This is a genomic window from Allosphingosinicella sp. (genome assembly GCF_035626655.1).
Taxonomy (GTDB): domain Bacteria; phylum Pseudomonadota; class Alphaproteobacteria; order Sphingomonadales; family Sphingomonadaceae; genus Allosphingosinicella.
Map to the genome: position 1 here is coordinate 54,329 of NZ_DASPNF010000013.1, position 55,246 is coordinate 109,574.

Here is a 55,246-nt window from a genome sequence, read left to right on the forward strand (position 1 = left end):
CGCCGAGCGTGCTGGACATGAACGGGCGCTCGCTGCTGCGCTGGCTGGCGGCCGGGGGGCGGCGCGTGCTGCTGCTCGACTGGGGCTGGCCGGGCCCGGACCGGCACGCTCTGTCGGTCGCCGGCCATGTCGAGGACATCGCTTTGCCCTTGCTCGAAGGTCTCGGCGAGCCGGTCGATCTGGTCGGCTATTGCCTGGGCGGCACGATGGCCTTCGCGGCCGCGCAACTCGGCCCGGTGCGCAGCCTCGCGACCATCGCCGCGCCCTGGCATTTCAATGGCTTTCCTGCGGAATCGCGGGAGAAGCTCGGCGCGCTCTGGGCTGGCGCCGAGGGCACGGTGCAGGCGCTCGGCGTGCTGCCGATGGAGGTGCTGCAGAGTGCCTTCTGGTCGCTCGATCCGGCCCGCACGGTCGCCAAGTTCGAGGATTTCGCGACGCTGGAAGGCGAGGCGGCGCGCACCTTCGTCCGGCTCGAGGACTGGGCCAATGACGGCCCGCCGGTCGCCGGCGCCGCCGCCCGCGAGATATTCGAAAGCCTGTTCCGCGACGACCTTCCCGGCACCGGCCAATGGCGCGTGGGCGGCGAGATTATCGAACCTGCCGCCCTGGCCATTCCCTTGCTCAACATCGTCTCGACCACCGACCGCATCGTCCCCCATGCCAGCGCCGCCCGCGCCGGCGAGCAGCTCGATCTCGGCCTCGGCCATGTCGGCATGGTGGTCGGCTCGAAGGGCGTGGAGGCGCTCTGGCAGCCGCTCGCCGCCTGGCTTTCCCGCGCTGCAGCAAAATGCTAGGCGCGCGCCGATCCCACCGTTCCCGGAGACTCGCAATATGACCGACGTCGTCATCACCGCCGCCAAGCGCACCCCCGTCGGCGCCTTCCTCGGCAGCTTCGCCTCGACCCCGGCCCACGAGCTCGGCCGCGTCGCCATCGAGGCCGCGCTGGCGCAAGCCGGGGTCGCCCCGGAAGAGGTGTCTGAAGTGATCCTCGGCCAGGTGCTGACCGCCGCGCAGGGCCAGAACCCCGCCCGCCAGGCCTCGATGGCCGCCGGCATCCCGAAGGAGGTCCCGGCCTGGGGCGTCAACCAGGTCTGCGGCTCGGGCCTGCGCGCGGTCGCCCTCGCTACCCAGGCGATCCAGACCGGCGATGCGACCGTCGTCGTCGCCGGCGGCCAGGAGAGCATGAGCCTCTCCGCCCATGCCGCGAACATGCGGCCCGGCACCAAGATGGGCGACCTCGCCATGGTCGACACGATGATCAAGGATGGCCTGACCGACGTCTTCAACGGCTATCATATGGGGATCACCGCCGAGAATCTGGCGGAGCAATATCAGCTGACCCGCGGCGAGCAGGACGAGTTCGCCGTCGCCAGCCAGAACAAGGCCGAGAAGGCGCGGGCCGAGGGCCGCTTCCGGGATGAGATCGCGCCGGTCACCGTGAAAGGCCGCAAGGGCGATACCGTGGTCGAGGACGACGAATATATCCGCACCGGCGCCACTTTGGACGGCGTCTCGGGCCTGCGCCCCGCCTTCAAGAAGGACGGCACCGTCACCGCCGCCAACGCCTCGGGTATCAATGACGGCGCCGCTGCTTTGGTCCTGATGAGCCGCGAGGAGGCCGAGCGCCGCGGCGCGCCGATCCTCGCCCGCGTCGCCTCCTGGGCCTCGGCCGGCGTCGATCCGTCGATCATGGGCATCGGCCCGGTCCCGGCCTCGCAGAAGGCGCTGGAGAAGGCCGGCTGGACGATCGCCGATCTCGACCTGATCGAGGCGAACGAGGCCTTCGCCGCCCAGGCGCTGGCGGTCGGCCGCGAGCTTGGCTGGCAGGGCGACCGGGTCAACGTCAATGGCGGCGCGATCGCCATCGGCCACCCGATCGGCGCCTCGGGCGCGCGCGTCCTCACCACCCTGATCTACGAGATGCAGAAGCGCGACGCCAAGAAGGGCCTCGCCACGCTCTGCATCGGCGGCGGCATGGGCATCGCTCTCTGCGTCGAGCGGGACTGAGCCGGAACGGTCTCGCACCGGCACCGTTTTGCCGGGCGTGACTTGCGAGATCGACCAACATGCAGGCGTTTGAGGTCGTCACGCGGCTGGGCTTTGGCGCGCGGGGCCTGATGTACGGGGCGATCGGCTGGCTCGCCATCGCCAGCGGCCGGACCGAGGATGCGGGCGGCATCCTTTCCTATCTGGAAACCCGGGTCGGCGGCCTGCTCGTCGCGGTCATGGCCGCCGGCTTCTTCAGCTATGCCGCCTGGCGGTTCCTCGAAGCCTGGCTCGACCGCGAGGATCGGGGCAGCGACGCCAGGGCGCGTGGCCGTGCGGCTCGGCGGCGCGGGCTCGGGCCTGATCCACCTCGGCTTCGGCATCGGCGCCGTCCTGGCCGTGCTTCACGCCAGGGGCGGCGGCGGCGCCGACGGACCGGAGAACGGCGCGGCGATGGCGCTCAGCCTCCCGGGCGGCGACTGGCTCCTCTACCTGGGCGCAGCCGCGGCGGCCGGCGCCGGCATCCAGCAATTCCGCAAGGCCTGGACGCTGAAATTCCTGCGTCACTTCAAGCCTGAGACGAGAGACCGCCCGTGGATCGCCTGGCTCGGCCGGGTCGGCTACAGCGCCCGGGGGGCGGTGTTCCTCATCGTCGGCTGGCTGCTCGTACGGGCCGCGCAGACGCACAGCGCGGGCGTCGCCGGCGGCATAGACGACGCGCTCGGCTCGCTGCCGCGAACGGTCCAGCTGGCGGTCGCCGCCGGCGTGATGGTGTTCGGGCTGTTCAGCCTGACCGAAGCGCTCTACCGCCGGATCCCTGCCGCCCGCCGTTGAGAAAGGCGCCGTCCGCCGTGTCATTCCGAAACAGCCCGGCCGGAACCGCCCGCCCCCCTTTGTCCACGTCCCCCAAAGCCGGTAATTTGCGCGCTCTCGAGGGAGCGGCGGGCATGATCGCGTTGGTGTGGCGCTACGAGGTCAGGGAGGAGGCACGGGCCGCCTTCGAGGCGACCTATGCGCCGACCGGCGCCTGGGCGCAGCTCTTCGCCCGCGGCGAGGGCTATCGCGGCACCGAATTGTTCCGCGCCGAGGACGGCTCCTATCTCACGCTCGACATCTGGCGCTCGCGCGCCGACTTCGAAGCCTTCCTCGACGCGCACCGCGGCGATTACGAGGCGCTCGACCGCTCGACCGAAAGCTGGACCGCCGCCGAGCACCGGATCGGCGAGTTCGAGGTGATGGGTTAGCTCCAGAATCGCTTGAACCGGCTGCCCAGAGTCGTCAGCAGCTCATATTGGCTGAGCCCGGACTGCACCGCCGCCTCCGGCAAGCTGTAATCCAGCTCGACCCAGTCGCCCTCCCCGACCTCCGCCTTCGGGTCGATCCTGATCGCGGTCAGGTCCATCGAGACGCGGCCCGCGACCGGCGCCCACTGGCCCGCCACCTTCGCCCGCCCGCGGCTGGAAAAGCCGCGCAGATAGCCGTCGGCATAGCCGAGATTGAGGATCAGCAGCTCGCATTCCTCGTCGGCGGTGAAGGTGCCGCCATAGCCGACCTTCCCCCCTGCTTCGACGCGGCGCCGCTGCACCACCTGCGCCTCGACATGGGCGACCTGGCGGATATGGCCCTGCGCCTCGCGTCTCGGCACGCCGCCATACAAAGCAAGGCCGGGCCGGGTGAGGCCGAAGGCATAGTCGGCGCCCAGGCAGATGCCGGCGCTGTTGGCGAGGCTGAGGCGGCGCGCGTCGACCTTGCCGGCAATGGCGCGGAAGGCCTCGAGCTGCGCCTTGTTCACCGGGCTGTCCTCGTCGGCGCAGGCGAGATGACTCATCAAGGTTTCGATCCTGAGGCCGTCCAGCAGGCCGTCGGCCACCTCCCCCGGGCTGACGCCGAGCCGGTTGATGCCGGTGTCGATCATCACGTCGCAGGGCCTGCCGGTCCCGCGCCAGCGCGCCACCTGCTCCGCGCTGTTCAGCACCGGCCGCGCGGGCAGCCTTTTCGCCGCCGCCATGTCCTGCGGCATCGCCCCGTGCAGCACGCTGAGCTCGAGGTCGCCCGGCCAGGGCGCGAGCAATTCGGCCTCCGCCCAGGTGGCGACGAAGAAGGCGCGGCAGCCCGCGCCCTGCAGCCGCTTCACCGCCTGGCGCGCGCCGAGCCCGTAGCCGTTGGCCTTGACTGCCGCGCCGCACTCCGCGCCGCCGCTCCGGTGCGCCAGCCAGTGCCAGTTGGAGACGAGCGCGTCGCCGTCGATGCGGAGGCGCAGGGGATTGTGGACCATCGGCCCCGCCTGACGCGCCCTGCCCCTCCCTGTCAATCCAGGTTCTTGCCCGCGGTTTCCGGGAGCCAGAACAGGGTGACGATCAGGGCCATCGCGACCACACCGATCGTATACCAGAGGCCCGAAAAGGGATCCCCGGTTCGAGTCACGATATATTGGCTGATGAAGGGCAGGAAGCCGCCGAAATAGCCCGTGCCTATGTGATAGGGCACCGAGAGGGAAGTATAGCGGATCCGCGCCGGGAACATCTCGACGAGCAAGGCTGCCACGGGCCCGTAGGTCATGCCGGATAGGAAGCCGATGATCGTGATCGCCAGCACCACCTGCAGCGCCTTGCCGAAGCTCGGGACGGTCTTCTCCAGCCGGTAGCCCGCCGCTTGCAGCGCCGGCTCGAGCTCCGCCGGCCTTTCCGCGTTCACGACATTGGGCCCGACCCGGACCTGATAAGTGTCGCCGCCCCAGCCCTCCGCAGGAAGCACGTCATAGGCGATGCCGCGCCGGGTGAGCTCCCCCACGGCGCGCGCGCAGGGCGTCGCCTGCGGCCCCTGGGCGAAAGGGTTGTAGGTGCAGTTGCCGCCCTGCACGGTCACGGGATTGCGCTGCATCGCCGCGGCCAGCTCCGGGTTCGCCGCCGAAGCCATCCAGTGGAACAAAGGGAAGAGCAGGATGATCGTCAGCACATAGCCGAAGACGATCGGCGGCTTGCGGCCGATCTTGTCGGAGAGCCAGCCGAAGAAGATGAAGGAGAAGGTCGCGAAGAAGGCGGAGACGCCCACCATGACTTCCGCCGAGACGTCGTCGATGCGAAGCGAATTGCGCAGGAAGTAGAGTCCCTGGAACTGTGCGGTGTACCAGATCACGGTGAGGCCCGCCGCGATGCCGAACAGGGCGACGAAGATCATCTTCAGCTGGTGCCGGCCCTTGAAGCTTTCCCTGAACGGGTTGCGCGCCGTCTTGCCGGCCTCCTTCATCGCCTTGAAGACCGGGCTCTCTTTCAGCTTCAGCCGGACCCAGAGGGAGATGCCGAGCAGGGCGACCGACAGCAGGAACGGAATGCGCCAGCCCCAGCTGTTCCACGCCTCGTTGCCCAGGACCGAACGCGTCGAGACCACCACGATCACGCTGAGCAGAAAGCCGCCGATCACGCCCGCCTGGATGAAGCTGGTGTAGAGGCCGCGCTTGTTCCGCGGCGCATGCTCGGCGACGTAGATCGCGGCGCCGCCATATTCGCCGCCCAGCGCCAGGCCCTGCAACAGCCGGCACGTGACCAGGAGGATCGGCGCCATGATGCCGATCTGTGCATAAGTGGGGAGCAGGCCGACCGCCGCGGTGGCGAAGCCCATCAGGGTGATGGTGACGAGGAAGGTGTATTTCCGTCCGAGCTTGTCGCCGAGGATGCCGAACAGGATCGCGCCGAGCGGCCTGACGCCGAAGCCCGCGCCGAAGGTCGCAAGCACGAGCAGGAGCCCGGCCGTCGGATTGGCTGTCGGGAAGAACTGGACGCTGATCACGCTCGCCAGCGTCCCGTAGATGAAGAAATCGTACCACTCGAAGATGGTGCCGAGCGTGGAGGCGAAGATGACCAGCCGGTCACGTTTGGGATCGATCACGAGGTTGGGATCGAGAGGCGCCGCGGCCACCGTTTCGGACATGAACACCCTCCCCTTTGCCGGATGTTCTAGGCCGGGCCGTACGGAGGGGGCAAGCCGCTCAGTCGAAGGCGGCGGACGCCTGCTCCCAATTGCGCCCGTCAAAGGCCGTCACCGTCGCCCTCAGCCCCGAGACGTCGTCGAGCGCATTCCAGTTCACGCTCCACGCGTCTGGGTGGGAGCGCGGCTGGTAGAAGCTCTTAATCCCGCAGGTCGCGCAGAACAGGTGGTCGGCGGCGCCGGTGCCGAAGCGGTAGGAAGTGAGCGCCGCCGGGTCGGTCAGCAGGGTGAAATCGGTGTGCGGCACCATCAGGTGCAGGAAGCCGGTCGCGCTGCAGATCGAGCAATTGCAGTCGAGCAGCTCCACCGCTTCGGGAACCTCCGCCTCGAAGCGCACCTTTCGACAATGGCAGCCGCCCGCTATCTTCATCGCACCCCTATGCATCACTGCTTCCCGCCCGTCACCCGTCCCGACACGCGCCTCCTCCTCCTCGGCAGCCTGCCCGGGGCCGTCTCGCTCGCGCAGCAGCGTTACTACGCGCACCCGCAGAACCTGTTCTGGCGGCTGATCGGCGCGGTGATCGGCCGCGACCTCGTCCCGCTCGCTTATGAAGAGAGGCTGGCGGCCTTGCTCGACGCGAAGGTCGGGCTCTGGGACACGGTCGCGGCGGCGACGCGCGATGGCAGCCTCGATGCCGCCATCCGGCTGCACGAGGCCAGCGACCTCGCCGCGCTGGTCGCGACCCTGCCGGAGCTTCGCGCGATCGGCTTCAACGGCGCCACCTCGGCAAGGATCGGCCGGCGCCAGCTCGGGCCGGCGCTCGACCTCGCGCTGATTGACCTGCCCTCCTCAAGCCCCGCTTATGCGAGCCTGTCGTTCGAGCGGAAACGGGACGCCTGGCTGGCGCTCGCCGCCTATCTCTGACGGCAGAAGCGGAGCACGCGGTCCGCATATTCGGGCCGGGCGATCAGGAGATCCGGGATACAGGTGTCCGGCTGGTTGTAGACCAGAGACGAGCCGTCGGCACGGCTGGCATGGAGGCCGGCGCCGAGCGCGACCGCGGCCGGCGCGCAATTGTCCCACTCATGCTGGCCGCCGGCATGAAAATAGAGATCGGCCTCGCCAGCGACGACCGCCATTGCCTTCGCGCCCGCCGAGCCCATCGGCCGGACCTCCGCGCCGAGCAGGGAAGCGATCTCCGCGGCCTCGGCGGGCGGCCGCGTCCGGCTCACCAGCATCACCGGCCTTTCCCGCACCCGGGAGGCAACCTCGACCGCGTCCGAGCGGAACAGCCGCCCCAGCGCCGGCACCGCCACCGCGCCCAGCTTCGGCGCGCCGTCGACGGCAAGCGCCACGTGCACGGCCCAGTCCGGCCGTCCTTCCGAATATTCGCGTGTGCCGTCGAGCGGGTCGATGATCCAGCAGCGGCTCTTGCCGAGCCGGACCGGGCCGTCGGGGCTTTCCTCAGAGAGGACCGCGTCCTCCGGCCGCCACTCCGCCAAGCCGGTCAGAATGAAGGCGTTGGCGACCTGGTCGGCGACATGGCCGAGTGCGTTGCCCTGGAGCAACGAACTGTTGCGCTGTTCCAACAATAGCCGCCCCGCTTCCTCAGCCAGATGGGCCGCCAGATCCTCGTCGGTCACCGAAATTTCCCTTTCCTTAGAATCTGATGACTCTATCGGCCCCCGTTCAGAATCCGCCCGAAAAAATTTGGTTAACATCTTGTTTACCAACACGGTATAACCCGCAGCGAGCGGGAGACGTTTTCCCGGGGGGAACGAACATGGTTATCATCCTGACGGCTTTCCTGGCGGCTGCCCAGTCCCTGCCGATCGACCGGACGGCATTGGAGCTCCAGTCCCGCGCCGAAGCGCTGCAGCCGCGCAGCCGCGGCACCGCGCCGGCCCGGCCCGCGCCGCGCAAGCCGGCGGCGCAGCCGACCCGCACCGCGACGGCCCGGCCGCAGACCGTCCGCCCGGGCCCGACCCGCCAGATTCAGCCTGGCCCCACCCGCCGGACCCAGAGCGCGAGCGCCAACAATGCCGCGCGCCGCAGCCAGCCGCGCCGCGCCACCAGCGGCGGCCCGCTCGATCTCGCCTCGATCACCACGATCTGCCGCGCCGCCGGCAATCAGGACGATCCGGCCGGCTTCATCGCCCGGCTCTCCACGGCTTATTCGCTGTCCGATGCGGACAGCGTTTCACTGCGCGCGAGCTGCGCCGCCTATCTGGCCGGTCGCGCCGATGCGCGCCGGGCAGGCGGCGGCACCTACTAATCACGTCCACCATGGCCATCGGCCGGCCCCGGATTGAGGGGCCGCGCCGGATCGGCTAGCGCATCGCGCCATGGACAGCGCGGATTTCATCATCATCGGCGGCGGCATCGCCGGGCTCTCGGCGGGCGCGCGCCTGGCCGGGCACGGCAAGGTCGTCGTGCTCGAGGGCGAGGAGGCGCTCGGCTATCACAGCTCGGGACGCAGCGTCTCCTTCTCGCATTACGGAATCGGCAATGCCGTGGTCCGGGCTCTCACCCATCACAGCCGCCCCTTTTTCGAGGCGCAGCCGGAGGGCTTTTGCGACACCCCGGTCGCGGCGCTCTCGCCCTCGCTCTATTTCGCCGAGGAAGGCGCCCTCCCCCTGCTCGAGGCGCTCGAGACCAACATGGCGGCGCTCGTCGACACGCTTGAGCCGCTGGACGCGGGAGCGCTGACCCGGCTTTGCCCGGTGATCCGCACCGGCCCCGGCGCGGCCGTGCGCGGCTTTCTCGATCCGACCGGGCTCAAGCTCGATGCGGACGCCTTGCTCCAGTCCTTCGCCCGCCAGCTCCGCGCCCGGGGCGGCGAGATCCGCCTCGGCCACCAGGTCGGGAAGATCGAGCGGAACGGCGAGGCCTGGGTGGTGGATGACACCGTCGCCGCGCCCGTGCTGGTCAATGCCGCCGGGGCCTGGTGCGACCGGATCGCCGCGCTCGCCGGCGTCACTCCGCTCGGGCTGGAGCCGAAGCGCCGCACGATCATTGCCGTGGACCCCGGCATGGACATGGCCGGCTGGCCCTTCGTGCACAGCGCCGCGGGCGATTTCTACATGTTGCCCGAGGCCGGCCGCCTGCTCGTCTCCCCGGTCGATGAGGTGGCCGACGATCCCTGCGACGCCCAGCCCGACGATTATGACATCGCGTTCGCCGCCGACCGGCTGGAACATTATACGACGCTCAAGGTGACCCGCATCGCCCATCGCTGGGCCGGGCTCCGGACCTTCACCCCCGACCGCACGCCGACCACGGGCTTCGCCCCCGATGCCCCCGGCTTCCTCTGGCTCTGCGGCCAGGGCGGCTACGGCCTGCAGACCGGTCCGGCCATGGCCGAGGCGCTGGAATCGCTCGCCGCCGGAACTGCCTGGCCCTTCCCGGACGTTACGCCCGCGCAAATCGCACCGGACCGCTTGCTGGCGCGCTGAAAACATGCTGACAAAAGCGCCATGACCGCCGAGGCGATCCGGGATCAGGGCCAGCCGGGCGACTCCGGGCCGCCGCCCGTCAGCAGGCGCGCCCGCCGCGTCCGGATGATCAAGCGGGGCATCAAGCTTTTCTTCCTAGTCTTCGTGCTGATCATCGTCTGGCTGACGATCACCGCGCCACTGTCGCGGTCGCTCGGCAATGCCGAGGCGCCGACCCTCACCATCCTGTCCGCGGAGGGCGAGCCGATCGCCCGGCGCGGCGCAATCATGGGCGAGCCGATCGACGTCACCCGGCTGCCGCCGCATGTCGGCCTCGCCTTCGTCGCGATCGAGGACCGGCGCTTCTATTATCATAGCGGCGTCGACCCCTGGGGGATTGGTCGCGCCTTCTTCCGCAACCGCACGTCGAGCGGCCTGCAGGGCGGCAGCACGATCACCCAGCAGCTCGCCAAGACCAGCTTCCTCTCCCCGGACCGCACCTATACACGCAAGGCGCAGGAGGCGCTGATCGCGCTCTGGCTGGAGGCGCGGCTGACCAAGAACCAGATTCTCAGCCGCTATCTCTCGAACGTCTACTTCGGCGACAATGTCTACGGCCTGCGCGCCGCCGCCCGCCACTATTTCAACGTCGATCCCGAGGATCTGACCCTCGCCCAGGCCGCGATGCTCGCCGGGGTGGTCAACCTGCCGAGCCGGCTCGCGCCGACCACCAATCCCGCCGCCGCGCGCCGCCGCGCCGCGCTGGTGCTGAACGCGATGGTGGAGTGCGGTTTCATCACCGACGCCCAGCGCCGCGCCGTCCGCCCGGCGCGCGTCCGCCTGGGGCCGCGCGACACCACGCCGACCGGCACCTATTTCGCCGACTGGGTGATGCGCGAGGCGAGCGCCGGCACGGACGAGGATTATGGCAATCGACGCATCCGCACGACCTTGCAGGGCGATCTGCAGCGCGCCGCCGTCCGGGCCGTCCGCCGCGCCGGGCTCGGCCGGACGCAGGCGGCCCTGGTCGCGATGCGGCTCGACGGGCGGGTCGTCGCGATGGTCGGCGGGCGCGATTATGCCGAGAGCCCGTTCAACCGCGCCACGCAGGCGCGGCGCCAGCCGGGCTCGGCGTTCAAGCCCTTCGTCTATCTCGCCGCCTTCCGCGCCGGCTACCGGCCGGACACTCTGGTCAACGACGCCCCCTTGCGGGTGGGCGACTGGTCACCGCGCAATTATGACGGCCATTATCGCGGCGCGATCCCATTGCGCGACGCCGTCGCCATCTCCTCGAACAGCGTCGCCGTGCAGCTCTCGGAGCGGGTCGGACGGGGCGCGGTGATCCAGGCGGCCCGCGACCTCGGCATCACCACGCCCCTGCGCGCCGATCCGAGCCTGCCGCTCGGCGTCAACAACGTCACCCTGCTCGAGCTGACCGCGGCTTATGCCGGCATCGCCTCGGGGCGCTTTCCGATCCGGCCCTACGGCCTGCCCGAGGACGCGCCGTCCGAATCCCGGTTCCGCCGCGATCCGCATATGCCGATGATGCGCGACGTCCTGCATGCGGTGGTGCTGCGCGGCACCGGCCGGGCGGCGAACCTCTCCGTCCCGACCTTCGGCAAGACCGGGACCACCTCCGACTATCGCGACGCCCTTTTCGTCGGCTTTGCCGGCGACCTGGTGGTCGGGGTCTGGGTCGGCAATGACGATAACAGCCCCCTGCCCGGCACCTCGGGCGGCGGCGCACCAGCGCGGATCTGGCGGGCGTTCATGACCGAGGCGCTCGGCGCCCGCAGCGCCCCGGCCTCGCCGCCCGTGCCGCTGTCCCAAGCCGACCGGCGCGACGTGAACGAGGCCGAGCCTGGCAACGGCCTGGAGCCGGAGCCGCAGCCGCCGGTGCCGCAGGGCCCCGAGCCGCTGATCCCCGAAGGCAATGCGATCACCCTCCCCGCGCCACCCCGCGAGCAGCCTGCGCCGCAGCAATAAGAGGACGACGCCCACAATCTGCCGTTTCGGACGATGCGGTATCCCGTGGTTACCGTCTGTTTACGACGTATCGCGCACATCGGCCGGCTGGTAGAGAAGGTGGACCTTTGCTCGACCAAGCTGTCGTCCTCAGAAAGAAAGCCGGCCGCCGGCGGCTGATCAGCTTGTGCGCGCTGATCGCGATCGCGACCCTGTTCGCCCTGATCATCGTCAACGGCTTCCGCGTGACCGAGCAGAGGCGCGAGGCGGAGCGCTGGCAGCGCCATTCGCTCGACGTCCTGCTCGTCACCGGCCGGCTCGAATCCGCGGCCAACGAGACGCTGCGCGGCGAGCGCGGCTTCCTGATCACCAACGACCGCGATTTCCTCGCCCCCTATTTCCGCGGCCGCATGCAGAGCCAGCTGCTGCTGCGCCGGCTGGAGCGGCTGACCCGCGACAATCCGGGCCAGCAGGCGCTGCTGGCGGACCTGCGGACGAAACTGGGCGCCTATATCGCCACGATCGACGGGCTCGTCCGGATGCAGGCGGAAGGCCGCATCCTGGAAGCCGTCGCGGCGGTTCGGGCGCGCGAGGGGCGCACCCAGATACGCGACTTCCTCGCCGCCTTGCGTCGCGTCGACACGGAGGAACGCCGGCTGCTTTCGGAGCGCTCCCGGCTGAGCGCGATCGCCGACGCCAATGCCGACCGCTATCTCTACATCATGGCGGCCGCCGCTCTGATCGTCGTCCTGCTCATGGCCTATGCCGGCTTCGGTGCGGCGATCGGCCACCGCAAGGCGATCCGGCTGACCGAGGAATTGCAGCGCATGGCCACGACCGATGCGTTGACCGGTCTCCCCAATCGCCGCCGGCTGATGGAGGGCATGGCGCTGGAGGTCGCCCGTGCAGAGCGCAGCGGCCGGCCGCTTTCCCTTGCTTTGCTCGACATCGACCGCTTCAAGTCGATCAACGACACGCACGGTCATCCCGCGGGAGATGCGGTCTTGCAGGCCGTGGCCGACGAGCTGCGCAAGGTGACCCGCGCCGGCGACCTGCTCGGCCGCTTCGGCGGCGAGGAGTTCGCGATCGTGATGCCGGAGACCAATCTCAAGCAGGCGCGCTGGGCCTGCGAACGTCTGCGCAAGGCCGTGGCGAACCGGACCATGCATTATCCCGACGGCACGGTCGGCCGGGTCACCATCTCCAGCGGCGTCGCCCTGCTCGCCGGCGAGGAAGGCTGCGACCATCTCATCAGCCGCGCCGACGGCGCGCTCTACCGGGCGAAGGAAGAAGGGCGCGACCTCGTGCGGCTCGCGGCCTGACCTAGCGCAGCTCGACCCGCACAGTGTCGCAGAGATTCACCGCGGGCCAGGACCGTCGCTGCCCGCTCGGGAAGCGCACGCGGATGTCCCAGCGGCAGAGCTCGACGTCGCGCGCATAGGAGGCGGCGGCGCGCTCCTGGTCCGGCACCTCGGGATAATGAAGCAGATTGTCCGACCAGCTTTCCTCACCGGCGGGCGAAATGTTCAGCTCGACGATCGTCTGGCCCGTACGGTTAAGCATTACGAAATCGAGATTGGCCGAGCCTTCCGGAAGCTCAGTCCCGTTGGCGCCGTCGCCTTCGGGTTCGGCCTGCTCGGCGGCCGCGGGCGCGGGCAGAGCGTCTGGCTTGTCGTCCTGCAATGCCAGCGCGAGCGCTGCGGTGAAAAGGAGGATCTGCATCGCCGGAAGCTACACCGCCCTCGCCGCCGTGCCTAGCCGTAGCGATTCGCCCCCCGCCTGCTCGTCATGACATGGCGGCCGGCCAGCGCTGTCGAACGCTCGCGGATTGTGCGCATGAACAGCCATTCGGCACTCGCGCGGCGCGGCGTCAGGTGCAAGGTCGCATAGCCGCGCTGGTGCAGGTTCGCCCATTTGAGCTGCCTGTTCACAGCCAGGGTCGCGCGCACCGCCTGGGCGGGCGACGCCCCGGGGAATTCGCTCTCATTGCCGGGCGAGGTCACGCTTGTCCCGGCCAGCTCGACCCCGGCCCGCGCCCCGTCCAGGTCGAGATCGAAGGCCCAGGCATTGTGGCTGTCGCCGGAGAGGACGACGAGGTTCGCATCCGCATCGAGCGCAGACCGAAGCAGCCGCCGCCGCGCCGCGGGATAGCCGTCCCAGCTGTCATAGCCCGCGGGCAGCCCCGCCCGCCCGGCGTCGACCGCATTGGCGACGAAGGTTCGGAAGCCCTCGGTCGCGCTGGACGCATGCCAGCCATTGGCCTCGGGCGGCATGGCGAGCGTCCCGACGATCACCTGCTGTGCCAGGATCTGCCATTTCGTCCCGCGCGCGACCGACTGCCGCAGGCCGTCCGCAAGCCAGGCCTCCTGCTCCGGCCCCATCATGGTCCGTGCCGGATCCTGCCACGGCCCCTCACGGAAGGCTGCGAAGGCGGCAGCGCGGTCCGCCCGATTGACCAGGACCTCGCGCAAATAGCCGGGGCGGCTGCGCGCGGTGAGGCGCGTCTCGGGCCTGAAGAGCGTGGCGAGATCGCCGATCTCGTAGCTTTCCCAGGCATCGTCCGGGACGGGCATCCATTCGCGATAGGCGCGCACCGACGCCGCCTTGCGCGCCGTCCAGTCGCCCTCGCTGGCGGGCGCGTGGTTCTGCGCGCCATTCTGCCAGCTGTCGTTGGCGCTCTCATGATCGTCCCACATCGCGATCATCGGGAAATATTGGTGCAGCCGCTGCAGGTCCGGATCGGCGCGATAGGCGGCGAAGCGGAGCCGATAGTCGGCTAGGCGGTAGGCCTCGGTCGCGGGATCGATCAGGCGGCCCGCCACCGCCTGCGCCGCGGTCGGATAGCGTCCAACCGGATATTCGTAGAGATAGTCGCCGGCATGGACGATCAGGTCGAGGTCGCGCCGCGCCGCGGCATGAGCGTAGGCGTTGAACCAGCCGAAGCCGAGATTCGCACAGGAGAAGAGGCCGAGCCGGAAGCTCTGCACCGGGCCTTCCGGCAGCGTCCGCGTCCGCCCCGCCGGTGAGAGCTGCCCGCGCGCGTCGCGGAAGCGGAAATAATACCAGCGGCCGGGCTCCAGCCCCCCGGCGACTGCCTTCGCGCAAAAGTCATGCTCCGCCGACGCCGTGACGACGCCGTCCGCGACGATCCGGCCGAATTCGGGGCCCGTGGAGACCTGCCAGGAAAGCCGGCCGCTCCCGCCCGCCTCGGGCAGATAACGCGTCCAGAGCATGACCGAACGCGCCCGCGGCTCCCCGCTCGCGACATTGTGCGTGAAACCGCGCGCCGCGAGCAGTTGCGCGGCACCCGGCAAGGCCAGCGCGCCGAGCCCCAGCGTCCCGGCTTGCAGCAGAAGCCGGCGGTCGATCATGTCAGAAGCGGACGCTCGCCTGCACCCCATACATCCGCGGCGCCCCGCCGATGAAGGTCGGCAGGCCCGCCGCGTCGCCGGTATTGCCGGCGTCGAGGATATACGCCTCGTCGAACAGGTTCGTGACGAAGGCCTCGATCGTATAGCGCTCATTGAGCGTGTAGCTCAGCCGCGCGTTGACCAAAGCGTAGCCGCCCTGCTGTTCGTCCTGCACATTGTCCGGAAGCAGGGCGTTGGGCGGCTGCTGCAGCGCCGAGATGTCGTTATTGTCGTCGAAGAAGATACGCGACTGGTAGGTGACCGTCGGCACGAAGCTCAGCCGGCCCGGCCCCGCGTCGACGCCGAATTGCGCGCCCAGCGACAGCGTATGATCGGGCGAGAGCCGGAAGCGGTTGCCGTCGCGCACGCCGAAGGTGAAGCGGCTGTGATTGTACGCATAGGTTGCGAAGAAGGTCGCGTTCGGGCTCGCCCGCCAGCGCATCGAGCCTTCGAAGCCATAGGCCTCGGCCTCGCCGGCATTGGTGGTGATGAAGATCGTGCCGATCTGCTCGGTGGTCTGGAAGTTCTTGTATTTGTAGTAGAAGAGCGCGCCGTCGAGGCTGAGCGTGCCGCCCGCCGTGCGCGTGCGGGCGCCGACCTCGAAGCTGTCCACCGTCTCCGCATCGACGACGTTGAAGCGCGCCGCACCGAAGGGCGTCGCTGGCGGCAGCGCCGAGAGCACTTCGGGCCTGCGCCCGCGCGCATAATTGGCATAGACCGAGGTGCTCGCATTGGGCGCCCAGCGCGCGATCACGCGCCAGGTGAAGCTGTCGTCGTCCAGGTCCGCACTCTCGACGCTGCCATTGCCGTTGGTCGGCTGGAAGGTCAGGCCGAAGAGCGGCACCGGGAAGCCCGGTCCCGGCGGGATCGTCGCCGCGCCCGGCACCGCCAGCGCGCCGAGCAGGGCCGTCCGGGTCGGCTCGGACTGCTGCAGCGCGCCGAGGAAGCCGCCGAGGATCGAGCGCCCGTTCAGCACCGCCGAGCTCAGGCTCGTCGTCTTGCTGTCATGGCTGTAGCGAGCCCCGACGCCGATCTCGAATTCGCTCGACAGCCGGAAGGTGACGTCCGCGAAAATGTCGAAGCTGTCGGTCTCGGACGTGTTCGTCGTCGTCTCGAGATGGTTGGCCTTGAGATTGGCGGCGATGCCCTGCGCGAGCGGCCCCGGCAAGGCATAGCCGAAATTGCCGGCCACTCCCTGCAGCAGCGCTGCGGTGAAGGCGGTGTTGCCGAACAGCCCGATCGGCGCCGGATCGGTCGCCGGCCGCCCCGGGATCAGCCCGCCGCCGTTCAGCGCGCCGGCGAGGCGGGCGAGCAGCACGCGCTCGTCGACCTGGGCGGGGGTGCGCTGGGCCCCGTCCTCGTTGAAATAGGACAGGCCGACGAAGGCGGTGACGCTGTCATTCTCGTAGGTCAGCCGCAATTCTTGGCTCAGCTGCTCGCCGCGTTCGTCGGCGGCCGCGGTGATCACCGGCAGGGAGATGCCGTCCGCGTCGAGGATCTCGATGCCGTCAAACTCGCGCCAGGCGCTGATCGAGGTGAGCGTGAACTGGTCGGAGAGCTCGGCGCGGACGATGCCCGTAATCCCCCAGACCCGGCGGTCGAGCCCGAGCGGGGCGCCGCCCTCGAAGCCGGCGCCGGGCGCGAGCGCCGCGCCGCTGTTCGGGCTGCGGTCGCCGAGCACCGCGCCCGTGACCGGGTCGGTGGGCGTGAAGCTCATCAACTTGAAGGAGGTGCCGTGCGGATTGTCCTCCTGGTAATTGCCGATGATGTCGATGCTGACCCGGCTGGAGGGCGCCCAGTGCAGGGTGCCGCGGATCGCGCCGGTATCGACCGAGTTGAAGTCGGCCTGCCCGAGCAGATTCGCGATATAGCCGTCGCGGTTGCGGTAGCGGCCGGCGACGCGGAATGCGGCCGTGTCGCCCATCGGCACGTTCAGCATGCCTTCGACCGACCAATAGTCGAAATTGCCGTAGCCCGCCTCGAGGAAGCCGGCGAAGCCCGAGGGATCGGCCCGGTTCTGGATGATGTTGACCGCGCCGATCAAGGCCCCGCGCCCGTAGAGCGTGGACTGCGGCCCGCGCACCACCTCGACGCGCTGGATGTCGAACAATTCGACGAACGAGCCGCGCGACTTGCCGATCGAGACGCCGTCCTGGAAGACCGAGACGCGCGGCTCGACGAAGCTCTCGCCGCTGTCCGAGGTGACGCCGCGCATCACGAAGCCCGGATTGTTCGGCGACTGGTTCTGCACCTCGAAGCCGGGCACGAAGCGCGAGACGTCCTCGAAATCGTTGAGCCCGAGCTCGTCGAGAAACTCGCCCGTATAGGCCGTGATCGCCATCGGCACTTCGGAGATGCGCTGCTCGCGCAGCTGCGCGGTGACGACGATGTCCTGGTCGTCCTGATCCGCCCCCGCGGCGGACGTCACGGCAGGCGTCGGGTCGTCCTGGGCGAGCGCCGGACTGGCGGCGAGCGTGAACAGGCTGGCGGCGGACAGCAGGACGGCGCGCTTCATAATGACCTCCCCATGTGCGAGGCGTCATCTCTCGTTCGCGTGACGCTCTCGTGACGGCGCCCCCCGGCGCCTTGCTGACATGGTGGACAATAAGGGGATTTTGGCAAGTCGGTTCTTCCTGCCACCTGCTGGCCATTCAGTCCGCCCGTCTTCTCCCTTTCTCGCTCAGCAATTGCGACTTGCACCCGCATCGACCCGGTCTATGGTCGGCACACGGCAGCCCGGGGGGGCCGCCAGAAGGCGAACGCCACGCGGCCGGCGTGTCTCAGCGCGCCGTCGTGTCTCCCCTGCGTGGGAGAATGATGTTGGCGATTTATATCGGAGATGGCGACAATAATACCTGGACCGGCACCGGCGATGCCGACACGGCTTATGCCCAGGGCGGCAACGACGTCATTAGCGGGCTTGGGGGCGACGATTCCCTTTATGGTCGGGACGGCAATGACGAGCTCTATGGCGGCGCGGACAACGACCTGTTGTTCGGCGGCAATGGCGATGACCTCCTTGACGGCGGCGATGGCGACGACACCCTCATGGTGCATTCTTCGGAGGACACTCTCGGCCTGTCCGCGGGCGACCGGTTCGTTGGCGGCAGCGGCTACGACCGGCTCAGCTTCGTCGACAGCAATTTCACCCTTTTCGACATCAGAAGCCTCTTCGTTGCCGCGGACATCGAATATATCAGCGCCCAACGCTGCACCATTCGCCTGACCAAGGCTCAATTCCTGCAGTTCCAGAAATATGAAGGGTCGTTCTCCGTTACCGGCAGCGGCACCTTCGACCTGAGCGGCGACAAGTTTGTCAGCGGCAGCCTGCATCTCGATTCAGGTGACGATATCGTCACCCTCGCCGGCAACCACCCCAATGTGAGCGCGGGCAGCTTCGGCGTCTTCGGTGGCGGTGGCAACGATCAGATCATCGCCACCGAGGCCTCCGACATTCTTCAGGGGGACTCAGGCAATGACCGGCTCGAGGGCGGCGGCGGCAACGACTATTTGAGCGGTGGTGGCGACGACGACACGCTGCTCGGCGGCGACGGCAATGATGAGATGTGGGGCGCTGGCGGCGTCGACAGCTTTGACGGCGGCGGCGGCGACGATGTCGTGCACCTCAATTTCGCGGACGGGTCGTTCCTCGGCGAGGCGATGTCGGGAGGAACCGGCGTCGATACGATCTCGGTGATCGGCTCCGGCTCGGTCGATTTGGGAAGCGGCCTGATCGCCAACGATTTCGAGCGCTATACTGGAGCGCAAACGAACGTGCGTGCGTCGGCATCGCAGGCCAATAATCTCCAGCGGTTCGAAGCGCTGTCGCTCACGCTCACGACCGGCGGCTCCATCACGGTTACCCAGAACTTCAAGGTCCGCGAGGTCATTCTGAGCGACGCGGCCACCAGCGTCGATTTCACACAGCTGACGGGCTTCAGCGCCTATGCGACGGGCGGTGCCGGCGACGACAGTCTCACCGGCAGCCAGCAGCTGGACGTCCTGCTTGGCGGCGGCGGGAACGACGTCATTCATGGCGGCGGCTCGAATGACGAACTGGGCGGAGGCGCGGGGCTCGACTGGGTCGACGGCGGCGCCGGCAACGACACCATTACCATCGCCAAAGGCGAGACTATCACGGCTGGCGACCGTTTCACTGGCGGGACAGGCACGGACACGCTGTTCATCGCCGGCGAGAATCATGGCGATGTCGTCGTCATCACCAATCTCAGTGACGCGCTTCTCGATTCCGATCTCGAAGTGCTCGACGGCGATGCCCTGGTCGGCGCCAGGCTCAGCACCGCGCATGCGAACCAGTTTGGCAAGATCCATTTGCAGACCGTGCAGCTGGCGACGAGCGGATCCCTTGATCTGCTGGGCAAGGACGTGTCGATCGGCCAGCTCAGCCTGAGCGCGGCCGGAAACACGGTCAGGTTGTCGGAATTTGGCGTGGGCTCCGTGTTCGGCGGGGCGGGCGACGATATCGTCTATCTCAGCGCTAATGCGCCGCCGACCCATGGGGGTGGCGGCAGCGACCAGCTTCACGGTGCCGGCGGCGACGACACCTTCTATGGCGAGGACGGCGACGACATCCTGAACGGCTTGGGCGGCAACGATAATCTGTATGGCGGCGCCGGAAATAATGTGATGAGCGGCGGCACCGGGGACGACGTCTTTTATGTCGAGACGTTCGGCGACCTGACCGTTGAGGCAGCGGGCGAGGGCTTTGACCGGGTCTATGCGCTCGCAAGCCACACGCTTGGCGCGGGCCAGGAGATTGAGGTGCTCGCAGCGATCAACCCGGCGAGCACCATGTCGCTAACCTTTGTCGGCAATGAGTTCGGCCAGACCATCTCCGGCAACAATGGCGCAAACGTCCTGAATGGCGGCGGCGGCGCGGACGTGATGGCCGGTTTCGCCGGCGACGACACCTACGACGTGGACAATGCCGGCGACATCGTCATGGAGACGGCCGGCAACGGTTTCGATGCCGTCTATGCCAGCGTCAGCTACGCCCTTGCCGCAGGCGCAGAAGCGGAGTGGCTGTCGACCTCCTTCACCGCGGGAACGGCGGCCCTGAATCTCACGGGCAATGGCGGCTTCCAGTATCTGATCGGCAATGCCGGCGCGAACCGGCTCGACGGCGGCGCCGGCGCGGACGTGATGATAGGCTTCGCCGGTGACGACGTCTATTTCGTCGACAATGCGGCGGACCAGGCGTTTGAGGACGGGGCGCTGGGCTTCGACGCGATCCTGACCAGTGTCAGCTACGCGCTGGCGGCGGGCCAGGAGATCGAATGGCTGTCCACTGCCTTCACCGCCGGCACCGCCGCGATCAACCTTGCCGGCAACGAGATCGCCAATTACCTGATCGGCAATAATGGCGCCAACACGCTGAACGGCGGCGGCGGCGCGGACGCGATGACCGGCTTCGCCGGCGACGATATCTATCTCGTCGATACTGCCGGCGATGCGGTCACCGAAAATGCGGGCGAGGGCTTCGACGCGATCCTGACCGACGTCAGCTATGTGCTGGCCGCCGGCGTCTCGCTCGAATGGCTCTCGACCTCGTTCACCGCCGGCACCGCGGCGATCAACCTCACCGGCAACGAGATCGCCAATTTCCTGGTCGGCAATAACGGCGCCAACACGCTGAACGGCGGCGGCGGCGCGGACATTATGACGGGCTTTGCCGGCGATGACGTCTATCTGGTCGACACTGCCGGCGATCTGGTCAACGAGAATGCGGGCGAGGGCTTCGACGCCATCCTGGCCAATGTCAGCTATGCGGCTGCCGCCGGCGTCTCGGTCGAATGGCTCTCGACCTCGTTCACCGCCGGCACCGCTGCGATCAACCTCACCGGCAACGAGATCGCCAATTTCCTGATCGGCAATAATGGCGCCAACACGCTGAACGGCGGCGGCGGCGCGGACGTGATGACCGGCTTCGCCGGCGACGACAGCTTCGCCTTCACCACCGCGCTGGGCGCAGGCAATGTCGACACGATCGCCGACTTCGCGGCTGGCACCGACAAGATCCTCCTCGACGACGCCGTCTTCACCCAGATCGGCGCCTTCGGCGCGCTCAACGCCAATGCCTTCGTGGCGGGCACAGCGGCGGCCGACGCCTCGGACCGGATCATCTACAACAGCGCGACCGGCCAGCTCTTCTACGATGCCGACGGCACCGGTGCGGGCGCCGCGGTGCCGTTCGCCACGCTGCAGGGCAATCCGGCGCTGGCCGCCGGCGACTTCACGGTGATCTGAGGCGGGCTCAGCGCCCCGACAGCAGTTTCAGCGGATTCTCGATCAGGCCCTTGAGGTCGCGCATGAACTCGGCGGCGTCCCAGCCGTCGACGACGCGATGGTCGCAACTGAGCGACAAGTTCATCAGCTTGCGGATTTCCAGTTCGCCGTCGATCACCACCGGCGTCTCGCGCACCTTGTTGACCGCGACGATGCCGACCTCGGGCCGGTTGATCACCGGCGTCGAGGTGATCCCGCCCATCGGGCCGAGGCTGGAGATGGTGAAGGTCGAGCCCGACAATTCCTCGCGCGTCGCCTTGCCGGTGCGCGCGGCCTCGGCGAGGCGCGAGACCTCGGTCGCGAGATTCCAGAGATCCCGGTTCTGCGCGTCGCGGATCACCGCGACCATCAGTCCGTTCGGGGTCTGCGTCGCCATGCCCATGTGCACGGAGCCATGGCGCGTGATGACCTGCGCCTCGTCGTCATAGGTGGCGTTGATCTGCGGGTAATGCGCGAACATCCGCGAGAAGGCGGTGATCAGGAAGGGGAGCATGGTGAGCTTCGGATTGCTGCCCCGGTCCGCATTCATCATCGCCCGCGTCTGCTCCAGCGCGGTGACATCATATTCCTCGACCAGGGTGAAATGCGGAATGCGGCGCTTCGCCTCCTGCATGTTCTCCGCGATCTTGCGGCGCAGGCCGACGACCTTCACCGTCTCGTCCTGCCGGCGCGGGCCGGCGGCGCCGCCGACGCTGCCGCCATTGTAGAGCAGCCAGGCGTCGAGATCGGCGTGGCGGACGCGGTCGCCCGCATATTTCACCTGGCCGAGGTCGATGCCGAGATCGCGCGCGCGCTGGCGCACGGCGGGCGACGCCTGGACAGCGGCCTTGGCAGCGGCCGGCGCGGGCGCAGGCGCCGTTTCCCGCGGCGGCGGCGGCGCCCGCCAGTCGCCCTGCCGCCGGTCCGGTTCGCCCCTGTCGTCGGCGCGCCGATCCTCGCCCGAGCGGCGCTCGCCGGTCTCGCGGCGCTCCCCGGCGCTGACGTCCTCATGCGGCACCACCGGTTCCAGCGCCTCGGGAATCTCGCTCATCCCGTCCGCCAGCGGCTCCTCCGGCTCCGCCGCCGGCACCCCGGCCGCGGCCTCCCCCTCCGTCTCGATCACCACCAGCACCGAGCCGATCGGGATCATGTCGCCGACCTCGCCCGCCACCTCGAGCACCTTGCCGGCGACCGGGCTCTCCATCTCGACCGTCGCCTTGTCGGTCATCATGTCCGCGAGCTGCTGGTCCTCGGACACCGTGTCGCCCGGCTTCACATGCCAGGCGACGATCTCCGCCTCCGCAATGCCTTCGCCGATATCGGGCAGCTTGAATTCGTAGCGGGCCATCCGGTCAGTCCTTCAGAGCAGCTTGGAGCGCCGGGCCAAGCCGCGCCGGGCCCGGGAAATAGGTCCATTCCATCGAATGGGGATAGGGCGTGTCGTAGCCGGTGACGCGGATCACCGGCGCCTCGAGATGATAGAAGCAGCGCTCCTGCACCAGGCTCGCCAGCTCGGCGCCGAAGCCCGCGGTGCGCGTCGCCTCGTGGATGACGACGCAGCGCCCGGTCTTCTTCACCGATTCCTCGATCGTCGCGATATCGACCGGAACGATCGTCCTGAGGTCGATCACCTCGGCGTCGATCCCCTCCGCCTCGGCGGTCGCCAGCGCGACATGGACCATCGTGCCATAGGCCAGGATGGTCACCGCCTCGCCCGCGCGCGCCACCGCCGCCTTGCCGAGCGGCACGGTATAATAATCCTCCGGCACCTCGGCCGCGGGATGCTTCGCCCAGGGAGTCACCGGCCGCTCGTAAAAGCCGTCGAACGGGCCGTTATAGATGCGCTTGGGCTCGAAGAAGACGACCGGATCGGGATCCTCGATCGCCGCGATCAGCAGGCCCTTGGCGTCATAGGGATTGGACGGGATCACCGTCTTGATCCCCGGCATGTGCGCGAAGAAGGCCTCTGGCGACTGGCTGTGCGTCTGGCCGCCGAAAATGCCGCCGCCATAGGGGCTGCGGATCACCATCGGCACCGACCATTCGCCCGCGGTGCGGTAGCGGATGCGGCCGGCCTCGGAGAAGATCTGGTCGAAGCCCGGGAAGATATAGTCGGCGAACTGGATCTCGCAGACCGGCTTCAGGCCGTAGAGGCCCATGCCGATCGCCGCCGCGACGATCCCGCCCTCGGCGATCGGCGCGTCGAACACGCGGCTGGTGCCGAATTCCTTCTGCAGGCCGGCGGTGACCCGGAAGACGCCGCCGAAATAGCCGACATCCTCGCCGAACACGACGACGTCGGGATCGCGCGCCATCATCACCTTGTGGGCGCTGTTCAGCGCCTCGATCATGTTCATCACGCTCATTTGCCGCGCCTCACCTCGGCCCTGGCGGCGGCCTGCTGCTCGGCGAGGTGCCAGGGCAGATCGGCGAAGACGTCCTCGAACATCGAGTCCACATTCTCATAATGGCCGTTGCCGAGCGTGCCCTTGGCTTCGGCCTCCTTCTGGGTGGCGCGGACCTCGGCGGAAAGCGCCTCCTCGAGCGCCTTGTGCTGATCCTCGTCCCACTCGCCGAGGCCGATCAAATGCTGCTTGAGGCGCGCGATCGGGTCGCCGAGCGGCCAGGCGGCGCCGGCATTTTGCGGCCGGTAGGCGCTCGGATCGTCCGAGGTGCTATGGCCCTCGGCGCGATAGGTGAACAATTCGATCAGGGTCGGGCCGAGATTGGAGCGGGCCCGGTCCGCCGCCCAGCGCGTCGCCGCATAGACGGCGAGCGCGTCATTGCCGTCGACGCGGAGCCCGGCAATGCCGTAGCCCACGGCGCGCGCGGCGAAGGTGGTGAGGTCGCCTCCGGCAATGCCGGAGAAGGTCGAGATCGCCCATTGATTGTTGACGACGTTGAGGATGACGGGCGCGCGGTAGACGCCGGCGAAGGTCACCGCATTGTGGAAGTCGCCCTCCGCGGTGGCGCCGTCGCCGATCCAGCCCGCCGCGATCCGGCTGTCGCCCTTGATCGCCGAGGCCATCGCCCAGCCCACCGCCTGCGGGTATTGCGTCGCGAGGTTGCCGGAAATGGAGAAGAAGCCCTTCTCCCGGTCCGAATACATGATCGGCAGCTGGCGCCCCTTCAGCTTGTCTCCCTTGTTCGAGTAGATCTGGCACATCATCTCGAGCAGCGGATAGTCGCGCGCCACCAGCAGGCCCTGCTGGCGGTAGGTCGGGAAGCACATGTCCTCGGCGTCGAGCGCGTGCGCCGCGGCCACCGCCACCGCCTCCTCGCCGAGCGCCTTCATGTAGAAGCTGGTCTTGCCCTGGCGCTGGGTGCGGAACATGCGCTCGTCGAAGATCCGGACCAGCACCATGTCGCGCAGGATCCGGCGCAATTTGTCGGCGTCGAGCTTCGGGTCCCAGGGGCCCACCGCCTTGCCGTCGTCGTCGAGCACGCGGACCAGGGTGTAGCAGAGCGCATGGGTCTCGGCGGCGGCCACGGCGACATCGGGCCGGACGGCGCTGCCGGCGGCCGGAATCGCGATGCCGCTGAAATCGGGCTGCTCGCCGGGCCGCGCATTGGGCTCCGGGACGTGGAGCGAGAGCGCCGGCCTGTTGCCACGGCGCTCGTTCTTCTTGGTCATCCTCTGCGTCGTCCCTTTTTGGCGCCGGTCGTGGGGGCGGCGTCGCCTCGCGGTCCCCTTGGATGGAACGCCGGGACGAGTCAATTTCTCCCCGTCGTCCGGGGGCGCAAACATGACTTGCCCCCGCGCGATCCGCCCGCCAGAAAACGGGCATGCGCATCCTGATCGCCCTCCTGCTCGCCCTCCTCCCCGCCACGGCCTTCGCCCAGCCGGCCGCCCAGCCCGTCTACGTGGTCCGGCACCTGAACACGCCCGAGGGCCAGTCCGACCCCGACCTGCTGCCCGAGGGCCGCGCCGCCGCCATCGCGCTCGCCGATCTGATGGAGACCGACCGGTTCCAGGACGCCCGCCGCCCGGTCGCCATCTATGTCAGCGACTATAAGCGCACCCGGCAGACCGCCGCGCCGACGGCGGCCCGGTTCGGCCTTAACCTCACCATCTACGATCCGCGCGACACGGCCGGCCTGATCGCCCGTGTCCGCGCCGAGCCGGGACCGGTGCTGATCGTCGGCCACAGCAACACCGTCCCCGACATCGTCGCCGCGCTCGGCGGCACCCGGCCGGCGCCGCTCAGCCATCCCGATTTCGGCGATCTCTGGGTCGTCGAGCCCGGCGGCGCCACCACGAAGCTCCGCATCGGGGCGCCCTGAACGGTGGGACCATGATCCGCACCGAGCGCCTGCTGCTCCGCCGCGCGCGGCTCGACGACGTGGACGCCTTCCACGCCATCATGCGCGATCCCGTCGCGATGCGCTTCTGGTCGACGCCGCCCCACACGTCGCTGGACGAGACGCGGGACTGGGTGGCCTCGATGGTCGAGCGGTCCGCCGGGGCGTGCAACGACTTCGTCGTCGAGCTGGACGGCCGCGCCATCGGCAAGGCCGGCTGCTACATGCTGCCCGAGATCGGCTTCATCCTGCATCCTGACCATTGGGGCCGGGGCTATGCCCGCGAGGCGATGACCGCCGTGATCGCCCATATCTTCGCGACGAACGACCTCGAGAAATTGGTCGCGGACGTCGATCCCCGGAACCGCGCCTCGATCGGCCTGCTGACCCGCCTGGGCTTCAGCGAGACCCACCGCGCCAGGGGCACTTGGCAGGTCGGCGGCGAGCTTTGCGACAGCGTCTATTTCGCGCTGCCGCGGCCCGGCGGGGAATAGAGGCGCCCGGCGTTACGCAACAGGCCGGGCGCCTGATCCTCCCGCTCGGGGAAACCTAGAGGTCCACCACCGCGGCGATGGCCTCGAGCTTGCGGACCCGTTCCTTGAGGTCCGCCACCTCGATCATGTCGCCGGCGGGGCTGCGCGGCTCGCTGCGCCGGCTCGCCGCCAGCTCCAGCCGCCTCACCTCGAGCCAGCCCTGCCAGCCGCGAAGGCCCGCGAAGGTGGCGATGCCGAGGCCCGCCAAGGCCGTTCCAGCCACGGTCATTGTCGTCATCGGATCACTCATCTTTTCCTCCCGTACCGATGAAGTCTTGGTTCAGTTGCGAAGTTCTTCGATCTCGCGGGCGAGGCGGCTGTTTGAGCCGGCCACGAACGTGTCGATCTCCTTCATCCGCCGCTCATGCGCGCGAAGCCGCTCGTCCATCGCGGGCGCGCCACGAAACTTGCGGTCGGCCCTGGCCAGGGCCCGCTCGCGGGAGCGCGCATTCCTCGGCGATCCGGCCATGGCGAGCACGCCGTAGACGATCATCGCGGCGATGATGCTGCCGAAGATCCCGGCCAGCACGAAGCCGATCCGGATCACGTTCGGGTCCACGCCGGTCGTCTCGCCAAGCCCGGCGCACACGCCCGCGATCTTGCCGTTCGCCTTGTCGACCCTGAACTTCCGCACGTTCATTTCTTCCTCCCTGCGCCGCGGCCCCGGGCCGCATCGAAATCCTTGTCTTCCGTCCGCTTGCCGCCGAGCGCGGCCAGCGCCCGCTCGACCATGGCCAGCTTCTCGTCCATCGCCGCGCCGCTGCGCCACAGCCGCTCGGCCTCGGTCCAGTCGGTGCCAATCATCCCTGAAGCGCTCATGCCGCGAGCCTCCGCGCCTTCATCGCCTCCAGCTCGGCGTCGACCCGGTCGGCGACGCGCAGCTCGGCAATCTCTTCCTCCAGCGTGCGGGGCGGCGCGGCGAGCAGCAGCGCGTCTGCCTGCCCTTCCGCATAATCCGCCTCGCGCTCCAGCGCCTCGAAGCTCTCGAAGGCGGCCTCGGTGCGCTGGCCGGCATAGGCCTCGCGCAGCCGCACCCGGTTCTCGGCGCTCTCCAGCCGGGTCGCCACCGCATGCTGGCGGGCGCGCGCCTCGCGCAATTTGCCCTGCAGCTTGGCGATGTCGGCCTCGAGGCTGCGCAGCGCCTGCTCGATCGAGCCGACTTCCTCGTCGATCTCGGCGGTGAGGCCGGCGAGCTTTTCCTTCTCCACCAGCGCCAGCCGGGCCAGATCCTCGCGGTCCCTGGAGAGCGCCAGCTCCGCGCGCTCGGTCCAGCTCTCGGCGAGAGCGGCGAGGCGAGCGATCTGCTGGCGCTTCTCCTTCTGGTCCGCGATCAGCCGGGCGGCGGAGGCGCGCACCTCAACGAGCGTCTCTTCCATCTCGAGGATGATCACGCGGATCGTCTTCGCCGGATCGTCAGACCGCTCGACGAGGTCGATGACGTTGGCGGCGATGATGTCGCGGGTGCGGGAGAAGATGCTCATCGGGTGCTGCGTCCGCTGTGGTTGGGGGTGGTGATGAGGCGGCGGCCGGAGAGAAGGCCAAGGGGGAGAGAACCCTCTGGCTCCGGCCGCGCGCCGGGTGTTCAGGCTTGGGCCTGAGTGGTGATCGCGGTGGCCGTGGTCGCCGGGCCGACAGCGGCGACGACGAACAGGGTGGAGATCAGGGCGGCGCCCAGGCCGGCGGTGATCGTCTTGCGGATCTTCTGCGAAACGTTGGTCATTTTACTGCTCCTTGAACCTTGGTTGGCTTCGTGAATTCGATGCCCACAAGGTTAGCAGGAGCCGTGCCAAACGGATTTTTTGGCGGAAATCCGCCATTTTCTGATTTAATGGGAAAGAGGGGACGCCCCGGCGTCCGCCGCTAGTTGGGAATTTCCGCCAAGGGTTGGCGAAGGGTGACGCGCCCGCGCCGAGATCGCGCTCAGATCAGGGTCGGATGGTCCGCGGCGGGCAATGTCCGCGGGTGCCGCCGGTCAGCATCCGGGCCCGCATAAGCGGGCGCCAGATAGTCGGACCGCCGGCGCCTTTGCCTGTTGTCCTTGCGCGTGAATTCGAGCAGCCTGGCGCCGGCCATGAAGACGGCGCAGGTGCAGGCAGCCATGAACAGCCAGCCCGGGAAGCCCGGATAGACCTGCATGTAATGGAGGCCGCGCTCGATCGCGCCGAGCCCGAGCGCATAGATGACGGCGCAGGCCTCGAAGCGGTTCTTGATGACGAAAAGGCGGCCGAATTTACGCAGCTTGCTCATACCCGCGAGAGAGCAAGTCCCGGGCCAGTCGCAGTTTTCCGCGGGCTTCGATGGTTAAGCGGTAAGGATTTGTAAACCATGCCGACAGGTTATCCTCCCCTGCATTTGCAGGGGAGGAGTTAGTATCCCACGTCCATCTCGAAGCCGCCGCCCCGGGTCAGCACGACCGTGCAGGTCCGCCAGACCTTGCCGTCCTCCTGGCCCTGGACGTGGCGGACCTCGGTCAGCACGCCGCGCAGCTCGTGCCGGTCGTCCTCCGACAGCTCCGGCTCCCACTCGCTGCCGTCGTCGAGCGAATAGGTGAGCTTCAGGTCGCCGCCTTCTTTCTCCATGTCGGCGAGCAAGGCCGCCTGGTGGAAGCCCGGCTTGCACTTCGTCGCCATGGCCCGGCCAAGCTTCAGATAGAGATCGTTCATTCGGCGCTCCTGCTCTCCAGCGCCAGCAGGGCGAAGGTCGCCAGCCAGTGCTCGCCCATATAGTCGCCGGCCACGTGCGGCAGGCTGGCCTCCAGATGGCGGTCCGCCGTCTCCTGCGCAAGGGCGGCGAGGTCCGGCTCGAGCGCATCGGCGAGCTCCCGCCAGCACCAGGCGCGCGACAAATTCACCCCGTCCAGATGCGCGATCTTGCCGTCGCTGCGGTCCGAGACGAAGGCGGGGGTGAACAGGCTCTTCGGGGCGCCCGCCGCAAGCCTGGGCAGGAAGAGATTGAACCAGCCGGCGAATTCCCCGCGCGGCAGCACCCGCTTCATCAGCAGGGCCTCGGTCAGCGCCGAGGAGAGGAAGTCGTCCCCGCCCGGCTCCCAGGCCGGACAGTCGCGATCCTCGCGATACCAGGCGCGGGCCCGCTCGCCGATCAGAGCCGCCAGCGCCAGGTCGTTCGCCGCCGCCCATTCCAGGGCGAGAATGAGGGCGAAGGCGGTGTTGAAATGGGTGCCCGTGCGGATCGGATAGGTGAGCTTGGGCAGATAGTTATGGAACCGTCTGGCGAAGGCCCGGGCCAGCGGCGCGAGGTCCTCCGCCCAGGCCGCGTCGTGCCGCTGCGCCTCGCCGTGCAGGGCCAGCAGCCAGCCCCACCCGTAAGGCCGCTCGAACCCGCCCGTATAGGCGCGGTCGAGATAAGCCAGCTCGCCAGCCACCTTGTCGGGCGCGAGCATCTCGTCGGCCAGTGTCCGGATCCGGACAGAAACCGGCATGTCCGGAAAGCGCCGGAGCGTCCTGAGCAGCAGCCAATAGCCGTGCACGCAGCTGTGCCAGTCGAAGCTGCCGAAGAAGATCGGGTGCAGTTGGCGCGGCGACAGCAGATCCTCCGGCCCCTCCAGCACCTGGTCGAGCTTGTGCGGATATTCGCGCGTGACATGGCCGAGCGCGATCGACGCGAAGCGCCCGGCGATTTCGGGGGTGAGCTGGTGCGACATGAATCCTCAGAACGCCAGGAAATAGATCAGCAGGATGTTGACGACCAGCAGCGGAATGGCGGTGCCGATCTGCGCCTTGATCACCCCGTTCTTGTCCTTGAGCTCCAGCAGCGCCGCCGGCACCATGTTGAAGTTCGCCGCCATGGGCGTCATCAAAGTCCCGCAGAAGCCCGCCAGCATGCCGACCGCGCCGATCACCGCGGGATCGCCGCCATAGGTCTGGATCAGCAAAGGCACGCCGATCGCCGTCGCCATGACCGGGAAGGCGGCGAAAGCATTGCCCATGATCATCGTGAACAGGGCCATGCCCAGCCCGTAGACGACCACGGTCAGGAAGACGTTGCCGTCCGGGATCGCCGCCCTTGTCGTGTCGCCGACGATGCCGCCGACCCCCGCGGCGGCGAAGACGACGCCGAGCGCGGCCAGCAATTGCGGCAGCACCGCCGCCCAGCCGATCGCGTCGATCAGCCGCCTGCCCTCCTCCAGCGGCGCGATTGCCGGCGGCCGCAGCCAGGCAAAGATGACGAGCAGGGCGAGCAAAACGCCGAGCGCGAGGAAGATGTAGGTCTCTCGTTTCGCCTCGAACCAGCCGAGCAGGCCAAGCGCCGTATGATTGTAGAGCAGGGTCCCCGCCAAGGCGACGAAGGGTATGATCAGCGCCGGCAGGAACAATTTGTTGCCCCGCAGCTCGGCAAAGGCCTTGCGCTCGACGTCGCTGGTCGTCTTCGGGTGGCCCCGGCCGACGAAGCCGAAGCCGGCGAGGCCGACCATGCCGAGCACGATCAGGCCGTTGCCGAAATCGGTGAAATGGGAGCCGCCGAGCAGGCTCGTCGCCATCAGCCCCCAGAAGAGCGCATTGCCGAGCCGCTTCCGGTTGCTCCGGTCGAGCAGGCTCAGCAGCGCCCAGCCGGCAAACAGGGCGCCGGCGAGCATGTAGAGATGCTCCAGCCGGATCATGGCCTCGGCTTCCGGAGCGAGCGGTCGAGCAGCAGCAGGCGCGCGCCGTGGATCAGGAAGGCGGCGATCGCCGTCGGGATCGCCCATTTGGCAAGGTCGAGCGGCGACAGGTCGATATTGTAGGTGGCGAGCGTCGCCTGGATCAGGATGATCGAGCCGATCGCGATGAAGATGTCCTCGCCGAAGAACAGGCCGACATTGTCGGTTGCGGCCGAATAGGCCTTCACCTTCTCCTCGGTCTCCTCGTCGAGCTTGCCATGCTGCCCCTCGGCCGCCGCGGTCGCCATCGGCGCGACCAGCGGCCGGACGGTCTGCGGATGGCCGGCGATGGAGGTGAGGCCGAGCGCCGCCGTCCCCTGGCGGACGAGCAGGTAGATGAGCAGCAGCCGGCCCGCGGTCGCCGCCTTGATCCTTCGGATCGCCATCGCCGCGCGCTGCTGCAGGCCGTAGCGCTCGAGCAGGCCGATCACCGGCAGCACGATCCAGACGATGGCGATGATCCGATTGTCGGTGAACGCCTTGCCGAACAGGGCGATCACGTCCTGGATCGGCAGCCCCGCAAGCATCCCCGTCGCCAGCGCCGCGACCGTCACCACCAGCATCGGATTGAGCTTCAGCGCGAAGCCGAGGACGACGATGAGGATGCCGGCGAGCGGGAGGTAATGGTCGAAGCTCATCCGTACCCCCCTCCCCCCGGCGTCTCGATCTCGAAGGCGTCGCCCGGCCGCATCTCGGCCGAAGCGGTGGCGGTCAGCAATTCCTCCGATCCGTCCGTCCGCACGACCCGGTTCACCCCCGCCGCCGCATCGCCGCCGCCCTTGACGCCCCGCGGCGCCACGCGGCGACGGTTGGAGAGGATGCTCGCCTGCATCGGCTCGAGGAAACGCACCCGCCGGACCGCGCCGTCACCGCCCCGGCTCGCGCCCGCCCCGCCCGAGCCGCGCCGGATCGCGAAGCGCTCGAGGATCACCGGGAAGCGCGTCTCCAGCACCTCGGGGTCGGTCAGCCGCGAATTGGTCATATGGGTCTGCACCGCGCTCGCCCCGTCGAAGCCCGGGCCGGCCCCGGCGCCGCCCGCAATCGTCTCATAATATTGATAGCGCGCATTGCCGAAGGTGAAATTGTTCATCGTCCCCTGGCTCGGCGCGAGCGCGCCTGTGGCGGCAAGCAGGCAGTCGGTCACTACCTGGCTGGTCTCGACATTCCCCGCCACCACCGCGGCCGGATAATGCGGGTTCAGCATCGAGCCTTCGGGCACCTTCAGCGTGATCGGCCGCATGCAGCCGTCGTTGAGCGGGATCGGATCGTCGACCAGGGTGCGGAAGACGTAGAGCGTTGCCGCCCGGCAGATCGAATAAGGCGCGTTGAAATTGTCGGCGAGCTGGCCGCTGGTCCCGGCGAAATCCACGACGGCGGACCGAGCCTCCCTGTCGACCGTGATCGAGACCGAGACCGTGGCGCCATTGTCCATCTCGTAGCGGAACGCCCCGTCCTGGAGCCGCCCGATCAGCCGCCGCACCGCCTCCTCGGCATAGGCCATGACGTGCGCCATATAGGCGTCGATCGCCTCGCGGCCATACTCGCCCGCCACCCGACGGAGCTCGTTCGCGCCGCGCTGGCAGGCGGCAATCTGGGCCTTGAGGTCGGCGATGTTCCGGTCCGGATTGCGCGCCGGCCAGTCACCCGAGGCGAGCAGCGCCCGCATCTCGCCTTCGAGGAACCGGCCCGCATCGACGAGCAGGACATTGTCGATCAGCACGCCTTCCTCGTGCACCGAGCGGCTGTCCGGCGGCATCGAGCCTGGCGCGATTCCGCCGATATCGGCATGATGCCCGCGCGCCGCCACGAACCAGGCCGGCGCCGCGTCCGCATCGCTGGCGAATACCGGCAGGATCACCGTGATGTCCGGCAGATGCGTGCCCCCGCGATAGGGCGCGTTCAGCACATAGACGTCGCCCGGCTTCATCCCCCGTCCGTCGCGGCCTTCGCCGCGCGCGGCGATGATCGTCCTGATGCTGTCGCCCATCGAGCCGAGATGGACGGGGATGTGCGGCGCATTGGCGATCAGGTCGCCCTCGCGGTCGAACAGGGCGCAGGAAAAATCGAGCCGTTCCTTGATGTTCACCGACGACGCCGTGTTCTTCAGCGCCACCCCCATCTCCTCGGCGATCGCCATGAACAGGTTGGACATGACCTCGAGCATGACGGGGTCCGCCTCGGCGGACGCCGTGACGGCGGCGCGGGGGACGGCGCGGGTGAGGATGAGGTTTTCGTGCGCGTCCACGGTGGCGCGCCAGCCCGGCTCGACGACGGTGGTCTGGGAGGGGTCGATGATGAGGGCCGGGCCGGTGATGGTGTCGCCGAAGCTGAGAGAGGCGCGGTCGTAAAGCGCCTCCCCGACACGGGGAGGGGGACCATCCGAAGGATGGTCGAGGGGGCCCGGTGACTTGCTCGGGGGCCCCTCCACCACGCCGCTATCGCGTCGCGGTCCCCCTCCCCGTGCCGGGGAGGATTTGGAGCGCGCCTCCACGATCGCCGTCTCCACCACCACCGCCGTCTCCGGCGCAATGAACCCGAATCTTTGCAAATGCGCCGCCTCGAAGGCGCCGCGCATGTCGCCGGAGACCGGCACCTCCAGCGCCGTATCGCTCCCTTCGTAGCGCAAGGCCGCCCGCCGCAGCACCTCGGGCCCGTCGACGCCCTGGCCCGCCAGCGCCGCCACCGCCTCGGCCTCCAGCTCCGTCAGGACCGTCGCCAGCTCGCCGCCGCCCAGCGACCGCTGCCGGAGCTCGACCAGATCGGCCAGCCCCATGCCATGCGCGCTGAGCACGCCCGCCAGCGGGTGGATCATCACCGTGTCGATCCCCAAAGCATCGGCGACGAGGCAGGCATGCTGCCCGCCCGCCCCGCCGAAACATTGCAGCACATAGCGGGTCACATCATGGCCGCGCGCGATCGAGATCTGCTTGATCGCATTGGCCATATTGTCGACCGCGATCCGCACGAACCCCTCGGCCACCTCCTGCGGCGTCTTGCCCACTTCGGCCGCGATCTCCGCGCAGCGCGCCAGCGAGGCGTCGGCGTCGATCGGCTGGTCTCCGTCCGGCCCGAACACGCGCGGAAAATGCTCGGCCCTGATCTTGCCGAGCACGACGTTGCAGTCGGTGACGGTCAGCGGCCCGCCGCGCCGGTAGCAGGCCGGCCCCGGCACCGCGCCCGCGCTCTCCGGCCCGACCCGGAAGCGCTGCCCGTCATAGACGCAGACCGAGCCGCCGCCCGCCGCCACCGTGTGGATCTCCAGCATCGGCGCGCGCACGCGTACGCCCGCCACCGCCCGCTCGCTGGTCCGCTCATAGACGCCTGCATAATGCGAGACGTCGGTCGAGGTCCCGCCCATGTCGAAGCCGATGACATGGTCGAAGCCGGCCTCGGCCGCGGTCTTCGCCATGCCGACGATCCCGCCCGCCGGCCCGGACAGGATCGCGTCCTTCCCCCGGAACCGCCCGGCGTCGGTGAGCCCGCCATTGGATTGCATGAAGAAGAGGCGCCCGGCGCCCGACAGCCCCGCCACGACCTTGTCGACATAGCGCCTGAGCACCGGCGACAGATAGGCATCCACCACCGCCGTATCCCCGCGCCCGATCAACTTGATCAAAGGCTCGACCTCGTGACTGGCCGACACCTGGGTGAAGCCGATCTCCCGCGCCGCCGCGGCCAGCGCCGCCTCGTGCGCGGTCCAGCGCCAGCCGTGCATCAGCACGATGGCGAGCGCGCGATAGCCGTCGTCATGGGCCGCCTGCAGTGCGGCCCGTGCCGCCGTCAGGTCCAGCGGCTTCAGCACCTCGCCCGCGGCCGTCACTCGCTCCTCGACCTCGATCACCGTCCCGTAGAGCGGCTCCGGCAGCAGGATCTGCCGGGCGAAGATAGCGGGCCGGGCCTGATAGCCGATGCGGAGGGCGTCCCCGAGCCCGGCGGTGATCGCCAGCGCCACCCTTTCGCCCTTGCGCTCGAGCAAAGCGTTGGTGGCGACCGTCGTCCCCATCCGCACATTGCCCACCGCCTCCCCGCCGGAAATCTCCCGGATCCCGTGCACGGCCGCGTCCGCATAGCGCTCGGGATTCTCTGACAGATATTTGCGCACGATCCGGGTTCCGTCCGGGGCGCAGGCGACGATATCGGTGAAGGTGCCGCCGCGGTCGATCGAGAAGGTCCAGGCGGCTTCGTCCATCGCCCGGCGGTAGCATCGGCGGCGGCGGGGGAAAAGCGCGGCGGCGCCGGAACCGGAAAGCGGCCGGCCCGCTTTTCGCGCGATGGGAAACTGGACGCCGGCGGTCGGCTGGAAACGGATCGCGCGCGACACGTGGAAGGATGCCGGCGAGGACAATCTGTCGCTCGTCGCCGCCGGCGTCGCCTTCTACGCCTTCCTCGCCTTCGTCCCGCTGCTGACCGCGCTCGTCCTCTGCTACGGCCTGTTCGCGGATCGGCTGACGGTGGCGCGCGACATCCTCAGCCTCGCCGAGATCCTCCCGGCCAGCGCCTTCGCGATCGTCGCCGACCAGTTGCAGGCGATGACCCAGGGCAGCGACGCCAGGACCGGCCTCGCGCTCGTCGTCTCGCTCGGCGTCGCCGTCTACGGCGCCAGCAAGGCCGCGGACGCGATCATGACCGCGCTCAACATCGTCTACGAAGTGAAGGAATGCCGCGGCTTCGTCGGCCGCCTGCTCGCCGCGCTCGGCATGACCGCTGGCGCCGTCTTCCTGCTCCTGCTCGCCGTCGCCACCGTCTCGGCGCTGAGCTTCCTCGAAAGCCTGCTGCCCGGCCTCGGCGGCGTCACCGCCGTCTTCCTGCGCCTGCTCTTCATCGCCGGCGCCGGCCTGATCGTGATGCTGCTGCTCGCTCTGGTCTACCGCTTCGTCCCCTGCCGGCCGGGCGCGGCATGGCGCTGGATCACGCCGGGCTCGGTGCTCGCCACCCTGGTCTGGCTGGCGGGGACGGCGGGCTTTGGCCTCTACGTCGCCAATTTCGGCAATTACAATGCGACCTACGGCTCGCTCGGCGCCGTGATCGCCTTCCTCACCTGGCTCTATCTCACCGCTTACATCATCCTGCTCGGGGGGGAGCTGAACGCGATCCTGGAGATCGACGGCGCGAAGCGGCCGCGCCGCGCGGCAAAGGCCGCTTGACCCGGGCCGCCGCTTGCCTCAGCCCCTGCCGTCATGGCCAGGAAGAAAGACGAATCCGCTGAAAAGCCGGTGGCGCAGCCCGATCTCCCCCTCGCCGGCGATCCGGCGCCGGACAAGGTGCCCGATCCCGACTGGTATGTCGCCGGCGAGGACGAGGAGGAGGAAGAGCCGCGGCCTCCGGAGGACGGCCCGCTCAGTCTCGGCGACTTCCACCAGATCGCGCAGAAGCAGATCCTGAATGCGGTCTTCGCGGTTCTCGCCGAATCCAAGATGGACTGGCACCTGGTCGAGCCTTTCCTCGCTGCGGCGCGCGACGTGCTGCTCGGCGATATCGAGGAGACCGCGCAGGTCCGCCTGCATACCGTCCAGCAGGGCGAGAATGGCGCTTGGGTGGAGGCCGAGGAGGCCTATCTCGGCATCTCGGTCAGCGACCGGGAGGATGGCGACGAATGGCTGTCCGACACCTGGTGGCTGTCGGAGATCGCCATTGCGGAGAACGACCCGGAGCAGGTGCGCGCGATCGTCCGCGCGCTCGAGCGCAGCATCGCCAGGCTCAACCTCTGGCTGGCCGACAAGGCGCCCGCCCCGCCGGCCGGCTGACGTCATCGCGAGCGCAGCGAAGCAATCCAGCACAGAGACTGGATTGCTTCGCCGCTTCGCGGTCTCGCAATGACGACGCGGGTCAGACCTCGACGGGCTCCTCGTCGGCCAGGTCCTCGTCCACAGCCATGTCGGCCGTGGCCTCGTCCTCGAACGACGCCTGCTGGATCAGCGCCGCATCCTGCGCCTGCGCCTCGGCGGTTTCGAGCGCGGCCTCGTCAGCCGTCTCGATCGGCCCGGCGGCCGCCATCTGCACATTCTGCAGCGCGTTGGTGCTGTCGGCCAGCGCGAGCTGGTTCAGACGCTCGGTTTCCGAGGTGCTGTCGGCAGCGGCCATCTGCGTGTCCGCGAAGCCGCCGGTCGGCTGGTTCCAGGAAGCGAGCTCCTCGCGCACGCCCGGCTCATAGAGCTGGATGCAGCGATCGTCGCCCGGGCCCGGCCGGCAGGCCGGATAGTTTTGCGACGCCGCGCGCGGCGTGACGTCGGTCGCGGCCGTCTCGACGCCCTGATAGGGACCGCCCACGCCATTCTCGACCGGCACCGGCTCCTCGTCGAGCGCGCTGGTCTCGCTGGCGACGGGGTCAGGCTCCACGATCGCCGAGTCAAGCGCGGGCTCGCCTTCCTCCACGGCCTTCTGCGCCGCGATCGCGTCCCATTCCTCGTCGGTCGTCGCGAAATCGTCGGACGAGGCCAGGGCGACATCGGCCTTGTCGGTCAGCTCCGCGTCCTTAAGCGCGGCGTCATCGGCGACATAGGCGACCGGCTCGGCCTTATCCCACCAGTCCGCCGCTGCCGGCTGCAGCTTGAAGGCGCCGTCGCTCGCGCTGAGCGCAGTCGTCCCCGCCTGCGTGCCCATGACGGTATAGGGATCCTTGTCCACCACCACGCCGGTGGGTTCGGTCGACGGCACCATGGCATAGGCCGAGGTTCCGAAAAGCAGCGCCGCCGCCGCGATCGGGAGTTTCTTCATGTCGATCTCCGTTGCAGTCCGGGCGGCCGCAGGACAGCCGCCATCAAGCCCCTCCGCCTGACATGGATCAAACCGGCGACGCGCGAGGGCGATGCTCCGCCCGCCCTGCCGGCCCGTCGCCTCGGCGTACCGGCCCGGGAACGATCATGCGAGGATCAGCGCCGCGGGCGCGGGAGCTGGATGCAGCGGTCGGTTACCCGCGCCGAGCAGGGCGGATAGAGGCTGTCCTCGAGCGGGCCGCCCTGCCCTTTATAATTTCTCATGTCGGCGGCGCTCTCCGCGTCGGCGCGCTCGGTCAGGCCGGGGAGATAGACATTGTCGTCGCGGCCTGGCTCGACGGTCCTGGCGTCGGCCCGCGGGCGGACGGTGAGATCGAGGTCGGGATCGCCGCCGGCCAGGGCGCGATGACGCTGCGCGGCGAGGCCCGGGGCGGTGGCAAGCAGAGCGACGGCCGCGAAGGCAATGAACTTCATGGCTCTCTCCTGTCGACGTTACGCGGCAGGAACGGTCGGAAGGCGGCTTCTTTCCGGCGACTCAACTCGGCTGGTCAGAAGGAGCCGTCGATCCGCCGCACATAGCCGCCGGGGCCGAGCGTGAAGCCGGCCGCGGTGAGCCGCTGGATCGTCGCGGGATCGGTCGCGCGGACGATCAGCTCCGCCCGCCAGCGCCCGCTCGCCTCGACGCTGATATTGACCTGCTCCATCCCCGACTGGCCGGCCAGCGGCAGCAAAACGGCGCCCGCCTGGCAGCGCAGGGTGCCGCCGATCGCCGTCGGCAAAGGCAGTCCGGCCAGCTCGCCCGACAGGCCGGCGCGGACCTGGCCTTCGGCGCTCTCGCACTGGCCGCCCTCGAAATGGACGCTGACGTCGGTGAGGTCGAGCGTCGTGATCGGCAGCGGCCCGAACAGCTCCCCGGTGCGCAGCTGCCCCGTCAGATCCTCCAGCCCGAAAGCGTTGCGGCTGACGCTGATCGCGCCGTCGAACGGCCCGCCCGCATCGGGGTCCCGGTGCAGCGACAGCCGCGCCCGGCCGAGGAATAAGGGCAGCAGGTTGAGCCGCGCGTCGACGTCGCCGAGGATCACCGGCCCGAGCCGCGCCTCGCGCAGCCGGCCGAACCAGAGGCTGCCCTCGGCCTCGCGCGCGGCGAGGCCGCGTCCGCCAAGGTCGAACCAGCCGGCGGCGAGGCGCAGGGGCAGCAGCACGAGCAAAGCGGCGGTCAGCGCCGCGAGGAAGAAGACGGTGCGTCTCACGGGCAGGCGGATGCGCATCAGCCGCCCCTCTTCCGCACGGTGAGCTCGGCGGCGATGGTGCGGTCGCTGTTGGTCCGGGCCAGCAGGCGCTCGATGCGCAGGCCGCTTTGCTCCAGCCGCGCCACCCAGCCGAACAGCACCTGCGGCCGCGCCGCCTCGACGGCGACGCTCGCCCGCTCCGCGCCCTGGCTGGTGATCCGCGCATTGGTGAAACCCGCCTCATTGGCGGTGCGGGCGACGAGCGCGTCCACCGGCCCCGCCGCCGGCGCGCCGGGGGCGTTGCCTGGCAAAGCGCGGGACCGGGCCTCGCCGAGCGCGACCACCGCCGCGGCATGGCGGGCCCTGGCGGCGTCGAGCGAATCCAGCAGCGGCCGCACGACGAGCAGCCAGCCCAGCACGAGCACGGCGAGAAAAGCCGCGATCTGGATCAGCCTCTGCTCGCGCCGGCTCCGTTCCATCCACCAGCTCATGACGCCCTCAGCAGCAATTCGGCGGTCGGCCGCGCGCCCTGCGGCTGCACCGTCCCTTCCTGGACCTGCAGACCGCCAATCTCGATCTGCCGGCGCAGCGCCTGCAGGGTCGCCGGCGTGTCCGTCGTGACGGTCGCCGAGAGCGTGCCGTCGGCGCGATATTCGAGGCGCCCGAGCTCGACATTGGGCACCGCCTGGATCGCGCCGAACAAAACGGCGGCGAGCGGGGTCAGCCCCGGCCTGCTGTCGCCCGACGGCGCCCGTGCGCCGATCCGCGCCGCCTCCTCCTCGATCGCGCTGGCGGCCTGCGCGTAGCGCATGATCTGGACGAGCAGCACGACGAGGCTGAGCATCGCCAGCGAGAGGACGAGCCAGCCGATCCGGCGCGTGGCGGTCACGTCAACAATCCACTGCCGCCGGCGCGCCCAGGGGCCCTGGCGCAGGTTGACCAGGGGCGCAGCCAGCGCCGCCGGTAGCCCAGCCTCATATTCCGCCTCGTCGAGCGCGCGCACCGGCGCCTCGCCGGTCAGCAATTCGGCAATATCGGGCTCGACGCTGAACGAAGCCGCCATCCCGCGATAGTCCGGCACCGCGCCGGCGTCGCGGCGCACCAGCCCCTCCTCGGGCGGCAAGAGCAGCGCATGGGTCGGGACGATCAGGTCGGGATCGCCCGCCACCCAGAGCGCCATGCTGGCATTGGGCGCGAGCGCGACCGCAGTCAGCCCACGCTCCGCTCTACCGATTGCGACATGCATGTCGCCGAGCCCCTCGGCGCTGGCATCGGCGAGCATCAGCCGGGCCGCGGCCGCCGCCTGCGCCTGGGTCAGCCCCTCGGCCAGTTCCAGCCAGTGGATCGCCACCTCGGCGCCCGGCACAGCCAGCGCCGTCGGCGCGCCTGCGGGCAGCTCCGGCACGTCGTCCGGCCCCCCGCGCACGGAGACGCCGCCGCTCTCAATGAGCAGCCAGCCCTCCCCCCCGAAGCTGAGCAGGGTCGCCGGATCAGTTGCTGACGATATCGGCATCTTTTCCGCTGCCGCCCGCGCGGCCGTCCGCGCCGAGGCTGGAGATCGCATAAGGCCGCCCGTTCGGTCCGGGCGCCGCATAGGTGTAGGGCCGGTTCCAGGGGTCCTGCGACACCCGCCGCAAATAAGGCTGCAGCACGGCCAGCCCTTCCTCGGTCGTCGGATAGCGGCGATTGTCCAGATAGTAACGCTGCACCGCCTGGTCGATCATCTCGATATCGGCCTTCGCCCTGGTCTCGGACGCGGTATCCAGCGCCGGCACCACGTTGATGATCACCACCGTGGCGAGCAGCCCGATGATCACGATCACCACCATCAGCTCGACGAGCGTGAAGCCCTCCTCGCGCCGGCGGCGGAGACGGGAACGGAGACGATTGAGCAGGAACTTGCGCATCAGAGATTACCAGCCAGAGTATCGAGTTGCAGGATCGGGAGCAGGATCGACAGCACGATGAGCGCGACCACCGCGCCCATGAAGATGATGATCGCCGGCTCCAGCAGGGAAAGCGCAGTCGCGGTAAAGGCGTCGAACTCGCGCTCGAGATAGTCCGCCGCGCGTTCCAGCATCACGTCGAGCTTGCCCGAGGCCTCACCCGAGGCGGCGAGATAGACGAGCAAGGGCGGGAAGATGCCGGCCTTGCGCAGCGCACCCGAAAGGCTGCCGCCGGTCCGCACCGTCTCGGCAATGTCGGCCGAAGCAGCGCGCAGCACGCGGTTGTGTACGGTTTCAGTGGTCAGCTTCAGCCCCTCCAGCAGGGGCAGCCGGCTCGCCACCATCGTCGAGAGCGTCCGCGCCATCCGCGCCGCGTGAAGGTCGCGGATCAGCCGCCCGACCAGAGGCAGGCGCAGCAGGAAGCGGTCGAACTTCATCCGGAAGCCCTCGTCCTTCATCGCCTGGATCCAGAGGAAGGTCCCGACCGCAAGCCCGAGCAGCAGCGCCCACCACCAGGCGGCGAGGAAATTGGAGAGGCCGATCACCGCCCGGGTCAGGAAGGGCAGTTGCTGGCCCACGTCCTGGAACTGCTCGACCACCTTCGGCACCACGAAGATCATCAGCGCGAAGACGACGAAGGCGGCGAAGAAGGCGAGAATGATCGGATAAGCGAGCGTCGAGAGCACCTTGCCGCGCACCTGCGCCTGCCGCTCCATCAGATTGGCGAGGCGCTCCAGGATCTGCGGCAGGGTTCCCGAGGCCTCGCCGGCCGCGACCATCGCCCGGTAGAGCGGCGGGAAGCTTCCGCCCTCGCGCGCCATCGCATCGGAGAGCCTGAGGCCCTCGACGACGCCGGCATGGACATTGCCGAGCACGCGGCGCACCTCCTCGCGCTCCGCTTGGCGGGAGACGGTGCGCAAGGCCTCCTCGAGCGGGCTCACCGTGACCAGGGTGGCGAGCTGGCGGGTGAAGAGGGTGACCTGCTTCACCCCCATCTTGCGGCGCGAGAACAGGCTGGCGCGGGAGACGAGCCGCGTCCCCGCCACCTCCACCGCCGGCTCCAGCTTCACGACATAGAGTTTGCGTTGCGTCAGCGTCGCGCGCGCTTCCTCGCTCGTATCCGCGCGGACATGGCCGCTTTTCTCGCGCCCGGCCGTGTCCAGCCCGACATAGGCGAAGTCAGGCATCGGCCGCCTCGTGCCGCGACACGCGCACCGCTTCCTCCGGGCTGGTCACCCCCTCGCGGACCAGAGCCCGCGCCGCCTCGGTCAGCGTGTCGCTATGCTTGAAGGCATGGGCCGCGATCGCGCCCTCGTCCGCGCCCTGGTTGATCAGCCGCCTGATCTCGTCGTCGACCCGCGCCGCCTCGAACAGGCCGATCCGGCCCTTGTAGCCGCTGTTGTTGCAGGCCGGGCAACCCCTTGGCTCGTAGACGATCGTCCCCGGCTTGATCCCGAGCAGGCCCTGCAGGCTGCCCGAGGCCTCGACCGGCTGGCGGCATTCCCGGCAGAGCCGCCGCACCAGCCGCTGCGCCAGCACCGCGCGCAAGGTCGAGGCGATCAGGAAGGGCTCGACCTTCATGTCGCGCAGGCGCGTGATCGCCCCGATCGCGTCATTGGTGTGCACGGTCGAGAGCACGAGATGACCCGTGAGCGCCGCCTGCACGGCGATGTCCGCCGTCTCCCGGTCGCGGATCTCGCCGACCATCACCACGTCCGGGTCCTGCCGCAGGATGGCGCGCAGCCCGGTCGCGAAGGTCAGCCCGACCTGCGGGTTGATCTGGGTCTGGCCGACCCCGTCCACGGCATATTCGACGGGGTCCTCGACCGTGAGGATGTTGCGGCTGCCGTCGTTCAGGAGCTTCAGCCCGGCATAGAGCGTCGTCGTCTTTCCCGAGCCCGTCGGGCCGGTCACCAGCACAATGCCGTTGGGCTCGGCGAGCGCGGCGCGGAGCAGGGCGTCGGTCTTGTCGGTCATGCCGAGCATCTCGAGGTCGATGCCCGCATTTTCCTTGTCGAGGATGCGCAGCACGACGCGCTCGCCCGCCCGGCTCGGCAAGGTGGAGACGCGGACGTCGATCAGCTTGCCGCCCAGGGTGAGGCCAATGCGCCCGTCCTGCGGCAGCCGCCGCTCGGCAATGTCGAGCCGGGCCATGACCTTGATGCGGCTGACCACCACCGGCGCCACGTGCGGCGGCATCCGAAGCGTCTCGCGCAGCACCCCGTCCATCCGCATGCGCACGACGAGGCCGGTCTCATAGGGCTCGATATGGATGTCGGAGACGCCCTGCCGCGCGGCGTCGGCGATGATGCCGTTGATCAGCCGGATCGCCGGCGCGTCGTCCGACGTGTCGAGCAGATCCTCCGCGCTCGGCAGCGCCGCCGCGAGATGGCCGAGATCGCCGTCGAAGCCCATCGAGCCGGCCGCGTCCGCCGCCGCCTCCGTGCCCGACGGATAGAGATCGGAGAGCAGCCGGTCGAAGGCCGGCCCGTCTACCCGGTGCACCGTGAACGGCCGCGCCAGATAGCGGCGCAGTTCGATCAATGCGCCGGGATCGGTGCCCTCGCGCATCGCCACGTCGAGCTTGCCGTCCGACTCGCCGGTCGGCAGCAGGCCATGCCGCCGCGCAAAGCCATAGGGCACGCGCGCGAGCAGGGTGCCGTCCTCGACGGTCGGCGCCTCGACGATCTCGGCCACGACGACCGCCGCTTCGCCGGTTTCGCCGCGGGCGATCCTCATTGCGGCTGCGCCCGGAAGGCCGGGGCCTCCTGCGGCGGCAGCTGTTCTGCGGCGGCCGGCGCGGCCGGCGGCGGCGCGACGACCTGGTCACCGGGGCGCGGGCTGTCCGGCGCGACCGGCGGCGTCGTGCCGAGATAGTCGCGCACGACCTCGTCGAGCGTCGGCTCGCGGTTCGGCGTCGCGATGATCTGGTGGCCGCGCACATAATTGTAGCGCCGCGCGGTCATCGCCTGCGCATCCTCGCGGGTCCTGAGGATGGTCGGGCGGATGAACACCATCAAATTGGTCCGCGAGCGCGAGCGCCCGCGCGAGCGGAAGAGGTTGCCGAGGATCGGGATGTCGCCGAGCAAGGGCACGCGGTCGAGCGTGCGCCGGTCATTGTCGTCGAGCAGCCCGCCAATGCCGACGATCTCGCCCTCGTCGACCGTGATCGTATTCTCCAGCTCACGCTTGTTGAGGATCAGGTCCTGGAAGCTCGAGGAAACCGGCCCGGCGATCGAGCTGACCTCGATCCTCAGGTCGAGCTTAATCGTACCGCCGGCATTGATCTGCGGCGTCACCTCCAGGGTCACGCCGACATTCTGGCGCTGCACGGTGCGGAAAGTGTTGTCGAAATTGGGACTCAAAGCCTCGCCCGTGGTGATCGGGATTTCCTGGCCGACCAGGAAATAGGCCTCTTCATTGTCCAGCGTCATGATCGACGGCGTGGAGAGGATGTTCGACTGGTTGTCGGAACGGACCGCGTTCACGATCGCGCCGAAGATCGCGTTGCCGCTCTGGATCGCGCCGCCGAGCAGGCCGCCATTGATCTGGGCGAGCTGCGCGGCGGCCGCGTCGATCAGGTCGGAATTGCCATTGTTCGTCGTGGTCGTGGTCGAGCCGTTGCCGGTGGTGATCGTCGTCGAGGTCCCGCTCAGCTCGCGCGAGGCGATCGCGCCGGCGATCGTGCCGATATTGGGGACGATGCTGGAATAATTGGTGATCGCGAAGGGGATGTTCGAGCCGCGCAGGCCCGAGAGGAAGAGCTGGACGCCGAGCCGTTGCGCCGCGGTGTCGCCGATCTCGACGATGATCGCCTCGACCAGCACCTGCTGGCGGCGGACGTCGAGCTGGCGGATCACCTCGCCCAGGGTGCGCTGCACGTCCGGCGCGGCGGAGATGACGATCGCATTGGCGCCCTCGAAGCGGGTGACCACGGCGTTGCGCTGGCCGATTGTCTGCGTAGCGCCGCTCGGCGCCGCGGCCACGGCCGCCACGGGCGCTGGCGCCGAAGGCTCGCGGGCATTGGCCGCCGACGGGCGGCCCGCCTGCGAGCCCGTCGTGCTCGGCCGCCGACCGCGCGAGGGCTGGCGCGCCGGCGCCTGGGTCGGAGTCTGCCCGAGCAATTGCTGCAGCACCGGCAGCAATTGCTCGGCATCGGCATGCTGGAGGAAGACGACGCGGATCTCGCTGCCATTGGCGGCGCGCCGGTCGAGATCCTCGGCGATCCGGATCAGATTGGCGACGGAGGCGGCGTCGCCCCGGAAGGCGATCGCGTTGGAGCTGTCGACCGGCACCACCGAGACGCCGTCGGGGGCAAGCTCGGTCAGGGCCGCGGCGATCTCGCGGGCGCCGGCATTCTGCAGGCCGACCACCCGGGTCGCGCTCTGGTCGACGTCGATCCGCGCCAGCACCTGGCGGATGCGGGCGATATTGTCGGCGAAATCGGAGACGATGATCGAGCCGCGATTGGCGGTGATCGCGCCGTCGCGGCTGACCAGGGGCCTGAGGCTCTCGACCGCCTGCGCCGCCTCGACATGGCGCACGCGGAAAATCTCGGTGATGAAGGCGGAGGAGCTCCGCCGCGACCCGCCGACCGGCGCGTTGGCCGCGGCGCCGGCGATCGGCTGGATGCGGAAGGCGCCGCCGCGCACGGGCACGGCGACGAAGCCGTTGGCGCGCATCGTCGAGAGGAACAATTCGAAATATTCGCTGGTGGAGACCGGCCGCTGGGTCACCACCGAGACGCGGCCCTGCACCGCCGGATCGATGATGAAGGTCCGCCCCGTCACTCGCGCCGCGTCCTGGATGAAGGCCCGGATGTCGGCGTCCCTCAGGTTCAGCACATGCTGCGCCGAGGCCGCCGAAACGGGCGCGAAGATCAGCAAGAGGGCCAGCAGCAGTCTTTTCAATTGAGCCTCACCTGCAGGGGCACGCCGCGGCCGCCCCGTTCCACCATGACGTTGACCACGCCGCCCGCACCCATGGCCGCGCGCGCCTGATCGAGCGAGGTCACGCGCTGGCCGTTGACCATCACAATCACGTCGCCCGGCTGGAAGCCGGCGGCGCTGAACGCGCGGCCGCCGTCATTGCCCGGCGTCACCATCACCCCGTTGACCCCGCGGCCCGCCATGCGCGGCGTGAAGTTGATCAGCCCCGCGACGCTCGCCGGGCCCTGCGGAGTCGCCACCTGCGGCGGTCCCGGCGGCACCGGCGTCGTGCTGTTCGGATCGCCGCCCGCGACCGCGGCGGGCTGGGACTGGTCGATGAAGATCTGCTCCTGCGCGCCGCCGCGGCTGATCGTGACATTGTCGAAGCCGACCGCGGCCAGGGTCACGCCCGGCAATATCTCCTCGCCGACCATGAAGCTGAGCTGGCGCCCGTCCGGCAGCTGGATGATCGCCGAGCCGCGCCCGGTCGCCCGGTCCTCGCGCACGCCGGTGAGCTTCAGGTTCAGCGAGGTGACGACCACGGGGCCGCCGGCCGAGAGGCGGAAGAAGGGGTCGAACGCAGCGAGCACCGCCCCGTTGGCGCGCGGCGCCTGGCTCTCGGCGCGCCAGTCTCCGACCGGGCCGAGCGGCGTCACCAGCACCCAGATCAGCCGCGCCGTCTGGACCGCGATCAGCACGAGCAGGACGAGCTCGGCCGCAGAATAGACGGTCAGCCGGCGCAGCAGCACGATCAGGCGTGGGCGCGGGGTCAAGGCGAGCCGCGATGCGATGACGAAACCTCCCCCGGGAACACAACCTGCCCCGCCTATGACCGGCACGTGACTCAAATAAGACACGGGCGCGGGCGAATCCGGACGGCTCATCGCATTGAATTGGCGGCGGAAAACGCCTCCCCTTCCCCGAAGAGTCGCTAGCCTTGGGAGGTTCACAGCTTTTCCGGCCGCGCGCAAGGCGATTCGGGCGGGGACAGGTACTCGCACCTGTCCCTATTACTGCTGCCGAAAAAGCAATGGGGACACGTACAGGTACATGTCCCCAAAAAGGCGGGCGGCGCCGCTAGGGATCGACGCCGCCCTTAAGCCTTCCTCATAGCAGGCCCAATATGGCTGAGGGCTGAATGGCGACCAGCAGCCAGGCGGGCCAGAGGGCCAAGGCGAGCAACGTCCCGAGCGGCAGGCGCGTTCCCGCCTCCACCTTCTGCCCGCGCAGCATCATGGTCAAAGCCGCGGCGATGCCGAGCAGGCCGGCGCAGAGCAGGATCACGGGCAGGTTCCAGACGCCCGCCCAGGCGCCCGCCGCCGCGAACAATTTCGGATCGCCGCCACCCATCCCCTCGCGGCCGCGCGAGAGACGGTAGCTCCAGCGGATCGCCTCGAGGCTCGCCCAGCCGATCCCGGCGCCCCAGAGCCGTTCGCCGAGCGGCGGCCCGAACCCCGCCCAGGCGGCCGCGAAGCCGAGCAGGATCAGGGGGAGCGTAAGCAGGTCCGGCAACCACTGCTCCTGCACGTCGAGCGCGGCGGCGAGCAGCAGCCACCAGCCCAGCCCGGCCGTGACGAGGGCCAGCGGCAGCGGGTGGGCCAGCGCCGCAACCACACCGATCAGCGCCGCCGCCAGCTCGATCGCCAGATGCCGCCTGTCGATCGCCGCGCCGCAGCGCCGGCAGCGGCCGCGCCGGAGCAGCCAGGACAGGACCGGAACCAGGTCGAGCGGCCCCAGCACAGCCTCGCAGGCATCGCAGCGCGACCGCCCCGCCAGCGCCCGCTCGCCCTTCGGCCAGCGGATCAGCAAGGTGGCGAGAAAGGAGCCGATGACGAGCCCGAGCAGGCCGCCGAGCAGGGCGGCGAGCCAGAGCGGGATGTCCCAGTTGAGCCCCTCGATCACGCTCCGCGAATTAGGCGGAAGCACCCTCAGAGTCATCCCGGCGAAAGCCGGGACCTATGAACACCGCAGTGAGAGAGGATGCGAAGGCGCCTCCGCCTCACCTGAATAAACCGGGTTCATGGGTCCCGGCTTTCGCGGGATGACCAATAATATCGATCCCCGGAGGTCAGCGCCGCGCGGCGACCACCGGGCCGCCGGCGCCATAGGCGGCGAGCGCCTCGCGGGCGAGCACCGCAGTGGAGATGCTCCGGCCGCCCGTCGTCTCGACGTCGACCGGCGTCATCGCGGCGGCGCGGCGCCAGAGCGCGCGGGCCTGGTCCTGCCGGCCCGTCTCCCAATAGACCTTGCCGAGATTTATCAGCCGCGCCGGATCGTCGGCGCTGCCGCGCTGCGTATCGGTCAGCAGCATTTCGGCCCGCGCCCAGTCCTGCCGCTCGATCGCTGCGACCGCGAGCGCGCCGGGCTGATAGGCGCCGGTCTCGGCAAGCGGCGCCGTGCGGTTCATCGCGCAGGCGGACAGCGAGACGGCGGAAAGCAAAACAAGCGTGACAGACGTCTTCACGGCAAGTCTCCCCTGATGTGACGGGGAGGTTACGCCGACGTGACGAATCCGGCAAGATTCTGTGACTCTTTTTTTACAATTCAGTTGCGATCGGGTTACATCGTCAATGCGGGCCGAAGGCGCGCAATCCAGCCTCGCGATGACGAAGTGGAGCGATCAGACCAGGGAAAGGATGCGCTGCGCCTGCAGCAGGTGCGGCCGGTCGATCATTTTTCCGTCCAGGGACAAGGCGCCCGCGCCCGGATTGGCTTCGAACGCCGCGATCACCGCGCGGGCATGCTCCAGCTCCTTCTCGCTCGGCGTGAAGGCGTTGTTGATCACCGGCACCTGGTCCGGATGGATCGCCAGCATGCCGAGGAAGCCGTCGCGCCGCGCCCGCGACGCATAGTCGGCCAATCCTTCAAGGTCGCGGAAGGCGGGATAGACCGTCTCGATCGGCAGCACGCCCGCCGCCGCCGCGCCGAACAGGCAGAGCGAGCGCGCCAGCTCGTAGGGCGGCGTGAAGCTGCCGTCCGGCGTGCGGCTGGTCGCGGCGCCGACCGCCGCGGGCAGGTCCTCGGCACCCCAGGTCAGGCCGAGCAGCCGCTTGGCCCCGCCATAAGTGCCGAGCTGGAAGATCGCCGCCGGGGTCTCCGTCGCGATGGCGAGGATCTGCGCGGTCGCATTGCCGCGCTCGGTGAGCCGTTTCGCCAGCTCCGCCGCCGAGGCGCCGCCCTCCGCCTTGGGCAGCACGATCCCGTCCGGATGCGAGGACAGGACCGCGTTCAGGTCCTTCTCGTTCTCCGGGCTGTCGAGCGGGTTCACCCTGACGAAAATCCGCGCCTCATTATGCTGGTTCAGGAAATGCGCGACCTCGTGCCGCGCCACCTGCTTGTTCTGCGGCGCCACCGCATCCTCGAGGTCGAGGATCAAGGCATCCGCCCCCGCGCCCAGCGCCTTCTCCATCCGGTCCGGCCGGTCGCCGGGCACAAACAGGAGCGAGCGGAGCTTCATCCCTCGCGCCTCTGCATCAAGGCGGTGCGCTCCATCACGCAGACCAGTTCGTCGCGCTGGTTGAACATGCGGTGCTCGAAGGTGACGATCCCCGCCTCGGGCCGCGAATTGCTGTCCTTCAGCGCCACCACCTCGGTCTCCGCCCGGAGCGTGTCGCCGATGAACACCGGCTTCGGCATGCGGACCTTGTCGTAGCCGAGGTTGGCGACCAGCGTGCCGAGCGTCGTATCGCCGACCGAGAGACCCACGAGCAGCGCGAACGTGAAGGTGCCGTTGACGACGATGCGCCCGAACTCGGTCCCTTCCGCATAGGTCTCGTCGAGATGCAGCGGCTGCGGATTGTGGGTCAGCGTCGAGATCAGCAGATTGTCGGTCTCGGTCACCGTCCGGTGCGGCTGGTGGTTAATCCGGTCCCCCAGCTTCCACTGCTCGTAATAGCGGCCGGGCATCAGGCGCCGTCCCCCTTCTCGATCCGCACCAGCAACGCCCCCTCGCTCACCTGCGCCCCCGCCTCGGCGTTCAGCTCCGCCACCTTACCGTCGAACGGCGCGGTCAGGCTATGCTCCATCTTCATCGCCTCGAGCGTGAGCAGTTTCTGGCCCTTGGTCACGACGTCGCCCGCCGCCACCTCCAGCGCGATGATCTTCCCCGGCATGGGCGAGACGATCGCGCCGTCGCCGGCAGCGGCGCCGGCATTCTCGCCGGAATGTCGAAGCTGAAAGACCAGCGTTTGGCCTTGGTCGCTTACGATAACCGGTCCCCCCGGATGCATACTGGAGGGTAATTCGGGCGAGCTCTCGTCAGAGACCGGCAGGTCGACGGCACGACCGTCCAGGAACAGGGTCACGGTGGATCGGGAGGCCGCGTTCGCCCGAAAGTTGAATAGGCTGTTCCAGGGATCCATGCGGGTGAAGTCGGCCCAGTCGGCATGATCTTCCCGATATCGCCATCCTGCACTGCGCAGCGCCGCCTCGCTCGGCTCTGTATCCGGCAGCAGCCGCTCAATCTCCCGCCCAATGAAGCCGGTATCGACATCCCCCTGCGCAAACGCCTCGTTGTCGAGGCACTTGTACAGGAAGGCCGCATTCGTCTTGACCGGCCAGATGTAGCTGCCGCCCAACATCCCCATCAGCGCAAGCCGCGCCGCATCGCGATCTTGTCCCCGCGTGACGAGCTTCGCGATCATCGGGTCGTAGAAAGGCGAAATTGCATCGCCTTCTTCGACGCCCGTTTCCACCCGGCCCATGGGATGCAGGGAGAAAAACTCCAGCCGCCCGGTGCTTGGCAAAAAGTCGGTGGCGGGATCCTCGGCATATAGCCGCGCCTCCATCGCCCAGCCGTTGATCGACAGCTCCTCCTGCCTGAGCGGCAGCTTCTCCCCGCTCGCCACGCGCAGCTGCCACTCGACCAGGTCCTGCCCGGTAATCTCCTCGGTCACCGGATGCTCGACCTGGAGGCGCGTGTTCATCTCCATGAACCAGATGCGGTCGGCCTTCAGCCCCTCGCTCGCATCGGCGATGAATTCGATCGTCCCCGCGCCGACATAATTGACCGCCTGCGCCGCCCTGACCGCCGCGCCGCACACCGCCTCCCGCGTCGCTTCGTCCATGCCCGGCGCCGGCGCCTCCTCGATCACCTTCTGGTGTCGGCGCTGCAGCGAGCAGTCGCGCTCGAACAGGTGAACGACATTGCCGTGCCGGTCGCCGAACACCTGCACCTCGATATGGCGCGGACGCAGGATGTATTTCTCGATCAGCACCCGGTCGTCGCCGAAGGACGAGGCCGCCTCGCGCTTGCAGGAGAGCAAGGCGTCGGCAAACTCGCCCTCGGCGTCCACGCGCCGCATCCCCTTGCCGCCGCCGCCCGCGACCGCCTTGATCAGCACCGGCCAGCCGATCGCATCCGCCTCGGCCCTGAGCCGCGCCGGGTCCTGGTCCTCGCCCAGATAGCCGGGCGTCACCGGCACCCCGGCCTCGGCCATCAATTTCTTCGCCGCGTCCTTCAGCCCCATCGCGGTGATGCTCGACGGGTCCGGCCCCACCCAGACCAGCCCCGCATCGATCACCGCCTGCGCGAAGCCGGCATTCTCGCTGAGGAAGCCGTAGCCCGGATGGATCGCCTCCGCGCCGGTCTCCTTCGCCGCGGCGATGATCTTCTCGCCGACCAGGTAGGATTCCCGCGCCGGGCTCGGCCCGATAGGCACGGCCTCGTCGGCCTCGCGCACGTGCAGCGCCTTCGCATCCGCGTCCGAATAGACCGCGACCGTCCGGATCCCGAGCTTCCGCGCCGTGCGGATGATCCGGCAGGCGATCTCGCCCCGATTGGCGATGAGGAGGGATCTTATCATTGGGCGGTCGCCGCTCCTCCGCCGCACAGCCCGCGCAGCATACCCGTCTGGTCGCTGATCACATGCCCGCCGCGCATCCCGCCAAGCGCGTCGTCGAGCCAGAACCAGTTATTCCGCGGGTCGGCGAACATGATCCGGAAGCTCGCTTCGCTGCCGGGCTCGAACGTGCCGATCCGCCGGTCGGGGAAGAGCAGCTTCAGGCCGTTGCGGGTCGCGATGTTGAGCAATTGCGTGCCGTCGAACAGGCCGGTCGCGCGCAGCAGGTTGAGCTCGTCCACCGCGGTCGCGCCCGGCCGGTCGGCGCCCGCGGTCAGGTTCACGCCTGCGTCGCGCAACAGCCGCAGATTGTGGGCGTGGATCCGCTGCGCGCGCAGCAGCCGCTCGCCGCTCGTATGATTGAACGCCACGGCGGTGGTCGTGGAGATGCTGACCCCGTTGCGCGCGGTCAGCGCCGCATCCGCCGCATTCAGCTGGTAGACCGCGTCGTCCGGCAGCTGGGGAAAGGCCCCGGGCAGGTGGACGATCGCCACGACCCCGCGCGTGCCGGCGGCGAGCCGGAAGTCGCTCGCCGTCTCGACATGGACGATCGGCCGCAGCCCGCGAAGCTGCGCATGGACGACCGCGGTCCGGAACAGGGCGGCGCTCAGCCCCTTGCTGTCCGGGCCGTCATGATGGAGCAGATAGAGCTTCACAACGCTCGATCCCTGTGCCTGCACGCGCTCGACCGCCGCCATCGTCTCGGCCTCGGTCGAGACCTCGTGAAAGGCGCGGCCCGGCAGCGGTCCCATGTCGAAGCCGCGCGCCTGCCCCATGCGCGCCAGCATCTCGTAGAGCGGCCGCGGATGCCCGCCCGGCCCGGTGAGGCCGCCCCCGGCATAGAGCGCCTCGACCTGGTCCGGCCCGAAGGGCGCGCCCGGTGTGGCGCGGCGGATATTGTTGGGGTTCAGCGCATAATAGATGCCGGCCTGGAGGTTCGCCCGGTGCATCGGATCGTTCGGCCCCGCCGGCTCGTCCAGTCCGTGCGTATGCGTGTCGACCAGCGGCGGAATCAGGAACATCCACTGGGCCGGCATCGGGATCGCGCCCGCCGGCGCCGCCGCGACGAAAATGGCCCCGTCGATATGCAGCGTGCGCGGCTCGAACCGTTCGCCGGTCCAGACCTGCGCCCCCTGCAGCGTAAAGCGGCAGCGCGGCGCCTCCTGCGCCGGCGCGGCGGCCTGCGCCGGCGCGGAAGGGGACGGTTGCGCGACGCCGGTTGGCGCGGCAGCGAGGACGGCGGCGATCGCGGCGCCGGTGAGCAGAGATTTCAGCATGAGGCCCCCCTCAACATGCGCAACCGAAGCGGCCGGCGAGCGTCCGCCTGGTCCGTCCCTGCTGCACGGTCAGCGAAGCCGGCCAGTCGGCGCTGTCGCTTTGCGGGTGGGAGGAAACGCGCCCGGTGCGTCTGAAGCTCATCCGCAGGCCGCCGCAGGCGGCCACTCCCCTGTCGTTCGACAGCGCCGAGAATTGCTCGGCGGAAATCGCGCAGACCTGCCGCCCGGCGCGGGTGCGGATGGTCACCTCGTCGCCGATCATCTGGAACAGGGTGGTATGGCGCCCGGCGCGGAACGTGCATTCGCAGCCCGACTGGCGCGTGGCACCGAGGTCGCGTTCGCTGAGCGGGAACAGCGGCGCCGTCGCCGGGGCGCGGCGCGGCTGGGCGGTGATCGCCGACGCGCCGACCGCGAAAGTGACGAGGGCCGCCAGGGCCCCGGCCGAAAAATGAGTCATTCGCATCCTCGCCTCCCTTAACGCGCCGCGACCACCTCGATCTCCAGCAACCAGGCCGGATCGTAGATGCCCGCGATGATGATGGTCAGCGCCGGGGTCAAGCCCGCCAGCACCTCCTGCCGGATCGCGCTGTTCTCCTGCGCATGGGCACGGTCGGCGAGGAAGGTGGTCACCTTGACGATATCGGCCAGCCCAAGCCCGGCCGCGCGCAGCTGCGCCTCGATGTTGCGCCAGACCAGACGGCACTGGTCGCCGAACCCCTCCGGCACGGCCCCGTCCGCGCCGACCGGGATCTGCCCGGAGACGAAGACCAGCTCGTCGAAATCCGCCAGTCGCACCCCCTGCGCATAGCCGCCCGACGGCTGCGGCGCATCGGGCGCGTTGACGGCACCAAGCCTCATCCGAGAGCCAGCCATTTGAAAAATGCATAGACCGCGATGCCAAGGAGCCCGAGCACTGGCGGTCCCCAGCGGACGAGGAAGCGCATCATCCCGCTGTTGCGCGAGCGCGCCTGGATTTCCCGCAGCAGCGCCTCGCGTGCCTCGGCGACCGCGCCGGGGCTGAATTCGCCCGCTCTGGCAATCCGGTCCAGATCCCCCGAAACCGAAAAGCCGAGCGCGCCATGGTCCGGGCTCTCCCGATACAGCGCATAGACGAGATTGCGCACCGCGGTCTGGAACGCGACGCGCACCTTGCCCTGCCGCTTCAGGTCCTCGGCGTCGAGATACCCGCTGAACGCCTGCAGGTCCTCGGCGCGCTCGAGCACCGGCCCATAGTCGCGCGCCATCGTCACATCCGGAACACGCCGAACCTCGCCCGCTCGGGGATCGGCGCGTTGAGCGTCGCGGCGAAGGCCAGCCCGAGCACGTCCCTGGTCTGCACCGGATCGATAATCCCGTCGTCCCAGAGCCGGGCGGTGGCGTGATAGGGATTGCCCTCGTCCTCGTAGCGCTGGCGGATCGGGGCCTTGAACGCCTCCGCTTCCTCGGCCGTCCAGGTCTCGGCATCCTTGTGCACGGTCGCCAGCACGCTCGCCGCCTGCTCGCCGCCCATCACCGAGATGCGCGAATTGGGCCAGGTGAACAGGAAGCGGGGCGAATAGGCCCGCCCGCACATGCCGTAATTGCCCGCGCCGAAGCTGCCGCCGATCAGGACGGTGATCTTCGGAACGCTCGCCGTCGCCACCGCGGTCACCAGTTTGGCGCCGTTCTTGGCGATCCCCTCGGCCTCATATTTGCCGCCGACCATGAAGCCCGAAATGTTCTGCAGGAACAAGAGGGGCGTCCGCCGCTGGCAGGCCAGTTCGATGAAATGCGCGCCCTTCAGCGCGCTCTCGCTGAACAGGATGCCGTTATTGGCGAGGATCGCCACCGGTATCCCCCAGATCCGCGCGAAGCCGCAGACCAGGGTCGAGCCGAACAATGGCTTGAACTCATGGAACTCGCTGCCGTCGACGATCCGGGCGATCACCTCGTGCACGTCATAGGGCGTGCGCACGTCGTCCGGGATCACCCCGTACAGCCCCTCCGGATCGAGCCGCGGGGGCACCGGCTCGGCGAGGTCGATGTCGACGGCCTTCACCGTGTTGAGCCGCGCCACGATGTCCCGCACGATGGTCAGCGCATGCTCGTCATTCTCGGCGAGATGGTCGACCACGCCCGACCTGCGCGCATGCAGGTCGCCGCCGCCCAGTTCCTCGGCCGAAATCACCTCGCCCGTCGCCGCCTTCACCAGGGGCGGACCGCCCAGGAAAATCGTCCCCTGGTTGCGCACGATCACCGTCTCGTCGCTCATCGCCGGCACATAGGCGCCGCCCGCCGTGCAGCTCCCCATCACGCAGGCGATCTGCGCCAGCCCCTCGGCCGACATCTGCGCCTGGTTGTAGAAGATCCGCCCGAAATGCTCGCGGTCGGGAAAGACCTCGGCTTGGTGCGGCAGGTTCGCGCCGCCCGAATCGACCAGATAGACGGACGGCAGCCGGTTCTGCAGCGCGATCTCCTGCGCGCGCAGATGCTTCTTCACCGTCATCGGATAATAGGTGCCGCCCTTCACCGTCGCGTCGTTGCAGACGATCATCGTCTCGCGCCCGGAGACGCGGCCGATCCCGGCAATCATCCCTGCCCCCGGCACCTCCTGCTTGTACATGTCGCAGGCCGCCAGCTGGCCGATCTCGAGGAAAGGCGAGCCGGGATCGAGCAGCCGCTCCACGCGCTCGCGCGGCAGCAATTTCCCCCGCGACACATGCCGCTCGCGCGACGCCGCATTGCCCCCCAGCGCCGCCTCCGCGACCTTCGTCCGCAGTTCCTCGGCCAGCCCCCGATTGTGCGCCGCATAGCGCCGGACCGCGTCGGCATTCTCG

54 protein-coding genes and 2 pseudogenes (2 of these 56 cut by a window edge) are annotated in these 55,246 nt (G+C 69.1%); 15 read left to right on the plus strand and 41 right to left on the minus strand.

The window, feature by feature from the left end:
• The 5 genes and pseudogenes from VEC11_RS12240 to VEC11_RS12260 all read left to right on the plus strand — a co-directional run.
• Positions 1-794, plus strand: partial view of an alpha/beta fold hydrolase gene (locus VEC11_RS12240; RefSeq protein ID WP_464131651.1) — the 3' portion only. The gene continues 193 nt to the left of window position 1, outside the view; 794 of the gene's 987 nt are visible here — the last part of the coding sequence; the start codon falls outside the window, past its left edge; its stop codon occupies positions 792-794.
• Positions 795-831: 37 nt separating this feature from the next.
• Positions 832-2,007 carry an acetyl-CoA C-acetyltransferase gene (locus VEC11_RS12245; protein WP_464131653.1) on the plus strand — a complete coding sequence of 392 codons (1,176 nt, stop codon included), beginning with the start codon at positions 832-834 and terminating at the stop codon, positions 2,005-2,007.
• Positions 2,008-2,066: 59 nt separating this feature from the next.
• Positions 2,067-2,267 (plus strand): annotated as a pseudogene (locus tag VEC11_RS12250) (DUF1206 domain-containing protein); the annotation flags it as partial.
• A 46-nt stretch (positions 2,268-2,313) separates the two neighbouring features.
• Entirely contained in the window at positions 2,314-2,820 is a 507-nt protein-coding gene (locus tag VEC11_RS12255; RefSeq protein ID WP_464131655.1) for a DUF1206 domain-containing protein, read from the plus strand.
• A 113-nt stretch (positions 2,821-2,933) separates the two neighbouring features.
• A complete protein-coding gene (locus tag VEC11_RS12260; protein ID WP_464131658.1) occupies positions 2,934-3,230 on the plus strand; it encodes an antibiotic biosynthesis monooxygenase family protein in 297 nt (98 codons plus the stop codon).
• On the opposite strand, the gene alr is transcribed toward VEC11_RS12260, so the two are convergent.
• Genes alr through VEC11_RS12275 form a run of 3 tightly spaced genes read right to left on the minus strand, consistent with a single transcriptional unit; the run spans position 3,227 to position 6,340 of the window.
• Complete coding sequence (gene alr / locus VEC11_RS12265) at positions 3,227-4,261, minus strand: alanine racemase (RefSeq protein ID WP_464131660.1); 1,035 nt, start codon at positions 4,259-4,261, stop codon at positions 3,227-3,229. The genes VEC11_RS12260 and alr overlap by 4 nt on opposite strands.
• A gap of 32 nt (positions 4,262-4,293) precedes the next feature.
• Positions 4,294-5,913, minus strand: coding sequence for an MFS transporter (locus VEC11_RS12270; protein WP_464131664.1), 1,620 nt, complete (start codon positions 5,911-5,913; stop codon positions 4,294-4,296).
• A gap of 58 nt (positions 5,914-5,971) precedes the next feature.
• Positions 5,972-6,340 (minus strand): GFA family protein, encoded by a 369-nt coding sequence (locus tag VEC11_RS12275; RefSeq protein ID WP_464131668.1) that lies wholly within the window; start codon positions 6,338-6,340, stop codon positions 5,972-5,974.
• Between the two features lie 9 nt (positions 6,341-6,349).
• Here VEC11_RS12275 and VEC11_RS12280 point away from each other — a divergent pair, with 9 nt between their 5' ends.
• Positions 6,350-6,835, plus strand: coding sequence for a DNA-deoxyinosine glycosylase (locus VEC11_RS12280; RefSeq protein WP_464131671.1), 486 nt, complete (start codon positions 6,350-6,352; stop codon positions 6,833-6,835).
• On the opposite strand, the gene VEC11_RS12285 is transcribed toward VEC11_RS12280, so the two are convergent.
• On the minus strand, positions 6,826-7,560 hold the full coding sequence (locus VEC11_RS12285; protein WP_464132040.1) for a 3'(2'),5'-bisphosphate nucleotidase CysQ: 735 nt from the start codon (positions 7,558-7,560) through the stop codon (positions 6,826-6,828). The genes VEC11_RS12280 and VEC11_RS12285 overlap by 10 nt on opposite strands.
• Before the next feature lie 134 nt (positions 7,561-7,694).
• Between VEC11_RS12285 and VEC11_RS12290 the strand changes: the two genes are divergently transcribed.
• From VEC11_RS12290 to VEC11_RS12305, 4 genes are all read left to right on the plus strand, one after another.
• Positions 7,695-8,186, plus strand: a complete 492-nt coding sequence (locus VEC11_RS12290; RefSeq protein WP_464131674.1) for a hypothetical protein — start codon at positions 7,695-7,697, stop codon at positions 8,184-8,186.
• 70 nt (positions 8,187-8,256) lie between these two features.
• Complete coding sequence (locus VEC11_RS12295) at positions 8,257-9,366, plus strand: NAD(P)/FAD-dependent oxidoreductase (protein ID WP_464131676.1); 1,110 nt, start codon at positions 8,257-8,259, stop codon at positions 9,364-9,366.
• A gap of 21 nt (positions 9,367-9,387) precedes the next feature.
• Positions 9,388-11,331 carry a transglycosylase domain-containing protein gene (locus VEC11_RS12300; RefSeq protein ID WP_464131678.1) on the plus strand — a complete coding sequence of 648 codons (1,944 nt, stop codon included), beginning with the start codon at positions 9,388-9,390 and terminating at the stop codon, positions 11,329-11,331.
• A 107-nt stretch (positions 11,332-11,438) separates the two neighbouring features.
• Positions 11,439-12,632, plus strand: coding sequence for a sensor domain-containing diguanylate cyclase (locus tag VEC11_RS12305; RefSeq protein ID WP_464131680.1), 1,194 nt, complete (start codon positions 11,439-11,441; stop codon positions 12,630-12,632).
• Between the two features lies 1 nt (position 12,633).
• Here VEC11_RS12305 and VEC11_RS12310 read toward each other — a convergent pair whose 3' ends face one another.
• From VEC11_RS12310 to VEC11_RS12320, 3 genes are read right to left on the minus strand one after another with little or no spacing between them, the layout of a single operon-like run.
• A complete protein-coding gene (locus VEC11_RS12310; RefSeq protein ID WP_464131682.1) occupies positions 12,634-13,032 on the minus strand; it encodes a hypothetical protein in 399 nt (132 codons plus the stop codon).
• A gap of 32 nt (positions 13,033-13,064) precedes the next feature.
• Complete coding sequence (locus VEC11_RS12315; protein WP_464131684.1) at positions 13,065-14,681, minus strand: alkaline phosphatase D family protein; 1,617 nt, start codon at positions 14,679-14,681, stop codon at positions 13,065-13,067.
• Position 14,682: 1 nt separating this feature from the next.
• On the minus strand, positions 14,683-17,235 hold the full coding sequence (locus tag VEC11_RS12320) for a TonB-dependent receptor (RefSeq protein ID WP_464131686.1): 2,553 nt from the start codon (positions 17,233-17,235) through the stop codon (positions 14,683-14,685).
• Between the two features lie 302 nt (positions 17,236-17,537).
• Here VEC11_RS12320 and VEC11_RS12325 point away from each other — a divergent pair, with 302 nt between their 5' ends.
• Entirely contained in the window at positions 17,538-20,987 is a 3,450-nt protein-coding gene (locus tag VEC11_RS12325; protein ID WP_464131688.1) for a hypothetical protein, read from the plus strand.
• Positions 20,988-20,994: 7 nt separating this feature from the next.
• On the opposite strand, the gene VEC11_RS12330 is transcribed toward VEC11_RS12325, so the two are convergent.
• From VEC11_RS12330 to VEC11_RS12340, 3 genes and pseudogenes are all read right to left on the minus strand, one after another.
• Positions 20,995-22,353 carry a dihydrolipoamide acetyltransferase family protein gene (locus VEC11_RS12330; protein ID WP_464131690.1) on the minus strand — a complete coding sequence of 453 codons (1,359 nt, stop codon included), beginning with the start codon at positions 22,351-22,353 and terminating at the stop codon, positions 20,995-20,997.
• Between the two features lie 4 nt (positions 22,354-22,357).
• Complete coding sequence (locus tag VEC11_RS12335; protein ID WP_464132043.1) at positions 22,358-23,362, minus strand: alpha-ketoacid dehydrogenase subunit beta; 1,005 nt, start codon at positions 23,360-23,362, stop codon at positions 22,358-22,360.
• 185 nt (positions 23,363-23,547) lie between these two features.
• Positions 23,548-24,753: pseudogene (locus VEC11_RS12340) on the minus strand (thiamine pyrophosphate-dependent enzyme); the annotation flags it as partial.
• 38 nt (positions 24,754-24,791) lie between these two features.
• On the opposite strand from VEC11_RS12340, the gene VEC11_RS12345 reads away from it, so the two are divergent.
• The gene (locus VEC11_RS12345) at positions 24,792-25,289 is read left to right on the plus strand and encodes a histidine phosphatase family protein (protein WP_464131692.1); all 498 of its coding nucleotides are present in this window, start codon (positions 24,792-24,794) and stop codon (positions 25,287-25,289) included.
• An 11-nt stretch (positions 25,290-25,300) separates the two neighbouring features.
• The gene (locus VEC11_RS12350) at positions 25,301-25,801 is read left to right on the plus strand and encodes a GNAT family N-acetyltransferase (RefSeq protein ID WP_464131694.1); all 501 of its coding nucleotides are present in this window, start codon (positions 25,301-25,303) and stop codon (positions 25,799-25,801) included.
• A 55-nt stretch (positions 25,802-25,856) separates the two neighbouring features.
• Here the strand turns inward: VEC11_RS12350 and VEC11_RS12355 are convergent, their stop codons facing one another.
• The 11 genes from VEC11_RS12355 to VEC11_RS12405 all read right to left on the minus strand — a co-directional run bounded on the left by VEC11_RS12355 (position 25,857) and on the right by VEC11_RS12405 (position 34,686).
• Positions 25,857-26,090: a hypothetical protein gene (locus VEC11_RS12355; RefSeq protein ID WP_464131696.1), complete on the minus strand. Its 234-nt coding sequence runs from the start codon at positions 26,088-26,090 to the stop codon at positions 25,857-25,859.
• A 30-nt stretch (positions 26,091-26,120) separates the two neighbouring features.
• Positions 26,121-26,480 (minus strand): PspC domain-containing protein, encoded by a 360-nt coding sequence (locus VEC11_RS12360; protein WP_464131698.1) that lies wholly within the window; start codon positions 26,478-26,480, stop codon positions 26,121-26,123.
• Entirely contained in the window at positions 26,477-26,659 is a 183-nt protein-coding gene (locus VEC11_RS12365) for a hypothetical protein (RefSeq protein ID WP_464131700.1), read from the minus strand. The genes VEC11_RS12360 and VEC11_RS12365 overlap by 4 nt, the downstream gene beginning before the upstream one ends.
• On the minus strand, positions 26,656-27,321 hold the full coding sequence (locus tag VEC11_RS12370; RefSeq protein ID WP_464131702.1) for a PspA/IM30 family protein: 666 nt from the start codon (positions 27,319-27,321) through the stop codon (positions 26,656-26,658). Before VEC11_RS12370 ends, VEC11_RS12365 begins: the two co-directional genes overlap by 4 nt.
• Positions 27,322-27,422: 101 nt before the next feature.
• Positions 27,423-27,560 (minus strand): hypothetical protein, encoded by a 138-nt coding sequence (locus VEC11_RS12375; protein ID WP_464131704.1) that lies wholly within the window; start codon positions 27,558-27,560, stop codon positions 27,423-27,425.
• 200 nt (positions 27,561-27,760) lie between these two features.
• The gene (locus VEC11_RS12380) at positions 27,761-28,087 is read right to left on the minus strand and encodes a hypothetical protein (RefSeq protein ID WP_464131706.1); all 327 of its coding nucleotides are present in this window, start codon (positions 28,085-28,087) and stop codon (positions 27,761-27,763) included.
• Between the two features lie 119 nt (positions 28,088-28,206).
• Positions 28,207-28,503: a hypothetical protein gene (locus VEC11_RS12385; RefSeq protein ID WP_464131708.1), complete on the minus strand. Its 297-nt coding sequence runs from the start codon at positions 28,501-28,503 to the stop codon at positions 28,207-28,209.
• Positions 28,500-29,501, minus strand: coding sequence for a DUF2891 domain-containing protein (locus VEC11_RS12390; RefSeq protein ID WP_464131710.1), 1,002 nt, complete (start codon positions 29,499-29,501; stop codon positions 28,500-28,502). Before VEC11_RS12390 ends, VEC11_RS12385 begins: the two co-directional genes overlap by 4 nt.
• A gap of 6 nt (positions 29,502-29,507) precedes the next feature.
• Positions 29,508-30,458 carry a DUF979 domain-containing protein gene (locus VEC11_RS12395; protein ID WP_464131712.1) on the minus strand — a complete coding sequence of 317 codons (951 nt, stop codon included), beginning with the start codon at positions 30,456-30,458 and terminating at the stop codon, positions 29,508-29,510.
• On the minus strand, positions 30,455-31,135 hold the full coding sequence (locus VEC11_RS12400) for a DUF969 domain-containing protein (RefSeq protein WP_464131715.1): 681 nt from the start codon (positions 31,133-31,135) through the stop codon (positions 30,455-30,457). Before VEC11_RS12400 ends, VEC11_RS12395 begins: the two co-directional genes overlap by 4 nt.
• Entirely contained in the window at positions 31,132-34,686 is a 3,555-nt protein-coding gene (locus tag VEC11_RS12405) for a hydantoinase B/oxoprolinase family protein (RefSeq protein ID WP_464131719.1), read from the minus strand. Before VEC11_RS12405 ends, VEC11_RS12400 begins: the two co-directional genes overlap by 4 nt.
• Positions 34,687-34,768: 82 nt before the next feature.
• Between VEC11_RS12405 and VEC11_RS12410 the strand changes: the two genes are divergently transcribed.
• Both VEC11_RS12410 and VEC11_RS12415 read left to right on the plus strand, forming a co-directional pair.
• Positions 34,769-35,641 (plus strand): YihY/virulence factor BrkB family protein, encoded by an 873-nt coding sequence (locus tag VEC11_RS12410; RefSeq protein ID WP_464131723.1) that lies wholly within the window; start codon positions 34,769-34,771, stop codon positions 35,639-35,641.
• A 33-nt stretch (positions 35,642-35,674) separates the two neighbouring features.
• Positions 35,675-36,241: a hypothetical protein gene (locus VEC11_RS12415; protein WP_464131725.1), complete on the plus strand. Its 567-nt coding sequence runs from the start codon at positions 35,675-35,677 to the stop codon at positions 36,239-36,241.
• Between the two features lie 82 nt (positions 36,242-36,323).
• Here VEC11_RS12415 and VEC11_RS12420 read toward each other — a convergent pair whose 3' ends face one another.
• The 20 genes from VEC11_RS12420 to VEC11_RS12515 all read right to left on the minus strand — a co-directional run.
• Complete coding sequence (locus tag VEC11_RS12420) at positions 36,324-37,211, minus strand: hypothetical protein (protein WP_464131727.1); 888 nt, start codon at positions 37,209-37,211, stop codon at positions 36,324-36,326.
• A gap of 155 nt (positions 37,212-37,366) precedes the next feature.
• Positions 37,367-37,684 (minus strand): hypothetical protein, encoded by a 318-nt coding sequence (locus VEC11_RS12425; RefSeq protein WP_464131729.1) that lies wholly within the window; start codon positions 37,682-37,684, stop codon positions 37,367-37,369.
• 74 nt (positions 37,685-37,758) lie between these two features.
• Positions 37,759-38,478 (minus strand): type II secretion system protein N, encoded by a 720-nt coding sequence (gspN, locus tag VEC11_RS12430; protein WP_464131731.1) that lies wholly within the window; start codon positions 38,476-38,478, stop codon positions 37,759-37,761.
• The gene (gspM, locus tag VEC11_RS12435; RefSeq protein WP_464131733.1) at positions 38,478-38,930 is read right to left on the minus strand and encodes a type II secretion system protein GspM; all 453 of its coding nucleotides are present in this window, start codon (positions 38,928-38,930) and stop codon (positions 38,478-38,480) included. Before gspM ends, gspN begins: the two co-directional genes overlap by 1 nt.
• Complete coding sequence (locus VEC11_RS12440) at positions 38,927-39,952, minus strand: type II secretion system protein L (RefSeq protein ID WP_464131735.1); 1,026 nt, start codon at positions 39,950-39,952, stop codon at positions 38,927-38,929. The genes gspM and VEC11_RS12440 overlap by 4 nt, the downstream gene beginning before the upstream one ends.
• Positions 39,930-40,346, minus strand: coding sequence for a type II secretion system major pseudopilin GspG (gspG, locus tag VEC11_RS12445; RefSeq protein ID WP_464131737.1), 417 nt, complete (start codon positions 40,344-40,346; stop codon positions 39,930-39,932). The genes VEC11_RS12440 and gspG overlap by 23 nt, the downstream gene beginning before the upstream one ends.
• Positions 40,346-41,572 (minus strand): type II secretion system inner membrane protein GspF, encoded by a 1,227-nt coding sequence (gene gspF / locus VEC11_RS12450; RefSeq protein ID WP_464131741.1) that lies wholly within the window; start codon positions 41,570-41,572, stop codon positions 40,346-40,348. The genes gspG and gspF overlap by 1 nt, the downstream gene beginning before the upstream one ends.
• On the minus strand, positions 41,565-43,124 hold the full coding sequence (gene gspE / locus VEC11_RS12455) for a type II secretion system ATPase GspE (RefSeq protein ID WP_464131743.1): 1,560 nt from the start codon (positions 43,122-43,124) through the stop codon (positions 41,565-41,567). Before gspE ends, gspF begins: the two co-directional genes overlap by 8 nt.
• Entirely contained in the window at positions 43,121-45,295 is a 2,175-nt protein-coding gene (gspD, locus tag VEC11_RS12460) for a type II secretion system secretin GspD (RefSeq protein WP_464131745.1), read from the minus strand. The genes gspE and gspD overlap by 4 nt, the downstream gene beginning before the upstream one ends.
• Positions 45,292-46,086, minus strand: coding sequence for a type II secretion system protein N (locus VEC11_RS12465; RefSeq protein ID WP_464131747.1), 795 nt, complete (start codon positions 46,084-46,086; stop codon positions 45,292-45,294). The genes gspD and VEC11_RS12465 overlap by 4 nt, the downstream gene beginning before the upstream one ends.
• Before the next feature lie 334 nt (positions 46,087-46,420).
• A complete protein-coding gene (locus VEC11_RS12470; protein ID WP_464131751.1) occupies positions 46,421-47,215 on the minus strand; it encodes a prepilin peptidase in 795 nt (264 codons plus the stop codon).
• A gap of 166 nt (positions 47,216-47,381) precedes the next feature.
• Positions 47,382-47,777 (minus strand): hypothetical protein, encoded by a 396-nt coding sequence (locus tag VEC11_RS12475; RefSeq protein ID WP_464131753.1) that lies wholly within the window; start codon positions 47,775-47,777, stop codon positions 47,382-47,384.
• A 156-nt stretch (positions 47,778-47,933) separates the two neighbouring features.
• On the minus strand, positions 47,934-48,770 hold the full coding sequence (locus tag VEC11_RS12480) for an HpcH/HpaI aldolase/citrate lyase family protein (RefSeq protein WP_464131755.1): 837 nt from the start codon (positions 48,768-48,770) through the stop codon (positions 47,934-47,936).
• On the minus strand, positions 48,767-49,219 hold the full coding sequence (locus VEC11_RS12485; protein ID WP_464131757.1) for a MaoC family dehydratase: 453 nt from the start codon (positions 49,217-49,219) through the stop codon (positions 48,767-48,769). Before VEC11_RS12485 ends, VEC11_RS12480 begins: the two co-directional genes overlap by 4 nt.
• Entirely contained in the window at positions 49,219-51,117 is a 1,899-nt protein-coding gene (locus VEC11_RS12490; protein WP_464131759.1) for an acetyl/propionyl/methylcrotonyl-CoA carboxylase subunit alpha, read from the minus strand. The genes VEC11_RS12485 and VEC11_RS12490 overlap by 1 nt, the downstream gene beginning before the upstream one ends.
• Positions 51,114-52,430 carry an amidohydrolase family protein gene (locus tag VEC11_RS12495; protein ID WP_464131761.1) on the minus strand — a complete coding sequence of 439 codons (1,317 nt, stop codon included), beginning with the start codon at positions 52,428-52,430 and terminating at the stop codon, positions 51,114-51,116. The genes VEC11_RS12490 and VEC11_RS12495 overlap by 4 nt, the downstream gene beginning before the upstream one ends.
• A 10-nt stretch (positions 52,431-52,440) precedes the next feature.
• Positions 52,441-52,893, minus strand: a complete 453-nt coding sequence (locus VEC11_RS12500) for a hypothetical protein (RefSeq protein ID WP_464131763.1) — start codon at positions 52,891-52,893, stop codon at positions 52,441-52,443.
• Between the two features lie 11 nt (positions 52,894-52,904).
• Positions 52,905-53,288 (minus strand): RidA family protein, encoded by a 384-nt coding sequence (locus VEC11_RS12505; RefSeq protein WP_464131765.1) that lies wholly within the window; start codon positions 53,286-53,288, stop codon positions 52,905-52,907.
• Positions 53,285-53,674, minus strand: coding sequence for a hypothetical protein (locus tag VEC11_RS12510; RefSeq protein ID WP_464131767.1), 390 nt, complete (start codon positions 53,672-53,674; stop codon positions 53,285-53,287). Before VEC11_RS12510 ends, VEC11_RS12505 begins: the two co-directional genes overlap by 4 nt.
• 2 nt (positions 53,675-53,676) lie before the next feature.
• Positions 53,677-55,246: the 3' portion of a carboxyl transferase domain-containing protein gene (locus VEC11_RS12515; protein ID WP_464131769.1), read on the minus strand. Its footprint extends 26 nt past the window's final position; the window shows 1,570 of its 1,596 coding nt (coding positions 27-1,596); the start codon falls outside the window, past its right edge — the gene reads right to left on this strand; the stop codon is at positions 53,677-53,679.

Excerpts from the sequence above, each read along its gene's own strand:
- VEC11_RS12245 (WP_464131653.1), top strand. The coding sequence starts at position 832 with ATGACCGACGTCGTCATCACCGCCGCCAAGCGCACCCCCGTCGGCGCC.
- VEC11_RS12260 (WP_464131658.1), top strand. The coding sequence starts at position 2,934 with ATGATCGCGTTGGTGTGGCGCTACGAGGTCAGGGAGGAGGCACGGGCC.
- alr (WP_464131660.1), bottom strand. The coding sequence starts at position 4,261 with ATGGTCCACAATCCCCTGCGCCTCCGCATCGACGGCGACGCGCTCGTC.
- VEC11_RS12270 (WP_464131664.1), bottom strand. The coding sequence starts at position 5,913 with ATGTCCGAAACGGTGGCCGCGGCGCCTCTCGATCCCAACCTCGTGATC.
- VEC11_RS12275 (WP_464131668.1), bottom strand. The coding sequence starts at position 6,340 with ATGAAGATAGCGGGCGGCTGCCATTGTCGAAAGGTGCGCTTCGAGGCG.
- VEC11_RS12280 (WP_464131671.1), top strand. The coding sequence starts at position 6,350 with ATGCATCACTGCTTCCCGCCCGTCACCCGTCCCGACACGCGCCTCCTC.
- VEC11_RS12290 (WP_464131674.1), top strand. The coding sequence starts at position 7,695 with ATGGTTATCATCCTGACGGCTTTCCTGGCGGCTGCCCAGTCCCTGCCG.
- VEC11_RS12295 (WP_464131676.1), top strand. The coding sequence starts at position 8,257 with ATGGACAGCGCGGATTTCATCATCATCGGCGGCGGCATCGCCGGGCTC.
- VEC11_RS12300 (WP_464131678.1), top strand. The coding sequence starts at position 9,388 with ATGACCGCCGAGGCGATCCGGGATCAGGGCCAGCCGGGCGACTCCGGG.
- VEC11_RS12310 (WP_464131682.1), bottom strand. The coding sequence starts at position 13,032 with ATGCAGATCCTCCTTTTCACCGCAGCGCTCGCGCTGGCATTGCAGGAC.
- VEC11_RS12315 (WP_464131684.1), bottom strand. The coding sequence starts at position 14,681 with ATGATCGACCGCCGGCTTCTGCTGCAAGCCGGGACGCTGGGGCTCGGC.
- VEC11_RS12320 (WP_464131686.1), bottom strand. The coding sequence starts at position 17,235 with ATGAAGCGCGCCGTCCTGCTGTCCGCCGCCAGCCTGTTCACGCTCGCC.
- VEC11_RS12325 (WP_464131688.1), top strand. The coding sequence starts at position 17,538 with ATGTTGGCGATTTATATCGGAGATGGCGACAATAATACCTGGACCGGC.
- VEC11_RS12330 (WP_464131690.1), bottom strand. The coding sequence starts at position 22,353 with ATGGCCCGCTACGAATTCAAGCTGCCCGATATCGGCGAAGGCATTGCG.
- VEC11_RS12335 (WP_464132043.1), bottom strand. The coding sequence starts at position 23,362 with ATGAACATGATCGAGGCGCTGAACAGCGCCCACAAGGTGATGATGGCG.
- VEC11_RS12345 (WP_464131692.1), top strand. The coding sequence starts at position 24,792 with ATGCGCATCCTGATCGCCCTCCTGCTCGCCCTCCTCCCCGCCACGGCC.
- VEC11_RS12350 (WP_464131694.1), top strand. The coding sequence starts at position 25,301 with ATGATCCGCACCGAGCGCCTGCTGCTCCGCCGCGCGCGGCTCGACGAC.
- VEC11_RS12355 (WP_464131696.1), bottom strand. The coding sequence starts at position 26,090 with ATGAGTGATCCGATGACGACAATGACCGTGGCTGGAACGGCCTTGGCG.
- VEC11_RS12360 (WP_464131698.1), bottom strand. The coding sequence starts at position 26,480 with ATGAACGTGCGGAAGTTCAGGGTCGACAAGGCGAACGGCAAGATCGCG.
- VEC11_RS12365 (WP_464131700.1), bottom strand. The coding sequence starts at position 26,659 with ATGAGCGCTTCAGGGATGATTGGCACCGACTGGACCGAGGCCGAGCGG.
- VEC11_RS12370 (WP_464131702.1), bottom strand. The coding sequence starts at position 27,321 with ATGAGCATCTTCTCCCGCACCCGCGACATCATCGCCGCCAACGTCATC.
- VEC11_RS12375 (WP_464131704.1), bottom strand. The coding sequence starts at position 27,560 with ATGACCAACGTTTCGCAGAAGATCCGCAAGACGATCACCGCCGGCCTG.
- VEC11_RS12380 (WP_464131706.1), bottom strand. The coding sequence starts at position 28,087 with ATGAGCAAGCTGCGTAAATTCGGCCGCCTTTTCGTCATCAAGAACCGC.
- VEC11_RS12385 (WP_464131708.1), bottom strand. The coding sequence starts at position 28,503 with ATGAACGATCTCTATCTGAAGCTTGGCCGGGCCATGGCGACGAAGTGC.
- VEC11_RS12390 (WP_464131710.1), bottom strand. The coding sequence starts at position 29,501 with ATGTCGCACCAGCTCACCCCCGAAATCGCCGGGCGCTTCGCGTCGATC.
- VEC11_RS12395 (WP_464131712.1), bottom strand. The coding sequence starts at position 30,458 with ATGATCCGGCTGGAGCATCTCTACATGCTCGCCGGCGCCCTGTTTGCC.
- VEC11_RS12400 (WP_464131715.1), bottom strand. The coding sequence starts at position 31,135 with ATGAGCTTCGACCATTACCTCCCGCTCGCCGGCATCCTCATCGTCGTC.
- VEC11_RS12405 (WP_464131719.1), bottom strand. The coding sequence starts at position 34,686 with ATGGACGAAGCCGCCTGGACCTTCTCGATCGACCGCGGCGGCACCTTC.
- VEC11_RS12410 (WP_464131723.1), top strand. The coding sequence starts at position 34,769 with ATGGGAAACTGGACGCCGGCGGTCGGCTGGAAACGGATCGCGCGCGAC.
- VEC11_RS12415 (WP_464131725.1), top strand. The coding sequence starts at position 35,675 with ATGGCCAGGAAGAAAGACGAATCCGCTGAAAAGCCGGTGGCGCAGCCC.
- VEC11_RS12420 (WP_464131727.1), bottom strand. The coding sequence starts at position 37,211 with ATGAAGAAACTCCCGATCGCGGCGGCGGCGCTGCTTTTCGGAACCTCG.
- VEC11_RS12425 (WP_464131729.1), bottom strand. The coding sequence starts at position 37,684 with ATGAAGTTCATTGCCTTCGCGGCCGTCGCTCTGCTTGCCACCGCCCCG.
- gspN (WP_464131731.1), bottom strand. The coding sequence starts at position 38,478 with ATGCGCATCCGCCTGCCCGTGAGACGCACCGTCTTCTTCCTCGCGGCG.
- gspM (WP_464131733.1), bottom strand. The coding sequence starts at position 38,930 with ATGAGCTGGTGGATGGAACGGAGCCGGCGCGAGCAGAGGCTGATCCAG.
- VEC11_RS12440 (WP_464131735.1), bottom strand. The coding sequence starts at position 39,952 with ATGCCGATATCGTCAGCAACTGATCCGGCGACCCTGCTCAGCTTCGGG.
- gspG (WP_464131737.1), bottom strand. The coding sequence starts at position 40,346 with ATGCGCAAGTTCCTGCTCAATCGTCTCCGTTCCCGTCTCCGCCGCCGG.
- gspF (WP_464131741.1), bottom strand. The coding sequence starts at position 41,572 with ATGCCTGACTTCGCCTATGTCGGGCTGGACACGGCCGGGCGCGAGAAA.
- gspE (WP_464131743.1), bottom strand. The coding sequence starts at position 43,124 with ATGAGGATCGCCCGCGGCGAAACCGGCGAAGCGGCGGTCGTCGTGGCC.
- VEC11_RS12480 (WP_464131755.1), bottom strand. The coding sequence starts at position 48,770 with ATGAAGCTCCGCTCGCTCCTGTTTGTGCCCGGCGACCGGCCGGACCGG.
- VEC11_RS12485 (WP_464131757.1), bottom strand. The coding sequence starts at position 49,219 with ATGCCCGGCCGCTATTACGAGCAGTGGAAGCTGGGGGACCGGATTAAC.
- VEC11_RS12490 (WP_464131759.1), bottom strand. The coding sequence starts at position 51,117 with ATGATAAGATCCCTCCTCATCGCCAATCGGGGCGAGATCGCCTGCCGG.
- VEC11_RS12495 (WP_464131761.1), bottom strand. The coding sequence starts at position 52,430 with ATGCTGAAATCTCTGCTCACCGGCGCCGCGATCGCCGCCGTCCTCGCT.
- VEC11_RS12500 (WP_464131763.1), bottom strand. The coding sequence starts at position 52,893 with ATGCGAATGACTCATTTTTCGGCCGGGGCCCTGGCGGCCCTCGTCACT.
- VEC11_RS12505 (WP_464131765.1), bottom strand. The coding sequence starts at position 53,288 with ATGAGGCTTGGTGCCGTCAACGCGCCCGATGCGCCGCAGCCGTCGGGC.
- VEC11_RS12510 (WP_464131767.1), bottom strand. The coding sequence starts at position 53,674 with ATGGCGCGCGACTATGGGCCGGTGCTCGAGCGCGCCGAGGACCTGCAG.